General features: G+C 51.9%; 61 protein-coding genes, 1 pseudogene and 1 other annotated feature (1 of these 63 running past the window's edge). Of the genes and pseudogenes, 52 read left to right on the top strand and 10 right to left on the bottom strand.

The features are described 5' to 3' along the window. The 5 genes from AUK29_04605 to AUK29_04585 all read left to right on the top strand — a co-directional run. Window positions 1–60 carry the 3' portion of a hypothetical protein gene (locus AUK29_04605; GenBank protein OIP64512.1) on the top strand. The gene continues 2,115 nt to the left of window position 1, outside the view, so the window shows 60 of its 2,175 coding nt (coding positions 2,116–2,175); the start codon falls outside the window, past its left edge; it ends in the stop codon at window positions 58–60. A 104-nt stretch (window positions 61–164) separates the two neighbouring features. Next, window positions 165–731, top strand: a complete 567-nt coding sequence (locus tag AUK29_04600) for a hypothetical protein (protein OIP64511.1) — start codon at window positions 165–167, stop codon at window positions 729–731. 147 nt (window positions 732–878) lie between these two features. Then, a complete protein-coding gene (locus AUK29_04595; GenBank protein OIP64510.1) occupies window positions 879–1,499 on the top strand; it encodes a threonylcarbamoyl-AMP synthase in 621 nt (206 codons plus the stop codon). Next, window positions 1,496–1,687 (top strand): hypothetical protein, encoded by a 192-nt coding sequence (locus AUK29_04590; GenBank protein OIP64509.1) that lies wholly within the window; start codon window positions 1,496–1,498, stop codon window positions 1,685–1,687. The genes AUK29_04595 and AUK29_04590 overlap by 4 nt, the downstream gene beginning before the upstream one ends. Before the next feature lies 1 nt (window position 1,688). Further along, entirely contained in the window at window positions 1,689–2,726 is a 1,038-nt protein-coding gene (locus tag AUK29_04585; GenBank protein OIP64508.1) for a hypothetical protein, read from the top strand. Here AUK29_04585 and AUK29_04580 read toward each other — a convergent pair. The 5 genes from AUK29_04580 to AUK29_04560 all read right to left on the bottom strand — a co-directional run bounded on the left by AUK29_04580 (window position 2,650) and on the right by AUK29_04560 (window position 9,307). Next, entirely contained in the window at window positions 2,650–3,612 is a 963-nt protein-coding gene (locus tag AUK29_04580; protein OIP64507.1) for a hypothetical protein, read from the bottom strand. The genes AUK29_04585 and AUK29_04580 overlap by 77 nt on opposite strands. Window positions 3,613–3,692: 80 nt before the next feature. Next, entirely contained in the window at window positions 3,693–6,011 is a 2,319-nt protein-coding gene (locus AUK29_04575) for a 4Fe-4S ferredoxin (protein ID OIP64506.1), read from the bottom strand. Window positions 6,012–6,107: 96 nt separating this feature from the next. Then, on the bottom strand, window positions 6,108–6,353 hold the full coding sequence (locus AUK29_04570; GenBank protein OIP64505.1) for a hypothetical protein: 246 nt from the start codon (window positions 6,351–6,353) through the stop codon (window positions 6,108–6,110). 201 nt (window positions 6,354–6,554) lie between these two features. Beyond that, on the bottom strand, window positions 6,555–8,213 hold the full coding sequence (locus tag AUK29_04565) for a glutamate synthase (protein OIP64504.1): 1,659 nt from the start codon (window positions 8,211–8,213) through the stop codon (window positions 6,555–6,557). After that, window positions 8,192–9,307, bottom strand: coding sequence for a glutamate synthase (locus tag AUK29_04560; protein OIP64521.1), 1,116 nt, complete (start codon window positions 9,305–9,307; stop codon window positions 8,192–8,194). Before AUK29_04560 ends, AUK29_04565 begins: the two co-directional genes overlap by 22 nt. Before the next feature lie 807 nt (window positions 9,308–10,114). Here AUK29_04560 and AUK29_04555 point away from each other — a divergent pair. From AUK29_04555 to AUK29_04485, 15 genes are all read left to right on the top strand, one after another. Continuing rightward, window positions 10,115–11,140 carry a hypothetical protein gene (locus AUK29_04555; protein ID OIP64503.1) on the top strand — a complete coding sequence of 342 codons (1,026 nt, stop codon included), beginning with the start codon at window positions 10,115–10,117 and terminating at the stop codon, window positions 11,138–11,140. Between the two features lie 160 nt (window positions 11,141–11,300). Beyond that, window positions 11,301–11,954 carry a ribulose-phosphate 3-epimerase gene (locus AUK29_04550; GenBank protein ID OIP64502.1) on the top strand — a complete coding sequence of 218 codons (654 nt, stop codon included), beginning with the start codon at window positions 11,301–11,303 and terminating at the stop codon, window positions 11,952–11,954. A 102-nt stretch (window positions 11,955–12,056) separates the two neighbouring features. Continuing rightward, on the top strand, window positions 12,057–12,356 hold the full coding sequence (locus AUK29_04545) for a hypothetical protein (protein OIP64501.1): 300 nt from the start codon (window positions 12,057–12,059) through the stop codon (window positions 12,354–12,356). 196 nt (window positions 12,357–12,552) lie between these two features. Further along, window positions 12,553–13,548, top strand: coding sequence for a sodium:proton exchanger (locus tag AUK29_04540; GenBank protein ID OIP64500.1), 996 nt, complete (start codon window positions 12,553–12,555; stop codon window positions 13,546–13,548). A 45-nt stretch (window positions 13,549–13,593) separates the two neighbouring features. Continuing rightward, the gene (locus AUK29_04535; GenBank protein ID OIP64499.1) at window positions 13,594–16,254 is read left to right on the top strand and encodes an ATPase; all 2,661 of its coding nucleotides are present in this window, start codon (window positions 13,594–13,596) and stop codon (window positions 16,252–16,254) included. Window positions 16,255–16,460: 206 nt separating this feature from the next. After that, window positions 16,461–17,867 carry a signal recognition particle protein gene (locus AUK29_04530; protein OIP64498.1) on the top strand — a complete coding sequence of 469 codons (1,407 nt, stop codon included), beginning with the start codon at window positions 16,461–16,463 and terminating at the stop codon, window positions 17,865–17,867. Window positions 17,868–17,894: 27 nt separating this feature from the next. After that, window positions 17,895–18,158 carry a 30S ribosomal protein S16 gene (locus tag AUK29_04525; protein OIP64497.1) on the top strand — a complete coding sequence of 88 codons (264 nt, stop codon included), beginning with the start codon at window positions 17,895–17,897 and terminating at the stop codon, window positions 18,156–18,158. Window positions 18,159–18,208: 50 nt separating this feature from the next. Beyond that, window positions 18,209–18,439, top strand: a complete 231-nt coding sequence (locus AUK29_04520; GenBank protein ID OIP64496.1) for an RNA-binding protein — start codon at window positions 18,209–18,211, stop codon at window positions 18,437–18,439. Window positions 18,440–18,465: 26 nt separating this feature from the next. Then, window positions 18,466–18,975, top strand: coding sequence for a 16S rRNA processing protein RimM (locus AUK29_04515; GenBank protein OIP64495.1), 510 nt, complete (start codon window positions 18,466–18,468; stop codon window positions 18,973–18,975). Continuing rightward, window positions 18,968–19,732, top strand: a complete 765-nt coding sequence (locus tag AUK29_04510; protein OIP64494.1) for a tRNA (guanosine(37)-N1)-methyltransferase TrmD — start codon at window positions 18,968–18,970, stop codon at window positions 19,730–19,732. Before AUK29_04515 ends, AUK29_04510 begins: the two co-directional genes overlap by 8 nt. A gap of 39 nt (window positions 19,733–19,771) precedes the next feature. Next, window positions 19,772–20,386, top strand: a complete 615-nt coding sequence (locus tag AUK29_04505) for a hypothetical protein (GenBank protein ID OIP64493.1) — start codon at window positions 19,772–19,774, stop codon at window positions 20,384–20,386. Next, window positions 20,383–20,769 carry a 50S ribosomal protein L19 gene (locus AUK29_04500; GenBank protein ID OIP64492.1) on the top strand — a complete coding sequence of 129 codons (387 nt, stop codon included), beginning with the start codon at window positions 20,383–20,385 and terminating at the stop codon, window positions 20,767–20,769. Before AUK29_04505 ends, AUK29_04500 begins: the two co-directional genes overlap by 4 nt. A 133-nt stretch (window positions 20,770–20,902) precedes the next feature. Beyond that, window positions 20,903–21,571 carry a ribonuclease HII gene (locus tag AUK29_04495; protein ID OIP64491.1) on the top strand — a complete coding sequence of 223 codons (669 nt, stop codon included), beginning with the start codon at window positions 20,903–20,905 and terminating at the stop codon, window positions 21,569–21,571. 11 nt (window positions 21,572–21,582) lie between these two features. Beyond that, a complete protein-coding gene (locus AUK29_04490) occupies window positions 21,583–21,954 on the top strand; it encodes a YraN family protein (protein OIP64520.1) in 372 nt (123 codons plus the stop codon). An 11-nt stretch (window positions 21,955–21,965) separates the two neighbouring features. Next, the gene (locus AUK29_04485) at window positions 21,966–23,234 is read left to right on the top strand and encodes a hypothetical protein (GenBank protein OIP64490.1); all 1,269 of its coding nucleotides are present in this window, start codon (window positions 21,966–21,968) and stop codon (window positions 23,232–23,234) included. 94 nt (window positions 23,235–23,328) lie between these two features. On the opposite strand, the gene AUK29_04480 is transcribed toward AUK29_04485, so the two are convergent. Next, on the bottom strand, window positions 23,329–24,633 hold the full coding sequence (locus AUK29_04480) for a hypothetical protein (GenBank protein ID OIP64489.1): 1,305 nt from the start codon (window positions 24,631–24,633) through the stop codon (window positions 23,329–23,331). 383 nt (window positions 24,634–25,016) lie between these two features. Between AUK29_04480 and AUK29_04475 the strand changes: the two genes are divergently transcribed. The 5 genes from AUK29_04475 (at window position 25,017) to AUK29_04455 (ending at window position 28,810) form a co-directional block, all read left to right on the top strand. Next, the gene (locus AUK29_04475) at window positions 25,017–25,886 is read left to right on the top strand and encodes a YicC family protein (GenBank protein ID OIP64488.1); all 870 of its coding nucleotides are present in this window, start codon (window positions 25,017–25,019) and stop codon (window positions 25,884–25,886) included. A 134-nt stretch (window positions 25,887–26,020) separates the two neighbouring features. Beyond that, the gene (locus tag AUK29_04470; protein ID OIP64487.1) at window positions 26,021–26,302 is read left to right on the top strand and encodes a hypothetical protein; all 282 of its coding nucleotides are present in this window, start codon (window positions 26,021–26,023) and stop codon (window positions 26,300–26,302) included. Between the two features lie 128 nt (window positions 26,303–26,430). Beyond that, window positions 26,431–27,048: a guanylate kinase gene (locus AUK29_04465; protein ID OIP64486.1), complete on the top strand. Its 618-nt coding sequence runs from the start codon at window positions 26,431–26,433 to the stop codon at window positions 27,046–27,048. Window positions 27,049–27,063: 15 nt separating this feature from the next. Further along, the gene (locus tag AUK29_04460) at window positions 27,064–27,417 is read left to right on the top strand and encodes a DNA-directed RNA polymerase subunit omega (GenBank protein ID OIP64485.1); all 354 of its coding nucleotides are present in this window, start codon (window positions 27,064–27,066) and stop codon (window positions 27,415–27,417) included. Window positions 27,418–27,604: 187 nt separating this feature from the next. Next, a complete protein-coding gene (locus tag AUK29_04455; GenBank protein OIP64484.1) occupies window positions 27,605–28,810 on the top strand; it encodes a hypothetical protein in 1,206 nt (401 codons plus the stop codon). On the opposite strand, the gene AUK29_04450 is transcribed toward AUK29_04455, so the two are convergent. After that, window positions 28,811–29,824 carry a hypothetical protein gene (locus tag AUK29_04450; GenBank protein ID OIP64483.1) on the bottom strand — a complete coding sequence of 338 codons (1,014 nt, stop codon included), beginning with the start codon at window positions 29,822–29,824 and terminating at the stop codon, window positions 28,811–28,813. Window positions 29,825–29,858: 34 nt separating this feature from the next. Beyond that, complete coding sequence (locus AUK29_04445; GenBank protein OIP64482.1) at window positions 29,859–31,214, bottom strand: hypothetical protein; 1,356 nt, start codon at window positions 31,212–31,214, stop codon at window positions 29,859–29,861. A 130-nt stretch (window positions 31,215–31,344) separates the two neighbouring features. Between AUK29_04445 and AUK29_04440 the strand changes: the two genes are divergently transcribed. The 23 genes from AUK29_04440 to AUK29_04330 all read left to right on the top strand — a co-directional run bounded on the left by AUK29_04440 (window position 31,345) and on the right by AUK29_04330 (window position 52,486). Then, window positions 31,345–32,226 carry a hypothetical protein gene (locus AUK29_04440; protein OIP64481.1) on the top strand — a complete coding sequence of 294 codons (882 nt, stop codon included), beginning with the start codon at window positions 31,345–31,347 and terminating at the stop codon, window positions 32,224–32,226. Next, a complete protein-coding gene (locus AUK29_04435) occupies window positions 32,208–32,564 on the top strand; it encodes a hypothetical protein (protein OIP64480.1) in 357 nt (118 codons plus the stop codon). The genes AUK29_04440 and AUK29_04435 overlap by 19 nt, the downstream gene beginning before the upstream one ends. Before the next feature lie 15 nt (window positions 32,565–32,579). Next, window positions 32,580–33,032 carry a type II 3-dehydroquinate dehydratase gene (locus AUK29_04430; GenBank protein ID OIP64479.1) on the top strand — a complete coding sequence of 151 codons (453 nt, stop codon included), beginning with the start codon at window positions 32,580–32,582 and terminating at the stop codon, window positions 33,030–33,032. After that, window positions 33,029–34,117: a hypothetical protein gene (locus AUK29_04425; GenBank protein OIP64478.1), complete on the top strand. Its 1,089-nt coding sequence runs from the start codon at window positions 33,029–33,031 to the stop codon at window positions 34,115–34,117. Before AUK29_04430 ends, AUK29_04425 begins: the two co-directional genes overlap by 4 nt. 65 nt (window positions 34,118–34,182) lie before the next feature. Beyond that, window positions 34,183–34,758, top strand: coding sequence for an elongation factor P (locus tag AUK29_04420; protein OIP64477.1), 576 nt, complete (start codon window positions 34,183–34,185; stop codon window positions 34,756–34,758). Window positions 34,759–34,779: 21 nt separating this feature from the next. Beyond that, window positions 34,780–35,253, top strand: a complete 474-nt coding sequence (locus AUK29_04415) for an acetyl-CoA carboxylase, biotin carboxyl carrier protein (protein ID OIP64476.1) — start codon at window positions 34,780–34,782, stop codon at window positions 35,251–35,253. 36 nt (window positions 35,254–35,289) lie between these two features. Beyond that, window positions 35,290–36,627, top strand: a complete 1,338-nt coding sequence (locus AUK29_04410; GenBank protein ID OIP64519.1) for an acetyl-CoA carboxylase biotin carboxylase subunit — start codon at window positions 35,290–35,292, stop codon at window positions 36,625–36,627. Between the two features lie 11 nt (window positions 36,628–36,638). After that, the gene (locus tag AUK29_04405; GenBank protein OIP64518.1) at window positions 36,639–37,295 is read left to right on the top strand and encodes a thiamine-phosphate diphosphorylase; all 657 of its coding nucleotides are present in this window, start codon (window positions 36,639–36,641) and stop codon (window positions 37,293–37,295) included. Between the two features lie 428 nt (window positions 37,296–37,723). Then, window positions 37,724–38,800: a hypothetical protein gene (locus tag AUK29_04400; GenBank protein OIP64517.1), complete on the top strand. Its 1,077-nt coding sequence runs from the start codon at window positions 37,724–37,726 to the stop codon at window positions 38,798–38,800. 30 nt (window positions 38,801–38,830) lie between these two features. Beyond that, a complete protein-coding gene (locus AUK29_04395; GenBank protein ID OIP64475.1) occupies window positions 38,831–40,534 on the top strand; it encodes a hypothetical protein in 1,704 nt (567 codons plus the stop codon). A gap of 41 nt (window positions 40,535–40,575) precedes the next feature. Continuing rightward, window positions 40,576–41,880: a hypothetical protein gene (locus tag AUK29_04390; GenBank protein ID OIP64474.1), complete on the top strand. Its 1,305-nt coding sequence runs from the start codon at window positions 40,576–40,578 to the stop codon at window positions 41,878–41,880. Window positions 41,881–41,892: 12 nt separating this feature from the next. Beyond that, a complete protein-coding gene (locus AUK29_04385) occupies window positions 41,893–42,708 on the top strand; it encodes a hypothetical protein (protein OIP64473.1) in 816 nt (271 codons plus the stop codon). An 84-nt stretch (window positions 42,709–42,792) separates the two neighbouring features. Then, window positions 42,793–43,794: a hypothetical protein gene (locus AUK29_04380; protein OIP64472.1), complete on the top strand. Its 1,002-nt coding sequence runs from the start codon at window positions 42,793–42,795 to the stop codon at window positions 43,792–43,794. Between the two features lie 31 nt (window positions 43,795–43,825). After that, window positions 43,826–44,509, top strand: a complete 684-nt coding sequence (locus tag AUK29_04375) for a hypothetical protein (protein OIP64471.1) — start codon at window positions 43,826–43,828, stop codon at window positions 44,507–44,509. Between the two features lie 60 nt (window positions 44,510–44,569). After that, complete coding sequence (locus tag AUK29_04370; protein OIP64470.1) at window positions 44,570–45,259, top strand: tRNA (adenosine(37)-N6)-threonylcarbamoyltransferase complex dimerization subunit type 1 TsaB; 690 nt, start codon at window positions 44,570–44,572, stop codon at window positions 45,257–45,259. 41 nt (window positions 45,260–45,300) lie between these two features. Then, on the top strand, window positions 45,301–45,729 hold the full coding sequence (locus tag AUK29_04365) for a ribosomal-protein-alanine N-acetyltransferase (GenBank protein ID OIP64516.1): 429 nt from the start codon (window positions 45,301–45,303) through the stop codon (window positions 45,727–45,729). Between the two features lie 35 nt (window positions 45,730–45,764). Further along, window positions 45,765–46,037 carry a hypothetical protein gene (locus tag AUK29_04360; protein ID OIP64469.1) on the top strand — a complete coding sequence of 91 codons (273 nt, stop codon included), beginning with the start codon at window positions 45,765–45,767 and terminating at the stop codon, window positions 46,035–46,037. A 414-nt stretch (window positions 46,038–46,451) separates the two neighbouring features. Further along, on the top strand, window positions 46,452–48,518 hold the full coding sequence (locus tag AUK29_04355) for a hypothetical protein (GenBank protein OIP64468.1): 2,067 nt from the start codon (window positions 46,452–46,454) through the stop codon (window positions 48,516–48,518). Between the two features lie 87 nt (window positions 48,519–48,605). Continuing rightward, window positions 48,606–49,766, top strand: a complete 1,161-nt coding sequence (locus AUK29_04350; GenBank protein OIP64467.1) for a hypothetical protein — start codon at window positions 48,606–48,608, stop codon at window positions 49,764–49,766. A 112-nt stretch (window positions 49,767–49,878) separates the two neighbouring features. Further along, window positions 49,879–50,904, top strand: coding sequence for a molybdopterin-binding protein (locus AUK29_04345; protein ID OIP64466.1), 1,026 nt, complete (start codon window positions 49,879–49,881; stop codon window positions 50,902–50,904). 40 nt (window positions 50,905–50,944) lie between these two features. Then, complete coding sequence (locus AUK29_04340) at window positions 50,945–51,532, top strand: formylmethanofuran dehydrogenase (protein OIP64465.1); 588 nt, start codon at window positions 50,945–50,947, stop codon at window positions 51,530–51,532. A 129-nt stretch (window positions 51,533–51,661) separates the two neighbouring features. Beyond that, on the top strand, window positions 51,662–52,051 hold the full coding sequence (locus tag AUK29_04335; protein OIP64464.1) for a hypothetical protein: 390 nt from the start codon (window positions 51,662–51,664) through the stop codon (window positions 52,049–52,051). Between the two features lie 18 nt (window positions 52,052–52,069). Then, on the top strand, window positions 52,070–52,486 hold the full coding sequence (locus AUK29_04330; protein ID OIP64463.1) for a hypothetical protein: 417 nt from the start codon (window positions 52,070–52,072) through the stop codon (window positions 52,484–52,486). 116 nt (window positions 52,487–52,602) lie between these two features. Here the strand turns inward: AUK29_04330 and AUK29_04325 are convergent, their stop codons facing one another. Further along, window positions 52,603–53,652, bottom strand: coding sequence for a 23S rRNA (adenine(2503)-C(2))-methyltransferase (locus tag AUK29_04325; GenBank protein ID OIP64515.1), 1,050 nt, complete (start codon window positions 53,650–53,652; stop codon window positions 52,603–52,605). A gap of 27 nt (window positions 53,653–53,679) precedes the next feature. Continuing rightward, complete coding sequence (locus AUK29_04320) at window positions 53,680–53,991, bottom strand: hypothetical protein (GenBank protein ID OIP64462.1); 312 nt, start codon at window positions 53,989–53,991, stop codon at window positions 53,680–53,682. A gap of 395 nt (window positions 53,992–54,386) precedes the next feature. Here AUK29_04320 and AUK29_04315 point away from each other — a divergent pair, with 395 nt between their 5' ends. From AUK29_04315 to AUK29_04300, 4 genes and pseudogenes are all read left to right on the top strand, one after another. Then, window positions 54,387–54,950 carry a 16S rRNA (guanine(966)-N(2))-methyltransferase RsmD gene (locus AUK29_04315; GenBank protein ID OIP64514.1) on the top strand — a complete coding sequence of 188 codons (564 nt, stop codon included), beginning with the start codon at window positions 54,387–54,389 and terminating at the stop codon, window positions 54,948–54,950. Next, entirely contained in the window at window positions 54,928–55,425 is a 498-nt protein-coding gene (locus AUK29_04310; protein OIP64461.1) for a pantetheine-phosphate adenylyltransferase, read from the top strand. The genes AUK29_04315 and AUK29_04310 overlap by 23 nt, the downstream gene beginning before the upstream one ends. A gap of 45 nt (window positions 55,426–55,470) precedes the next feature. Beyond that, on the top strand, window positions 55,471–56,667 hold the full coding sequence (locus tag AUK29_04305) for an aspartate aminotransferase (GenBank protein OIP64460.1): 1,197 nt from the start codon (window positions 55,471–55,473) through the stop codon (window positions 56,665–56,667). A gap of 200 nt (window positions 56,668–56,867) precedes the next feature. Next, window positions 56,868–56,947, top strand: a binding site (cyclic di-GMP riboswitch class I). 112 nt (window positions 56,948–57,059) lie between these two features. Beyond that, window positions 57,060–57,671, top strand: a pseudogene (locus AUK29_04300) (hypothetical protein).

Below are 57,671 nucleotides of genomic sequence, written 5' to 3'. Positions count from 1 at the left end.
GTCTGCAATTTCCTTTATCGTCTGACTAAACTGTCCATTTTGGAAAAAGAGGGGGAATGAGTTTAAAAAATATTAAAGTATTTTTATAAAATGCCGAAAAATAAGACAGGAAATGCATTTAAGAGCCCCTGCCATAGGCAGAGAATGAAGCAGGAAGTTGTTTGATGAAACGCACAGTTTTTTTGATATCCTTTGTGCTGATCCTTCTCCAAAACGACATGCTCGGAGCCCGTTACAGCAACGGGGGGGTGGAACTGGTCAAGTTCATGGCCCTGGAGAATGAGTTCTGCAGGACCCAGATCTACCATGAGTATAACAAGTATGACGAGATCAACAAGTATCTGGAGGTCTCGTTCAAAGTCTATCCAAGCTTCATTGAGAAGCGGGTCGGTCTGCGTCTCAAGGATGATCAGTTCAAAAGCGGTCGGAGAGAACTGGAGATCCAGATCATCTCGGACCAGACCATGAACAGCAGGGTGATCGGCCGGTACGGGCTGCTTCTCCCTGTAGACGGCCTTTATGATTCCGAGAGTAAGACCATTTATATCACCAGGGATTATGATATCAAGACCCTGGTGCATGAATATTTTCATTTTTTAAGAGATGCCTCCGGGATCGCCATGGATCATGATGAGGAAGAAAAACTGGCAGACGATTTTTCCGACCTCATCTGTGATGCGGTCGACCCGGACGGGCGGACCCTAGTTGCAAGTCCCCGATCTGTTTCTTAACGGCCCTGATTTTTCTTGATTGAGCGCCGCCTTCATCCCCTTGATATACAGGATTCCGGAGCATAACCGGCCCGGCCCGGCCCGCCTTTTTGACTGTACAAGATTCCATGGTTTGGGTATAATCCTTTCCCAAAGGATAAAGCATTTATGGCCGCTCCGGTCCTCCATATCCATGTTAAGAATCCCCAGGGACGACACATTCAGCGGGCGGTTGAAGTCATGCGTTCCGGCGGCGTCATCATCTATCCCACCGATACCGTTTACGGTCTGGGGTGCGACATTACCAACATTCATGCGGTCAACCGCATCATCCGTATCAAAGGGAGAGATCCCAAGAAACCCATGTCTTTTGTCTGCTCGGATCTGACCCATATCAGCCGGTATGCCATGGTCTCCAATTTTGCGTACCGCATTCTGAAGCGGTTTCTGCCGGGGCCTTACACCTTCATTCTTCCGGCCAGCAGAGAGACTCCGAGGCTGCTCCGGAGCAGGAGCAAGACCGTCGGGATCCGGATCCCGGAACATCCCGTCCCTCTTTTGCTCGTGAAGGAACTGGGGAACCCCATCATCAGCACCAGCACCAACCGGAGCACAGAGGAAGTCATCTCGGACCCGGAAGAACTTCTTGAACAATTCGGTGGGCAAGTGGATCTGATCCTGAATTGCGGCATCCTGCCCGTCCTTCCTTCCAGCGTCATCTCCCTCGTGGACAACAAGATCGAGATCATGCGGGAAGGGTCTGGGGATCTGAAGTTCTTCATGCAGTGAAATTCCGCCCCCCCAAAGGGCGGCGGAATTTCACGTGTGAAAAGAAGATCCGGAAAGTCAAAGACGGGGAGGCCGTGGTTGTTGAGGCCGCGAGGAGACTGGAAGCGGCCGGGATCGAGGTGGTCATGGACCGGTGCATCAAGATTGAGTATATCCGCTGCGGCCTTTCCGGAAGGAGTGAAGAATAGAATGCCGCGTCCCGGTTTTACCCTTCTGTTTTTTATGGGGGCCATGCTCGCCGCCTTGGGGATGACCGTCATCGGTCACGGCGCACCGGACCTCCCTGAGCGTGACCCGTCTTCCATGGTTTCGAAGGAAGTCCCGAAGAGAGATCTGCAGTTCGAAACATTACCCAAGGAACTCTTTCCCGGGGAGGCGGTCCTAATCCGGGTCGGATCCCCTCGGGAGATTGCCAGGGTGAGCGCCTCCCTCGGCAAACAGAAGATCCTGTTCTTCCCGGCCGAGGACAAAAAGGTCTGGATGGGGCTGGCCGGGATCGACCTGGATATCCCGCCCGGAGAGCAGACCCTCACTTATCGGGCGGAGTTCCCTGACGGCATCGAGTCATCGGGAACCATGATCCTGAAAATTCAGAAAAAAGAATTTCCCGTGGAACGGATCACCGTGGACGAGAAGTACGTCCACCTGTCCGGCAAGGACCTGAAACGGTATAAAGAGGAACAGAAACTGCAGGACGCCATTTTCAGTATACAGAATCCTGATCGGATCTTCGATCAGGGTTTTGCCGTGCCGCTTGATGTGCAAAGCGGAAGCCGGTTCGGGCTCCGGAGGATCATCAACGGGGAACCCAGGAACCCGCATTCAGGCGCCGACCTTAAGGCCGCCTCCGGGACAGAGGTCCATGCCTCCAATGCCGGTCGGGTGGTTTTTGCCGGCGATCTCTTCTTCAGCGGCCATACCGTGATTCTGGACCACGGATTCGGGCTCTATACCCTGTATGCGCATCTGAATGACATGACGGTCGGGAAGGGGTCTTCTGTCAGTAGAGAGGAGGTCATCGGGCACGTGGGCGCCACGGGACGCGTGACCGGACCCCACCTGCACTGGGGCGTGAAACTCAACGGCGCCAGGGTGGATCCCTTCTCCCTGGTCTCTCTTCCGCTTTCCTCGGGTGCGGCTGCACGGGGCATCACCAGCCCTGAAACCCTGGCTCCCACAGATAGAGGAACGGACTCCCCAATCCTGCAAGGTCCCGGTTCAGATTGAGGAGATGAATCTCACTGACCGGGGGAAGGGGAACGGACGAATAGATGTTCTCCGTATAGGCGGATGGGACGTGGTAGATGATCACCCGGGCCGTTTCCAGACCGGCCATGTTTTTTACTTCATCAATGGCATCGTTTAAATAACCGATCCGGTCAATGAGCCTGTTCTTCAGGGCCTGTTCAGAGGTATAGATCCTCCCGTCGGCCAGGGCCAGGACTTCATCCCGCGTGAGTCCCTTCCGGTTATCAGCCACGGTCTGCACAAAACGGCCGTAGAGTTCATCAATGGTCTTCTGAAGCAGTTTTTGTTCCTCTTCGGTCTGGGGCCTGAACGGGGAACCGATATCCTTGTGCTCGCCGGATTTTACCGGGGTGTTCATGACGCCGATCTTGGCGAGCAGTTCATGCACGTCGAATTTCTGAACCATGACCCCGATGCTTCCGGTGATGCTGGTCGGCTGGGCCACGATCCGGTCCGCGGCCAAGGCCACGTAATAGCCTCCTGATGCCGCGGTGTCCATCATCTGGGCCGCTACGGGGACGCGCTTTTTCTCCTTGAATTGTTTGATTTCGTCGTAGATGCTGTCCGAAGCGGTCACGGTTCCGCCGGGGCTGTTGATCCGGAGGATCACCCCCTTGATCCGGCTGTCCTTTTCGGCTTTGCGGAGTTTCTCTTTCACGTCATTGAGCACGGTCACCGGGGGGGAATAGGGCTTCCAGGGACCCACATCACTCAGGAATCCGTTGATGTCCAGGATCAGGATCTTGTTCCATCCCTTGTCCTGGACCACGGTCTCTCTGAGTCTGTCCTGGGGCGACCGCATCCCCACCTGGACTGTGATGCACCCGGGGAGCATAAACAGGATGATCAGGATCAGACAACGCATCAGGGGTTTTATTGTTCTCATGGCGCTCCTCAACAGGGAATAAGGTTATAGACTATTTTCAGACAGGATCAGTTGATGGATCAGATGTTTTGAACCATCTCCCAAACCCCGCTGGGACAGATGCCTGTGCAGAAACCGCAGCCGATGCAGAGTTTGGGGTCCGCCACATATTCAAATCCGCCGTCTTCGGTTTCCTTGCGCGTGATGGCCCCGTAATAACAGGCGGTCTCGCACATGCGGCAGTCCCTGCATGATCCGCAGGACATACAGCGGTCCGCTTCTTTTTGCGGCACAAATTCATCGAGCAGGGATCTTTCGTAATAGACGGTCCTGATCCTATCGTAAGGAATGACCTGCTTGATTTCCGGGATCAGATCAAAGTTCATCATCTGGGCGTGTATCGCTTCTGCGGTGAGACGGCCCTGACCGATGGCGTGGGTGACGAGTCCCGGCCGGGCGGCGTCTCCCACGGCGAATACTTTTATATCCGATGTCCGGCCGTGTTCATCGGCGGTGATGAACCCCCGTTCCGTGTGCACGCTCGGAGGCAGGAAGCCGAGGACCGGGGTCTCGCCGATGGAGATGATCACCACGTCGGCATTTAAAGAGGCGCCGTCCCGGAAATAGATCTTTTTTTTCTTTGGATCGTATTTCTCCGCGATCTTGGGGTAGAGGATCAGGGTGCCCATGGCCTTTGCCAGTTCCTGTTCCTTGCTGAAACTTGCGGGCGGCTGGATATCCACGGCCGTCACGGACTCGGCCCCCAAGTTATAAGACTGGCAGGCGATATCCATGCCGGCGTTCCCGGCGCCGATGACCACCACCTTTTTCCTTGCGAGGTCCATGGGTTCGCCGTAGTTGACCTGTTTTAAGAATTCAATGCCGGGAACCACGTGTTCCGATCCCTGGAAGGGCATAGTTCTGGCCTCCTGCGCGCCGCAGGCCACGACCACGATGTTGTGTTTTCTGTAAATCTCCTTGAACAGTTTCCCGGTCACTTTGGTTTTCAGATGGATTCCGACCCCCAGCTCTTCAAAACGGGAGATCTCCTTTTTCAGGATCTTCTGCGGCAGGCGGTTACGAGGGACGCACCACTCCATTTTCCCGCCGAGTCTTTCTGATGTCTCATAAAGACTCACGTTGTGTCCCTTGAGCGCCAGCTGCCAGGCCGCGGAAAGCCCGCCTGGACCGGCCCCGATCACCGCGACCTTCTTCCCTGTGGACCGGGCCTTCTTGGGCGCGGGGAGATCCAGGCTCAATGCTCCGAGGTTTTTGATATCCAGGGGTTTGTCCAGCCTTCCCCGGGTGCAGGCATCCATACAAAGGTTCGGGCAGATCTGGCCGCAGACACTGGCAGGGAAGGGACTGTACTGAAGCGCCAGTTCAAGGGCCTCCTGCAGCTTGTTCTGACGGATCAGGGAGGCCCGCCTGTGGGAGGGGATCCGTGAAGGACAGGCATAGGCACAGGGGGGCAGATATTTCTGATGGTTCCAGACAGGGCGGAACCGCCGATTCTCACCGGTTGTAATATAGGGGAGAAGGGTCTGATCGTGATCCAGATATTCGCCGAAGATGCCCCCTTTACCCACGGTGGGCTCCCAGGTTTGGGCCCTAAACGCCGTGGTGGATATCTTCATTCCTTTGCGCTCGGCCTTTTCCGCCGGGGTATAGGCGATGAGTTTCTTCCAGTCCTTGGGAGATCGGGTCAATTCTCCAAGGTAGGGCATCCGGTCGATGGCCTTGAGGTACGGCTTGATGTTCTTGCACAGCCAGTCCCAGTCCTGGGGGGTGAGATCAACGCACTTGACGTCTGATTCACTGTATCCCTGAATGGGGCCCCGGAAGTAGATGCTTCCTCCGACCATCCCGACACAGGGACGGTAACCGAGAATGTTATCGGGATTTTTGGGATGCACACCGCAGACCACCGCGATGCCCCCTGCTTTGAACTCTGCGAAAGAGTCCCCTACATCCCGGAAGTACCAGGATTGCAACGGTTCAAACCGAGGGTTGGCCTTGGTCATGGTATCGCAACGGGCGCCGCCTCCTCCCTGGACATAGAGGAGTCCCTGGGCGCCGGCATTGTGGGCGCCGTTGGTCACATCCCCAAGAACCGTAATCCTGGCCCCGCAGTTGATCCAGCCCACGTCATCGGAGGCGCTTCCCTTTACGATGATCTCGGCGCCGTCCATGCCCATGCCTCCGAGACGCTGTCCCACGGGACCTTCCACCGTGATTCGGACCTTCTGCCCGGTGGGCCAGATGCGGCCGCCGATGCCGTGCTGCCCGTCCGCCCGGATGGAGAGCGCCCTTTGTCCGTCCCGGACCGCTTTCTGGATTTGTTCCTCGAGTTCACGGGAAGAGACTCTCTTGCCTTTTATGTTTCCATGAATGATCATTGTCTTCTCACAAAAAAGCTTTCAGCGGTCAGCAATCAGAAAAGCGAACGAGTGTGCGACAAATTTGTGGGTACACATCAGGATTACATATGGTTGTCATTGTCCGGTCCCCCGATCAAGTCGTAGGACAGGCTTGACCGGACAATCCAGTTCCTTAATTGTCTGGATTCCCCGATCAAGTCGGGGAATGACGCTCTTAGAGAAATGGTTACCCATAAATTTGTCGCAGACCCAAAGCGAACGATCATTTTTTTCCCTGTAGGCTGTCTGCTGTATTCCGTCTGCTTTTTTGGTTCTTCTCCCATCTAGTGGGTAAAAAGGGGTCAAGGGTTGAAGATCCATAGGGTTCCAGGGGTCGAGGGATCAAGGGTTCAAGTGAGATACTGAAACGCAAGCAAAATCTTCAGAGAAAAACACTGGAACCCTTGGACCCTATAATCCTCGGCCCCTTATGATTTTAACACTTCACTTGACCCCTGGAATCCTTGACCCCTGGACCCCTGATGTTTTCACCCACTCTTTTGGAGATAATCCACTTTTTTCTCAACAGACGTAGCTGATATTCAGCCGTTCGGCGATCTCCTTGTCCGCAACACCCAGGCCGTCTGACATGCCGATGGGGAGCTGAGTGCTGCGCCCCATGGGTGCAAAGATCTTCTTGAGTTCCACGTCCGCGGACTTGAAGACCTCCACCACCCGTTCCGCAACCTTATCCGGGTCGAGCCGCCTGTAGAGTTTGGGATCCTGCGTGGTGATCCCCCTGGGACACCGTCCCGTATTGCAGAGGTTGCAGCGGTTGTATTCATTCCCAAGGCAGCCGGCCGCGGCCTGCATGATATATTTCCCGATGTCCACGGCCGAGGCTCCCAGCATGATCATGGCCGCGGCATTGGCCGCGAGGCTGCCGGTCTTTCCCATGCCGCCTGCGGCGATCAGGGGGAGTTCGTTCTGTTTCCCCTGTTTAACCAGGTCGAGGTAGCAGTCCCGGATGTTGGATGCGATCGGGTGACCCATCTTGTCCATGGAGATATTGTAGGCCGCGCCGGTCCCCCCGTCTTCGCCGTCGATGCAGAGGGCCGCCGCATAGGGATTTCTTGCCAGATTGTTGAGGACCGCCCTGGCCGTCTTGGTCCCGGAGATCTTGGGATAGACCGGGACACGGAACCCCCAGGCCATGGACATGGATTGGATCATCTTGGCCACGGCCTCCTCGATGGAATACTGGGTCTGGTGGGTGGGCGGAGACGCGAGATCCACGTATTCAGGCACGCCCCGGATCTTTGCGATGAGTTTGAGAACCTTGTAGGCCATGAGCAGGCCGCCGTCTCCGGGTTTTGCGCCCTGGCCGTATTTGATCTCGATAGCCGCGGGATCTTCCACCATCTTCGGAATGGCATGGATGATCTCGTCCCAGCCGAAATAACCCGATGCGATCTGAATGATAAAATATTTCACAAAACGAGAGGTCAGGAGCCTGGGCGGTATGCCTCCTTCGCCGGTGCACATGACCACAGGAAGCCCTTCCACTTCATTGAGGTAAGCAACCCCCATGGCCAGCCCTTCCCACATGTGCGGGGAGAGGGCGCCTACGGACATGCTTGCAATACGAATCGGATAGATCTCCCTGACCGGCGGGATGAATCCGGAATCCTTCTTGACCGCAAGAAGACCGTCTTCGACCTCCAGAGGGAGCTTTTCCGGTGGAAGGTTCCTTCCGAGGAGGGTTCGGATGTGGAATTCGTGGCGTCCGGCATCCAGCGCCGGGTCCGTGAGCATGGAGATCCGGGTGAATTTCAATTGGTCCACGGTGGATGGGCTTGGATCGTTTCTCCGGCCGCCCCTCTTGTAGGGAACGCCCCCCTTGTTCTTGTAAAAAAGGAACTTGTGATGCGGGTTGTATTCCGGTTCGATCGCGACGTTCGGACAGACCAGGGCGCAGGCGCTGCATCCGGTGCAGTGCCTTTCCATATCCGTGACCTGCCGGATTCCGTGCGTGATCCTTCGAACCACGGCGGGGAAGGGGGTGCTTCCCTCTGACTGCACCAGCCGCTGGGAAAAGACCGAAGGTTCAATGGCATTGACGGGGCAGACGGCCGTACAGCGGCCGCAGCGGGTGCAGCGGTCTTCCCGCCACCGGATGATATAGGGAAACTCTTTGAGAGAGAGTTGGTGATTTTGATCTAAACGTTCAGCTGGTTCCATTTTTTTAACTCCTTGGCATCGGGCGTGACCATGGCCATGTCATATTTCATGGGGGCGAAATCCACGCTCTTGTCCCGGTCCGGGATGGCCTTGTCCAGTCCGCATTCTTCAGACATGAGCGCAAACTTTCCCGGTGCGCCTCCGACCACGCCCGGCCTGAGTTTCTTGGAATCCTGGGTCATGAAGACCGTGCCGTCAGGAGTGAATCCGATCACACAGTTCGGCCCGTCGATGCAGAGCGGGCGAAGCGAATTCCTGATGAGACGGAGGGCCTTGCCGTCCGGGCGGCCGTTGATCTCAGCATTTTTGAGCGGTGTGATCACATCCTTGTAATAGATCAGCGGATATTTCAACTGTCTGTGGCAGTAGTGAAGGATGTGGGTTAAAACCTCACTGTCGCTGTTGTAACCCATATAACCCGGGAAGCCCCGGCTTGTCAGGAATTCACGGATGGGGACAAAGGCCGTGTTCTCCCCGTTGGTCATGGTGCCGTATCCCTGGATGAAAAAGGGATGGCAGGCATAGAGGTAGATCGCATAATTCGTATTCTGCCGGCCCTGCGCAAAGATGATTTTGGCTTTAAGCTCGTCTCGGTCCAGACTGAAAAACTCTCCCAGATGCAAAGGGTCTCCAACTTCTTTGATCGTGATGATATCCGGATAGAAAGAGAAGACAAAAATCGATTCATCTCTTTCTCCTCTGCTCCGCAGGGCGATGCGGGTCTTCATGAGCAGATCCTCTTTTCCCGGCATGGGGGCCTCCCGCACATCCAGAGGATAGTCATAGACCTTGGCAAAATAGTGGTCCCGTCTTTGGATCTCTGAACCGGGAACCCTGCGGATTTCAGGCTCCCAGGCCATGAGTTCATTGAACCCCCGTGCCTTCATATACTGGTCCAAGATCTCCAGCCCATGATTGGAACAGATTCCGGAGAGAATAGGGTATCCCTTCATGTCCTTGAAAGCCCCGCCCAGGTCTTTGAGCAACAGTCCCAGGCCGGACCCGTCGTGGCCTTCCTTCATGGTTTCCAGGGCCAGGATATTCTCCATGGGGGAGAAATAATCTCGGCATGTCATTGCGCTTAAACGGCACATCTCTCCGCCCTTTTTCTTCTGATCATCATACAGATGGTAACGAGGCTTCTGGCTGGATAAAATCCCCCGATCAACCTGCATCCATCAGCGCGTCATCTATAATTCGGAGGTCAATGGTGATTGCTTATGGGAGGTTATGCCCCTGACGAGGAAGTTATTTTATGATTATAGCCCAGTCAGCGCCCTTTTATTTACCGGCATATCATGACCGATTAATTTTTAATATTATAATCATGAGGAAAAGGTCTGTCAACAAAAAACTTTAATAAACTTGGTTCTCCTCCCATTTAATGGGTAATAAGGGGTCAAGGATTCCAGGGGTCAAGGATTCAAGTGAAATACTTAAACGCAAGCAAAATCTCCAGAGAAAAACACTGGAACCCTTGAACCCAAGATGCCTTAGTGTATTAGCCTTAGCAGAGGGCAATTATATAAAAAGCAGGACACGCGAAGTGTAACCCTATGGCCCTCGGCTCTTTATGTTTTTAGCACTTCACTTGAACCCTTGACCCCTCGACCCCTGGAACCCTATGGATCTTCAACCCTCGAACCCTTTTTACCCGCTATATGGGAGAAGAACCAGATTTAATAATTGTATGAAACAAAAAATGCGCCTGATTCTACAATGTACCCTAAAACAGACGTTTTAAAAATATAGGCAATATTGCCGTTAAAATCTTGATCTACGCGGGTTCTTATGGTAAGATTTCCTAATCTCGGCCTGTTGATGATGCCGGTGTTTATAAGAAGTTCATTTTCAAGCACTGATCCTACATTTTACCGCTCTTGGGTCAGGCTGGGAAGTGAATGGATGACAGACCATTCAGGGTTTTACGCGAGATGGATATCAATAAAGAACGAAAAATCGTGGCCATCCTTAAGGCCCTTAATAACGCAAGACGACCGCTGGGGAGCACCCATCTTGCGGAGACCCTTCAGTCTTTCGGGATCAATCTCAGCCACAGGACGGTACGTCATTACCTGGCGCTGACCGATCAGTTGGGCCTGACATGCAAGAGATCCGAAAGACTGGGACGGAAGATCACGGCTAAGGGTGAAGAGGAGTTGCAAAATGCTCTGGTGGTTGATAAGGTGGGGTTGATTTCCTCTAAAATAGACGCTCTTTCTTACAGGATGAATTTTTCTATCAAAAAGAAATCCGGTCCGGTCTTGTTGAATATTTCCCTGATCGATACCCGGTTCATAAAAGATGCGTTAAAAATCATGACCCCGGTTTTTGAAAAGAGACTGGGGATGGGGCAATACATCACCATTTCCGGCCCTGGGACGCCGATGGGTGATTTTTTCGTTCCTGAAGGGAAAACCGCTATCGGCACGATCTGCAGTGTGACCTTGAACGGCATCTTCATCCATGCGGGCATTCCCGTGGTTTCAAAGTTCGGAGGGCTCCTCGATATCTATCAAGGCGAGCCGCACAGATTTACACAGATTATTCATTATGACGGTTCCTCGCTGGATCCTTTGGAGATCTTTATCAAAGGGCATATGACCAGCGTTCTTGATGCCGTCCGCACGGGACGCGGCCTGATCGGGGCGAGCTTCAGGGAGATTCCGGCCGTGGCCCTCCCTGAGATCCGAAGGCTTGTCAGGCAGCTCGAAGGTATCGGATTGGGCGCCGTCCTGATGGCAGGAAAGCCCAACCAGCCGCTGCTCGATATCCCGGTGGTGGAAGGACGGGCCGGCATCATTGTGGCCGGCGGCCTCAATCCACTGGCAGCGGTCGAGGAGTCAGGCATTCATACGGAGAATCTGGCCATGGGCGCGCTCTTTGATTTCAGCCGGCTCATGGCTTATCAGGATATGAATCTCTGAAGGGCTGTCCGGCATAGGGTTTCGGGGACAAAAGATGATATGGAGTTTATTGAGGTTTTCGAAACGGACCCATCGTCAAACCAGCTTGACATGCAGAGTGATATTCGTTACATTGTCTCGAACTCAAGTTTTTCAACCCACTATTGAATAGGCGCCGACCATGGTCAAAATAGCGCCCTCGATTCTTTCAGCGGATTTCGTGAGGCTCGGGGAAGAGATCCGGGCCGTGGAAGAAGCCGGGGCGGACTTTATTCATGTGGATGTCATGGACGGGCACTTCGTCCCGAATATCACCATCGGTCCTCCGGTGGTCAAGGCGATCCGTGCGGTGACGCGCCTCCCCCTGGACGTCCACCTGATGATCTCAGACCCCTCGAAATACATCCTGGAATTTGTCAAGGCCGGTGCGGATATCCTGACCGTCCACGCCGAGGCCTGCATCCATCTGCACCGGACCATCCAGCAGATCAAGGATCTCAAGATACAGGCGGGAGCGGCCTTGAATCCTCATCAGCCGATCCATGTATTAGAGTATGTTTTAAAGGATCTGGATCAGGTCCTGATCATGTCGGTCAACCCAGGTTTCGGCGGGCAGAGTTTTATTGAGGCGGTCCTCCCCAAGATCTCCCGTCTCAAAGAGATGATCAAGGCTCACGGACGGAATACGGCCATCGAAGTGGACGGAGGGGTCAAGATCGAAAATGCCGGAAAAATCGCTCAGGCCGGAGCCGATATCCTGGTGGCCGGTTCGGCCATCTTCGAGACGAAAAATTACAAGGAAACGATCCGCCTTTTCAGAGAAGCGCTTTCCTGAAGAACTTCATTATTAGCAGCAGAATCATGTTAAAGTCGGTCGTAACTGTTTAACATTCCAATAAAAGTAAATTCCAAAAAACAAAAGAAGGGGGTAATTCAAATGAGACCAAGTGAAAAAGAAGCAGAGTATTTTGCGAGAATGGAATTTGAGGGCAAGAAGAAGATCGAGGAGGAAAAACACAAGCGGCTTGCGGCGGAAGAAAAGAAAAAACGGAAAGAACTGCACTATATGATGTGTCCGAAGTGCGGGATGGAACTGATCGAAATCGACTACAAGGAAATAAAGATCGACAAATGTTCCGAGTGTGCCGGCGTCTGGCTCGATGCCGGAGAGATGGAACAGGTGGCGAAGATGGACAAGACCGGACTTAATAAGCTTTTCAACGTGTTTAAAAAATAAATAGCGGGATTACCGCTTAGCCTGCTCTTGAATGATTTAGTCAGGGGTGGGGGTAAAATGAAAAATGCCGGATGCTTCACCCTCCCCTTAATCCCCTCCGATCCTAAGGAGGAGAGACGTTAATGATCAGATACCGCTCAGTTTGCTGCGGGGTGGTCCAGTCGGAATGAACCACGGTATTTAAAGGAAGATAATCATGCTTCTCTGGATTGCGTTTATCCTCTGCACAGCGGCAATTGTCTATGCAGGCACAAGGCTTTCCCGGTACGGCGACATCATCGCTGAAAAGACCGGGATGGGGAGGACCTGGATCGGCGTTGTGCTTATGGCAACCGTCACCTCGCTGCCGGAGCTGGTGACCGGGATAAGCTCGGTCACCTACGCAGGGGTCCCGGATATTGCGGTCGGTGATGTGCTGGGAAGCTGCGTCTTTAATATGCTGATCCTTGCTGTCCTGGACGCGGTGTATAGGCCGATGCCGATATCCGCAAAAGCGCACCAGGGCCATGCCCTCGCCGCCGCGTTTGGGATACTTCTCCTGGGTGCTGTTGCGTTGAGTCTTTTCTTCGCAAACCACGCGTTTTCGCTGGGCTGGATCGGCGTTTACAGTCTGGTGTTCATCGGCATCTATTTTTTCGCCATGAGAATGGTCTATTTCTACGAAAAAAAACAGATCATCCTGTATATCAATAACGTGGCTGTACTTCAATATGGAAACATCCCGACGAGAACCGCTGTTATCAATTACGCGGTCAATGCCGCTATCGTCATCGTTGCCGCTATGTTCCTGCCGAAGATCGGCGAAGGGATAGCGGAATCGACCGGCCTGGGGCAGAGTTTCGTAGGCAATATCTTCATTGCGATGTCCACATCCCTTCCCGAGGTGGTGGTCTCATCGGCAGCGGTGAAAATGGGGGCCGTGGACCTTGCGATCGGCAATCTGTTCGGAAGCAACATCTTTAACATTCTCATCCTCGGCATTGACGATATTCTCTATGTCAACGGCCCCCTGCTTTCCTTTGTCAATCAAAATCACACCATCTCTGCCCTCTCCGCCGTCATGATGACGGCCATCGCAGTGATCGGACTGACCTATCGCGCGGAGAAAAAACCTATGCTTTTGGCGTGGGATTCCGTCATGATAGTGTTCGTGTTTATGGTCAATTTTGTGCTGCTGTATAGCATGCGGTAAACTTTTTAATCGAGTACTCGTGGAGAGGAAAGGATCAGGATAACTATGCGCTGGCATCAAAAGAACATCGAAGACGTCATGGCGGAACTCGGGTCGTCTCTCCAGGGCATTTCCGCGGCACATGCACAAAAACTGCTCCTGGAGCACGGCCCGAACGAATTAACAGAGAAAAAGAAAAAGACCCCTTTCATGATGTTCCTTGACCAGTTCAAGGACTTCATGATCCTTGTCCTCATTGCCGCCGCTTTTATTTCAGGGTTTATCGGCGAGGTGTCGGACACCATTGCCATCATTGTCATTGTTGTCCTGAACGCGGCTGTCGGGTTTATCCAGGAATACAGGGCGGAAAAGGCCATGACGGCCCTTAAGAAGATGGCAGCGCCATCCGCAACGGTGATGAGGAACGGTATGCCGGAAACCATCTCAGCGTCCCGGCTTGTGCCGGGCGATGTCGTTCTGCTTGAGGCGGGGAAGATCGTCCCCGCTGATATGCGCATGATCGAAGCAGCTCTTTTTAAGGTCGAAGAGGCCGCCCTAACGGGCGAATCCGTGCCGGTTGAAAAAACAACAAAGGAACTACACGACGAACACCTGCCCCTGGGCGACAGAAAAAACATGGCGTACAAAGGCACGTTTGTGACCTCCGGCCGCGGTGTCGGCGTTATCACGGGGACCGGCATGGATACGGAACTTGGCAGGATTGCCGCAATGCTTCAGGAAGAGGAGGAGGTAAAGACGCCCCTTCAAAAAAGGCTTGCCGTGTTCGGCCGGAAACTCGCGCTTGCCGTGCTTGCTATATGCGCCATTGTTCTCGTCATCGGCATTCTGAGGGGAGAGCCGCCCATGCTCATGCTCCTCACAGCGATCTCTCTGGCAGTGGCCGCGATCCCTGAAGCGCTTCCCGCGGTCATAACCATATCCCTTGCGCTGGGGGCAAAGAAGCTGATCATGCAACATGCCCTAATAAAAAAACTGCCTGCTGTAGAGACCCTCGGTTCTGTGACGTATATCTGTTCTGATAAAACAGGAACGCTCACGCTGAATAAGATGACCGTTGAAGAGATCTATCTTGATGGTAAAATACTTCGGAGTGCCGAGATGGAATTTGTTAAAGCGAAACGTCAGGCCGGCCATTCACCCCTCCACCATCTATTGAATGCCCTTGCCTTAAGTAATGACGCGCAGACGGGCGCTGATGGCTCTGTCATAGGAGACCCTACGGAAATTGCACTCTATGACATGGCAAAGAAACAGGGTTTTGAGAAAAAAGAACTGGAAAACGACTTCCCGAGAGTAACGGAAATACCGTTCGATTCTGCAAGAAAATGTATGACGACGTTCCATAAAATCCCCCACACCCACCCTTTCTCAAAGGGGGGCGAGGGGGGATTCATCTCCTTTACCAAGGGGGCAATAGATGTTCTGATAGACCAGTCGGACAATATATTAACATCGGGAGGATTAAGGGCCGTTGATAGTGAAGAGATAAGCAGGATTAATGAACGGATGGCGGCGGACGGCCTGAGGGTCCTCTGTATTGCAATGAGAACGTGGGACGCCCTGCCTGATGATATGTCCTCAGGGAATGTTGAGACCGGCCTGACGATCATCGGCCTTACCGGCATGCTGGACCCGCCCCGGGAAGAAGCCGGGGAAGCGGTTGCCCTGTGCAAGGCAGCGGGGATAAAGCCTGTCATGATAACCGGCGACCATCCCATCACCGCGCGGGTAATAGCCCAGCGTCTGGGCATCGTAGACGATGATTCAAAAGCGCTCATGACCGGACAAGAGCTGGAGAAGTTATCATTAGAGGAATTCGAGGAACGGGTCGAGCATATCCGGGTGTACGCGCGGGTCGCCCCCGAGCAAAAACTGAAAATAGTAAAAGCTCTCCAGGACAAAGGCCAGTTTGTCGCCATGACCGGGGACGGGGTAAACGACGCGCCGGCATTAAAGAGGGCGGACATCGGCGTTGCCATGGGCATCACCGGAACGGACGTATCAAAAGAAGCCGCCCACATGATCCTCCTGGACGACAATTTTTCCACCATCGTAAAGGCGGTGAGGGAGGGGAGAAAGATCTATGATAATATCAGAAAATTCATCAAGTATCTCCTCACAACGAATTCGGGAGAGATATGGACCCTCTTCCTTGCGCCGCTGGCCGGCCTTCCGATCCCGCTTCTTCCGATCCATTTACTCTGGATCAATCTGGTGACAGACGGGCTTCCCGCCCTCGCCCTGTCCGCGGAGCCTGCCGAGGGCGATGTCATGAGCAGACCGCCGCGGCATCCCAAAGAGAGCATCTTTAGCCACGGTCTCGGCGCCCATGCGATATGGGTAGGCCTCTTGATGGCCGGCATCGTCCTTTTTGTTCAGGCCTGGTCCATCAATACAGAGCATGCTCACTGGCAGACCATGGTATTTACCGTGCTCTGTCTGACCCAGCTCGGGCATGTTCTTGCCATACGATCGGAAAAAGAGTCTCTGTTTAAGATAGGGTTGTTATCTAACCGATACCTCCTTGGCGCAGTCGCATTGACCTTTGCCCTTCAGATGGTCACGTTGTACGCACCTTTTTTAAACCCGATATTTAAGACAGAACCGTTGACCCTGAATGAACTGATATTTACGATTGCATTGTCATCCGGGGTATTCTTTGCCGTGGAGATTGAGAAGTTAATAAGGCGGTGGAAGATTGGATAAAATGCTTATTAAAGATTGGAACTTTATACTGCTTGATGGTGGATTTGGGACATTGCTATTATCCCCATTATTATCCCATTATTATCTTGACAGACAAAAGAAAAAAAAATAATATTAGTATCTTTAATTCCTATCGGAATCCTGTATGGTTTATTGAAATTAACCGAAAAAAACAGGATTTACGGGTTGGTGTAGGAGTATGTTCCGTGTTTGATACGCTGACTGATAAACTGAACTCGATCTTCAGGAACATCACGGGGAAAGGGAGACTCTCTGCGGAGAATATCCAGCAGGCGCTCAATGACGTGAAGATGGCCCTGCTGGAAGCGGACGTCAACTACAAGGTGGTCCGGGACCTTCTTGAGCGTATTCAGGAACGCTCTTTGAATATCGAGGTTCACCAGCGTCTGAATCCCGGCCAGCAGTTTATCCAGATCGTCCAGCAGGAACTGACGGCTATGATGGGATCCAAAGAAAGCGGGATGAAGCTTTCTTCAAGGCCTCCCACAGTGGTGATGGTCGCGGGCCTTCAAGGGTCCGGAAAGACCACGACCATAGGCAAACTGGCCAGGATGTACAAGAACAAGGGGCATCGTCCGCTGATGGCCGCAGCGGATGTCCAGCGGCCTGCAGCCATTCTGCAACTCCAGGTTCTCGGAGAACAGTTGGGGATCCCGGTCCACAGTTCCGAGAGTCAGGACCCGGTGGCCATCTGCAAAGAGGCCAAAAAAAGGGCCGAATCCCAGGGGTTCGATATCCTCTTTTTAGATACGGCCGGACGGCTCCATATCGATGAAGCCTTGATGGAAGAGTTGGACCGGATCAAGCAAGAGACGGCCCCTGATGAAATCCTTTTCGTGGCTGATGCCATGACCGGCCAGGATGCCGTCCATACTTCACAGCGCTTTAATGAGCGTCTCGATATCACCGGGGTGATCCTGACCAAGCTGGACGGGGATGCGAGAGGCGGTGCGGCCCTTTCCATCAACTATGTGACCCGGAAACCGATCAAGTTTGTGGGGACCGGAGAGAAGCTGGAACAAATTGAGGTTTTCCACCCGGAACGGATGGTTTCCAGGATTCTCGGAATGGGGGACCTATTGACCCTTGTCGAGAAGGCCCAGGAATCCTACGACGAGGAACAGGCCGGTAAGCTGGAGCAAAAGATCCGGAAACAACAGTTTACCCTGAACGATTTTCTGGATCAGTTAAAAAAAATCAGGAAGATGGGATCTCTGGAACAGCTCATCAAGCTGATTCCGGGATTCGGGAGAATCAAGGAACTGAATTCGGCGAAACCCGATGAGAAGGAACTGACTCGTATCGAGGCGATCATCGGTTCCATGACACCCGATGAACGGGGATCCTATCAGATGATCAACGGAAGCCGCCGCAAACGGATCGCCCGTGGGAGCGGGACCACGGTGCAGGAAATCAACCGCCTCCTGCAGCAGTTTGCAAAGATGCAGAAGATGTTCCGTCTCTTCGGGAATGGTGGGACTCCGGCCATGCCGTCAGGGTATCCGGGAATGGGCCAGGGGAATCCGTTGGACATGATGGGCGGCGGACGGTTTAGGAACAAGTTAAAAAAGAAGCGGAAGATCAAACGTTGATGGGTTTCATGAAAGGGAGGTGAAGACATGGCTGTTTCCATACGACTGAGTCGTTTCGGCGCAAAAAAATTCCCCTATTACAGGATTGTGGTGATGGACTCACGCAAGGCAAGAGATGGTCAGTTCATTGAACAGGTCGGGACCTATGATCCCGGCAAAAATCCTTCCGTGATCAAACTCAAGGAAGAAGCCGTTCTTAAGTGGCTGGAGTCCGGCGCACAACCTACGGAAACGGTGAAAAAATTCCTGAAGAAATCAGGGGTCTGGCGGAAATACTTAAAGACTGCATGAAGGCTTAAACGCCCGGTTTCAGTACGGCTCAAGTGTGGGGGTAACGGAATATGAGAGATCTCATCCTATATGTGGTGAAGGCGCTGGTGGATCATCCTGAATCCGTGGCAGTACAAGAACTTCAAGGAGAGAAGACAACGGTCATTGAACTGAAGGTTGCCCAGGAGGATTTGGGAAAGGTGATCGGCAAACAGGGGAGGACGGCGAGGTCGCTCAGGACCATCCTGAATGCCGCCGGAACCAAGTTGGGCAAGCGCTGCGTCCTCGAAATCATCGAGTAGAGGCGCCATGCTGTTGTCATGATATCATGGTCGAGTGGATCGAAGTCGGGATCATTTTTCGCAAGCACGGTATCCAGGGAGAGGTCAAGGTCTTTCCCCTGACCGATTCCCCGAAGCGGTTTTTAGACCTGCATGATGTGGTCATCGAGGATTCAGCAGGGGAGAGACACCCCGTCCGGATTGACCGGGTCCGATTCCAGCAGGACCGGGTGATCCTTCATTTTGAAGGGAAGGACACGCCGGAACATGTGGCGCCTTTCATGCGGTCCCGGATCCTCATCCATCGGGCAGAGGCCGTGCGCCTGCCGGAGGGGAGGTATTATTATTCGGACGTCATCGGTCTTTCCGTCTATACCGACCGGGAGGAATATCTTGGCCGGGTGGAGGATATCCTGGAGACCGGAAGCAACGATGTCTATGTGGTCAGGGGAGAGGCAAGGGAAGTCCTGATTCCCGCCATTCGGGAGGTGATCCGGAAGATAGACCTTGAAAACCAAAGGCTGATCGTCCACGAGGTGGAGGGACTCCTTGAGTAATTTTGTCTGGGACGTGCTCACGCTCTTTCCGGAGATCATTTCGGTTTATATCCATTCAGGAATCCTGGGGAGGGCGCTGGAGGATGGAAAGATCACCGTCCGGATCCATCAGCTCCGGGACTATACGGAGGACAAGCGCCGTACCGTAGATGATTACCCTTACGGCGGAGGCGCCGGGATGGTCATGAAGCCTGAGCCGCTTTTCCTGGCGGTTGACCGGATACGGGACTTGAGCCCGGAGACCCGGCTGATCCTGATGTCGCCTCAGGGAAGACCCTTTGACCAGGAGGCGGCCAGATCGTTATCCCAAGGATCGAGAGCGGTGACGCTGATCTGCGGCCGGTATGAAGGGGTGGACGCTCGGGTGACGGAACACCTGGTGGACGATGAGATCTCCATCGGAGATTATGTGATTTCCGGGGGGGAACTGGCGGCATTGGTGGTCCTGGACGCGGTTTCCCGCTGCCTTCCCGGGGTGGTGGGAGATGAAAGATCGGTGAACACGGATTCCTTCTCTCAAGGCATCCTGAAACATCCCCAGTACACCAGGCCTGAATCCTACCGGGGGATGCAGGTTCCGGAGGTGATCCTCTCGGGGCACCATGAAAGGATCCGCCGGTTCCAAAGGTTCAAGGCCCTGGAGAAGACATTCCGAAACCGGCCGGATCTCCTGGAGCGAGCCGGGCTGACCGGGGAGGATCTGGAGATGCTGGAGAGAATCCGAAGAGGGGATGACGGGGGAGCCGAGCCTGTATAGGGACATAAAGAAGCGGGCAGTGGGTGGAAGATTCCGGCCATGAACTTATATATTGCGCTGCTCCATTATCCGGTTTATGATAAACAAGGTCACGTGGTGACGACCTGCATCACCAATCTTGACCTGCATGATATCGCCAGGGTGGCGAGGACCTATCATGTCAGCCGGTTCTTTGTGGTCCAGCCGGTCCCTTCCCAGGCGGCGTTGGTTCGGAGAATCGTTCATCATTGGAAGGAGGGTTTCGGCGCAGGCTACAATGCCACACGCAAAGAGGCCTTCGGTCTGATGGCGCTTTGCGGGACCCTAAAGGAGGCGGTTGACCGGGTGCGCGAAGAAAACGGCGGAAGATCACCGAGAGTGGTGATCACGGCTGCCGGACGTTTTCAGCCGACGATCGGGTTTGCGGATCTCAGGACCAAGATCCGTGATGGAGAAGAGCCCTATCTGCTTCTCTTCGGCACAGGCTGGGGGCTGACGGATGATATCCTGGACGAGGCGGATGAGGTTTTGGAGCCTATTCGAGGTCAAAACGGGTATAACCATCTTTCAGTGAGGAGCGCGGTCTCCATCGTGATCGATCGGTTGGCCGGGGATCGGTCAGATCCCATAAAAAGCACAGGAAAGAACACGTTTGAAAAGGAGAGCTTAGAGTGAATATCTTGGAAATGCTGGAAAAACGGGACGTGAAGGAGGATCTCCCTGTCATTCAACCAGGAAGCACGGTCAGGGTACACGTCCGTGTGATTGAAGGGAAAAAGGAAAGGATCCAGGTCTTCGAAGGGGTTGTTGTCGGGCTCAAAGGAAACCGCGCACGAAGGTGCATGACCGTGCGGAAAATTTCCAACGGGGTCGGGGTGGAGAGGGTCTTCCCCCTCAATTCTCCCATCATTGATCGGATCGAGATGGTGCAGAGGGGAAAAGTGAGAAGGGCGAAACTCCATTATCTCCGGGATCTTTCCGGCAAGGCTGCCAGGCTTCATGAAATCTCCAGGGAAAAACAGGAAAAGGGAAAACCCAAAGAGAAATCCTCAGAGTGAGGCATGCCTTCCCTTGTTTTTTCCAGATAGAGGTCCGGCCTTGCGATCCCGTTTTCATGCTGTGTGATCCTGAGATCTGAAAGATTTCCTGCGCCTTGTTGCAGGGAGCTTCAACCCAAGGAGACGGCATCTCATGCAAGGGAAACCGATTGCCGGCAGGGGCGGACTCTTCATCCGGGAGCATGAAGCCGACGTCCTGTTTTTCGAGAATGAGGCCCGCCGATCCGGATACCGTCTGGTAGCCGGGATTGATGAAGCGGGCCGGGGCCCCCTGGCCGGGCCCGTGGTGGCCGCTGCTGTGGTGCTGCCCGAGGGATGCCGGATCCGGAATCTTACCGACTCCAAACAATTAACCCCTTCCGAACGCGAAGTTCTTTTCAAAGAAATCCAAAGACAAGCGGTTTGTCTGGCCGTAGGCATCTCTGATTCCACCGTCATTGACCGCATCAACATCCTGGAGGCCACGCGAAGAGCCATGGAAGACGCCGTTTTTCATCTCAACCCCGGACCCGATTACCTCCTGATTGACGCGGTTAAGATCAGATCCACGATTCCTCAACTCGGGATTGTTAAAGGAGACGTAAGATCCCAATCCATTTCTGCTGCTTCAGTGATCGCCAAGGTCACACGCGACCGGATCATGGATGAATATCACGAGACTTATCCGGTATACAATTTCAGGAGGCACAAGGGATACGGAACTCCCGAGCACCTCATGAAGATTCGGATATTCGGTCCGAGTCCGATCCACAGGAAGACGTTCCGGAGGGTCAGAGAGTATTGCGCGGATTTTAGAAGATGATGAAAATTCCTATGCACAATCTGATCCTCGGCAAAATCGGTGAAAGAAAAGCGATACGATACCTTCGCAAACACGGCTATGTGATTCTCACTACGAATTACCGGACCCCCTTAGGGGAGATCGATATTATCGCCAGAGAAGAGAATACGCTGGTCTTCATCGAGGTCAAGACCCGGTCGAACGACGGTTACGGGCTTCCTCAGGAAGCCGTGGACCGGCGCAAGCAGCATCGTCTGATCAGAATGGCTCATGCCTTTCTCAATGACCGGGGTGATCAGGGGATGACCTGCCGTTTTGATGTGGTGGCGGTTCTGATCGGGGCCGCCGGCCGCACCCGGGAAATAGAGCTGATCCGGGATGCCTTTGTCGAGTCTTCTGAATAGGAGCGGAGATATTGGAACAGGGAAATGTCCGGAACAAGATCCTCTATGCGGATGACGACGAAAAGAGCAGGATCCTTGTGCGGAAGATCCTGGAGTCCGAGGGGTTTGTGGTCAGCGAGGCGGTAAACGGATTGGAAGCCGTTCAAAAGGCATCCTCTGAAAGGCCTGACTTGATCCTCATGGATCTTCTCATGCCGGTTATGGACGGCTTCGATGCCTTGAACCGGATCCACGAGGTTCCGGAACTCACCGAAGTCCCTGCCATAGCGATAACGGCAAGCGGGATGGAGAGAGACAGGGAACGGATTATCAAATCCGGATATCATGGATACCTATCCAAACCGATACAACGGCTCATGCTGATCGAGGAGGTGGAACGAATACTCAATCCTGAAATCAGTTTTACTTCTTACGACGAAGATCAAACTCTGATGAAGGATGAAGAGCTTGCAGGCAGGAAGGTCCTGCTGGTGGATGACAACCCCATGCACCTCCGGCTGGGCGCCAAGGTTCTGACCCACGCCGGCATGAATGTGATGATGGCCGTGGACGGGAAAGATGCCATGACGATTCTCGAAACCGACAATCCAGTGGATATCATCCTTTCCGACATTCTCATGCCGGGCATGGACGGCTATCAATTCTGCCGCATGGTCAAGACTTCAGGCGCCCTGATGAATATTCCCTTTGTCTTTTATACCTCCACCTACGCGGACAACAAAGATATCCGGTTCGGACTGGATCTGGGAGCAGAACGGTATATCATCCGTCCCATCCCCGCAAAACGTCTCCTGGAGATCATCAAGGAAGTGTTCAGGGAGAGAAAAGAGCGCGGAGGGGAGATGCCTGGCGTCGATCATGATGCCCTCCTGGGTGATGAAGTCAAATATTACCGGGAATACAACGAGAGGCTGGTCAGCAAACTCGAGTACAAACTCCTGGAACTCGAAAACGCCTACCGGGCGCTGGAGATGAGAAACCAGGAATTGAACAGCTTCAATCAGTCGCTTGAGGAGAGAGTCAAGGAGAGAACCCAGGAACTCGATCAAGCCAACCGGCGCTTGGTTGATCTGAACAAGAAGAAGGCGGATGACCTGAACAGGGCAGCCCACAATCTCAGAACGCCTCTCACCTCCATCCGTTCCTATGCCGAACTGCTCATGAAGTATAAGGATGAATCCGAGTCGACCCGGGATGAATTTCTGCGCATCATTTACAGCGAGACGATCAGACTCGGGAAGCTGATTGACGATTACCAGGAGCGTACCCGGATCGAATAAGACCTTGCCTGTAAATCCTTACGGAGGTCATGGCATCATAGCTGTCGGCAGCCGTGATGATGCATGTCAGAAGGTCCAGATCCTTTCCTTGAAGTTATTGCTTTTGTGCGCTGAACGAGTTCGCTCCCTCCGGCCCTTGGGGCGCCGAAAAACGGGGATCCCTGACCAGAAAAACAAGAACGAGGAGGCCGATCCCGGTGAGCAATGCGGCGGCCATGAAGACCGTCTGATAGGAAAAGTGATCCACGATCATCCCCCCGATGATCGGGGAGAGCGCGAAGACCGGAGCGGCAAAGCTGTTGGAAAGTCCGATATAAAGGGGCCTTTCTTCGGGGGGGCAGAACTCCAGGACGATGTTCATGTTGGAGATGAGGGTGGCGCTGATATAGCCGCCGGCGAAGAGGAAGACGGCATAAAAAAGGGTTTGGGAGCGGGCGGTCAGGGCCGTGAGGGCGGCCAGGATGCTCATTAGTGCTGATATGACCATGCTGAGTTTGTGCCCGTATCGGTCGCCGATGGCGCCCCAGAGCAGTCCGGTCAGTGCTTGTGATCCCAAGAACAGTGCCGTGAAAATGCCGGCATAGCTGCTGGGAAGATGAAAATGTTCAACGGCATAAACTGAATAAAGCGAGAGGGAGAGATTCGTAAAAGCGATCAAGGTGTAGGATATGTTGTAATAGAGGAAGTTGGTGTCTCTCCGCAGGATGCCTGGCAGAGACTTCAGAAAAGGGAACAATGCGATCTTCTTCTTGACGACCGGGTAGGGGATCTCTCGTGTCAGGGAAAAGAAAAACAGGGAGAGATTCAGAATGATAAAGGCCGTTGCGAAACAGAGGGCGAAGTTGTATGGGAATGGGAATCCCTTAATGATAAAGAAGGTGAGGATGGCGCCTGGAATAGACAAGACCCTCCCCAGGGTGAAACGGATTCCAAGGAAGATCCCGCGTTTATTGGGAAGAATGATCCTTCCCATCATGTCCAGCCAAGGGGGGATGATCAGCCCCCATCCTGTGGTGAATATCAGGTATAGGGAAAAAAAGATGACCAGAGGATAAGGGGACGGAAGCTGCACGATCATCGGAAGAATCAGGGCGAGGATCAGCCAGGGGAGGCGCATGATGCCCCCCAGAAGGATCACCATCCCTTTCTTCATGGGCATGGATTCGATGTAATGAGCGGAGAAAATCTGGGGGACAAAGATGCCGATCATGGTCAGCGAGTGCACCACGGAGATGGTCAGTTTGCTCTCCGTGAACATCCTCAAAAAGACGGGGAGCACGGTGATATGGGAGATCATGCTCCCGCCCAGGGCGAAGAAGATGCCGTCCAGCCAGCCGATGGATAGGTTCCACCGGTGGTGGCGGTTGACGGAATGCTGGAATTGTTCCATGGAATTCATAAAAAAAATATATCACAGATGCCGATCCTCTTTAAAGACATTAATCTCCTAAGTGGTCCTGTTCGTAAATATGGTAACGTACCGAGAGGGTCGTAGGGCGGTCTCATCTCCGCGCGCGACTGAGGTGTACCCACTGTGGTACGCCGCAAGGAGCGGAACGCAGATGAGGCCGCCCTACGGCACTCGAATGCGACCGTATTTACGAATAGGACCACTAAGTCCGGCAGGGGAGTCCTGATCCAATCTATTGAAGGACCTTCATTGGGGATGAAATGGATAAAATCCATATTAAAAGCGGGTTTTTATTGAAAAAACAAAATATAATTTGACAAATTTCACTATGCTGTCTATAATCAAAAAATTCAAAGGGAAAAGGTTAACGGATGATTAAAAGCATGACCGGGTTCGGCAGGGGGGAGTCTGAAGGCTGGGTGACTGAGTTACGCTCGGTTAATCACCGTTTTGGAGAGGTTTCTTTTAGAATACCTCGAAATCTCGCATCCTTAGAGAGCCGATTCAGGGAAGAGATAAAAAAAAGAATTAAACGAGGCCGGCTGGATCTCAGTTGCAGCCCGGAAAACCCCCGCAAGAGCGAGGCATTCACTTTCTCTTTGGATGAAGCCCTGTCGGATCAGGTCTATCAGCTTCTCAATCGTCTTAAGGATCGGTACGGGTTACGGCAGGATCCGGACTTGAAGGACCTTGCGGCATTCCGGGAGATCTTCAGGTCTCAAGAGGAAAGTCAGGATATCGAAGGAATCTGGGAGGCGGTCCATCCATCCTTGGACGCGGCGCTTGACTCTCTGGATCGGATGCGTCTTCTTGAAGGGGGGAACCTCACCGAGGGGATCAAAGAATCCCTGCGGGTGATCGGGGGGACGTGCCGGAAGTTTATGGAGCGCTCTCCTCAGGTTGTGGAGATGTACAGGGAGAGGCTTTTAAAACGGCTGAACGAGTTCCTTCCTGAGGACACGATAGACCAGGGGCGTTTGTTGCAGGAGGTCCTGGTCTTCGCGGATCGAAGCGATATCGAAGAGGAGTTGACCCGGCTGATGAGCCACATCCAGCAGTTTCATGCGGCCATGGATGGAGATGGGCCCCATGGAAGGCGGCTGGAATTTCTTCTGCAGGAAATGAACCGGGAGGTCAATACCATCGGTTCCAAAGGAAATGATCTTATGATGAGTCAGTGGGTGGTGGAATGCAAATGCGAATTGGAGCAAATACGCGAACAGATTCAAAATGTGGAATAATGGAATAAAAGTAGAATAAACTTGCAACATTGATTTTTTTTGTTTATGATAACCCAGGTTTTGCAATGGCGGCCTGGAAGGTATAAATAAACAGCCGGCTATATCGGATCGTAACTAAAGAGGGAGATGCGCCTATGGCAAAAGATCTCATCAACATCGGTTATGGTAACGTGGTTGTTGCAGACCGGATTGTCGCTGTGGTGACCCCGAGTTCTGCTCCTATGAAGAGGCTCAAAGAGGTTGCGAAAGGATCAGGAAAACTGATCGATGCCACGCAGGGGCGGAGAACCCGAGCCATCTTGGTTACGGATAGTGACCATGTCATCCTTTCCGCCGTCCAGGCTGAAACCATCAGCCAGAGGTTTTTCACCAAGGCTGAAAAAGAGATGTTTGAAGTCGATAAAGGCGGAGAATAAAGCCGTTCAGAACGCCCCCATGCCGGGCGTGCGAATGGATCGCAGTCTTCGCCTCTCTTCATACTTCTTATGCTTTGGCATTCAATCAGGATCGTCTTCACGAACAGAGATGGTAAAAGGAGATGTGAGTGAACTGGAAGGGGATCTTGCTGGTTCTTTCCGCGCCTTCCGGAGCTGGAAAGACCTCCCTTTGTCAGGCTGCGGTTAAAAAGTTCCCGCGTCTTATGCATTCGGTTTCCTACACAACCCGTCCCCCGCGGGCTGGAGAGATCCATGGCCGTGACTATTTCTTTGTGGATGAAGAGACCTTCGAAGGCATGAAGCGTGAAGGGGAGTTCATCGAGTGGGCACGCGTCCATGGGCATCTGTACGGCACGTCCAAAAGCATGCTTGACGAAATTCATCAACAAGGCTCGGATGCCATTCTCGATATTGATGCGCAGGGTGCGCGGAAATTGATGTCCCTGAAGGAACTCAATGCCGTCTTTGTGTTTGTGGTCACCCCCACGTTTTCCGAGCTCGAAGCAAGGCTTAGGAACAGGCGTTCCGATCCGGAGGAAGAGATTCAGAAACGGCTGGAAAAGGCGCGGGAGGAAATCGCTCAGTTCGAGAAATATGACTATCTGCTGGTCAACGATGATTTCGACCGGACCCTTGAAGATCTCGGGGCCATCCTGACGGCCTCACGCCGTTCTGTGAATCGAGTCGATCGTCATTGGATCAAAAAGGAATTTTTAGGAGGCTAAGGCCGGATAGATGAAGTGCGGACTTTTTTCAAGGAGGAGGGAAGCATGGCAATTTTGTCTCCTTTGGAGATTCTGGAGAAGAAGATCGAGACCAGCAGATTCCGGCTGGCTCAGGTTGCGGCACAAAGGGCCAAGATGCTGATCCGGGGGGCAAAACCTCTGATTGAGACATCTTATAAAAAACCCATCAGCATCGCTTTGGAAGAGATCAAAGCGGGCAAGGTTTCCTACTACGGTCCGGAAGAGACCGCGAAAATCCGGGATGACCTGGAGAAACGGATAAGGGAAAAAGAGGAAGCCGAGGTGAAGGTGATACAGGAAAAGGAAAAAGAAACCGCCCGGGCCAAGACCTCAAAAGAACCGGACTAAGTGGTCCTGTTCGTAAATAGGGTAACGTACCGAGAGGGTCGTAGGGCGGGCGCATCCCCGCGCGCGACTGAGGCGTACCCCTCTGGTGCGCCGCAAGGAGCGGAACGCCGATGAGCCCGCCCTACGGCACTCGAATGCCGCCGTATTTACGAATAGGGCCGCTAAGATTCATGAGGAGTCTCAACCGATGTTGAGCGGCATGCGAATATTGGTAGGGATCACCGGAGGGATTGCAGCGTACAAGACCCCGTACCTCGTCCGGGGGCTGATCAAGCAGGGGATGAGTGTTCGGGTGGTCATGACCCGAAACGCCGCTCATTTTGTTGCGCCTCTCACCCTCCAAACCCTTACCGGGGCTCCTGTATTGACGGAGATGTACAAAACCGGAGAAGGGTCTCCCCTATCCCACATCGAGTTGGCTTCAGATATCCAGATGATGCTGATCGCACCGGCCACGGCCGATTTTATCGGAAAGATGGCCGGTGGGATCGCTGATGATCTCCTCTCCACCATGGTTCTTGCCGTGGACGCCCCTATCCTGATCGTTCCGGCTATGAACGTTAGAATGTACAAAAACCCGTCCGTGGTCAGGAACATGGAGATTCTTCGTGGGTATGGCACGCATATCCTGGAGCCGGGAGTCGGGGAACTGGCTTGCGGAGAAGAAGGGATCGGCAGAATGGCCGAGGTAGAGGAGATCATCCGGACGGTTAAAACGATTCTGGTCTCCTCCGGTCCTCTTTTAGGGAAAAAAGTTCTGATTACCGCAGGTCCGACCGTAGAACCGATCGATCCGGTCCGTTACATCAGCAATCGTTCATCGGGGAAGATGGGATATGCGCTTGCCCGGGAAGCCAGGCGCATGGGAGCTTCCGTCACACTGGTCAGCGGGCCGACCATGCTTGTCCCTCCTGCCGGGGTGAACTATGTCCAGGTTCAGACGGCCCTGGAGATGCGGGAGCAGGTTATGGGATATTTCCAGGATACGGATATCTTGATGATGGCCGCAGCGGTTGGAGATTTCAGGACTGCATCCGTCCATCCTGAAAAGATCAAGAGAGGGACCGAGCCGTTCAACCTGGCGCTGGCGCCCAATCCGGATATTATCAAGGAGCTTTCAAAACAGCGAACCAGGCAGATCCTGGTCGGTTTTGCCGCAGAGACCGGTCATCCTATGGATGAGGCTCTAAGGAAGATGAACGAGAAAGGGGTTGACCTGCTCGTGGCCAATGATATCAGCGGCCATGGGACCGGATTCGGTTCCGACCAGAACCGGGTGATCATCCTGGACCGCAAAGGGCATGTGGAAGAAACCGATATCCTGCCGAAAAGCGAAATAGCTCGAAAAATCCTCAATCGTTTATGCAGGGATTTTCTTCAAGAGAAACCCTGATCAGTTGACGATCTTCTTTTTCTCCAGACTCTTGTGCAGGCGCCGACGTTTTTTGAACCGTTCCGAATTGATCTTTTCCCGCTTGATTTTTTCCACGAGGGTGGTTCTCTTGACACGCAGGATCTCCGCGGCGTTGCTGATGATTCCGTCGGTTTGTTCCAGCGCCTGAAGGATCAGGTTCCGTTCAAATTTCTTGACGGCGTTCTTCAGATCAATGCCTTTTTGCGGGAAGAGGATTTCGTTTGCTATGTCGTACCCTTTGGATTCCAGGATATGCTGTGGAAGTTCTTCGGCCGAGATCAGCTTCCCTTCCCCGGCCATGTTTACAGCGTATTCCATGGCGTTGGCAAACTCCTGGATGTTCCCCATCCATTCATAAGACCGAAGGATCGGATAGATCTCTTTTGAGATTTCGGGCGGATGTCTATCCAGTTTCGAACTGAACATCCGGACAAAATATTCGGCCAGCAAAGGAAAGTCCTTGATTCTTTTCCGAAGCGGGGGCAGGTAGATGTGAATGACATTGAGCTGGTAATATAGATCCTCCCGAAATCGTTTCTTGCGGATGAGTCTTTCCAACTCGTCTTCGGTCGAGGTCATGATCCGGGCTTGCGGCACAACGTGATTGAGGGCGCTGGTCGATTTGAAAAGATCCTTTTTGATTTTGTTCAGGAACTTAATCTGCAGATTCAGAGGGAGCGCATCGATCTCTTTCAGAAAAAGGGTCCCGCCTTGGGCCTGCTGGAAAACATTCTTGAAACCTTCCTCTTCATGAAAAAGATTCCTTTGCAAGGCCGCCTCATCCAGGGCGGCACAGTTCATGGTGATCAGGGGCTTGCCGGCCCGGCTGCTGTTATCATGGATGATCTTGCTGATCAGATCTTTGCCTGTACCCGGTTCTCCCTGCAGAAGAACCGGTGTATCGGTCTTATAGGCCTGGGTGATCAACCGCCGGGAGAGTTTGATCCCCCGTGTTTCGCCTATGATCTCGGACAGTCGGCAGCGTTCATTCATCTATCTTTCCTTTCATTAAAGGCTTTCCCGCTCTTTAATACTCTGCGATATCCTTCAACCGTTTGGTCTTTTCCACAAGAGTCGTTCGCTTCAATTTCAACATCTCAGACGCCAAAGTGATGGCGCCGTTGGTTCGTTTGAGCGCATGATTGATCAGCTGGGTCTCGAATTTTTCCACTTCTTCTTTCAGGTTGATCCCGTGTTTGGGGATTTTGGGAATGACCAGGACTTCTTCTTCCCGAACCTCGTTCAGGCGGTCAGGGAAGACATCCGTGTTAATCACCTCGCCCTCGGTCAGGATCACGGCTCGTTGAATCACATTATAAAGTTCGGTGACGTTTCCCTGCCAGGTGTGGGTCATGAGATCATCCATGGCCTCAGAATCGATGAACCTGATTTTCTTGTTATGCTCCTTGTTCAACTGCTTTAAGAAATGATTTAAAAGCAGAGGGATGTCTTCTTTACGGTCCCGCAGGGGGGGGATAAATATGGGTATGACGGAAAGCCGGTAGTAGAGATCCTCCCGGAAATTTCCCAGTTCGGTCTCCCGCCCCAAGTCTACCGTGCTTGCGGTGATATAACGGATGTTGAGAGGGATCCGCTGATTCTTTTCCGTGACCCGGATCATGTTATCCTTCAAACTTTCCAGGAGTCTGACCTGGAGAGGAATGGGGAGGCTTTCTATTTCGTCTATAAAAAGGGTTCCATGGTTGGCCTGTTCGAGCACCCCCTTTCCGTTCGGGCCTCCGAAGATCTCCCGCTCCATCTGATCCTGCTGAAAAGCGCCGCAGTTGACGGTGATAAAGGGCCGGTCTTTTCTCGGACTGTTGTAATGAAGGCTCTTAGCCAGAAGTTCCTTGCCGTTGCCTTCCTCGCCCGTGATCAATACAGGGCTCATGCCGTTGACGATCTTTTTCAGGATCCTCACGACCTCTTGTATGGCGTGACTGCTCCCTATGATATTCTTGAACTGATAATACTCCTTCAACTGTTTGCGGAGTTGTATGTTCTCTTCCTGGAGTTCCTTTTTTTCCAAGGTCTTTTTGATGATGATTTTTACCTCTTCCACATTAAAAGGCTTGGAGATGTAATCTATGGCGCCCACCTTCATGGCGTTGATGGCCGACTCCACCGTGGCATAACCCGTGATAATGACGACTTCGATTTCCGGATAATGGGCCTTGATTTCGGATAAGAGTTCCAACCCGTTCAGATAAGGCATTTTCAGGTCGGTCAGCACTAGGTCCGGAGGAGACTGCTGTATCTTTTCCCATGCCTCCTTGCCGTCCCCTGCCGTGATGGTTTCATAACCCTCGCGATGGAGGATCGTGGCCAACGATTCTTTTTCGATGTGGTCGTCATCTGCAATAAGAATTTTTCTTTGCTCCATGATTCTCTCCGTGGATTCTGATGTATTCTGAACAACAATATTATGACAATTTAGCATTCCTTTTTATGAAAATCAAGAAAAATTTTAACCTTGACTTTTAAGAGTTTTTTGTTATTATTTAATTAGTTAGATGAATTTTCTTGTGAAAACTCCTTGCTTTATCAAAGAAAGAACCCTTATGGTGAAAGAGAATCAGGAACAAAACGGCCCGGATTTTTTTGATGAGGTCCAGAATAAAATAGAAAAGGATATTTTTTTAAGCAAAGCGGATCAGAAGGAACCCTCTGTAAAAGGAGAACCGGTATCCGGACTGAGTTCTGAAGAGATCGATATCTCTTCTCTCCATGTTGAGATAGAGATTGTGGATTCCGATTCGAACTTCTCCGGCATGGACCTGGATGATGCCTTCCTTGAGGAAGTCGACATCATTCAGGAGGTCAAAGACGAAGAAGGGCCGGCGGTCCTGCCTGCATCTTCTGCTGCCCATCCGGATGACGGCTCGGAAACGGTTTCCATGAGCGGAGGGTTTTCCGAACGGCCGGAAGAAACTGACGACCTGCAGGAAGATGACCGCTACCTTGGCGAGATGATCAGTCAAGAAAGGGCCGTGGAAGAACCGGGGCGTGATCCTGGAGTGATGGAGCAGCCCTGTGATGAAGACGCCGGTTTGCCTTCCGGTCGGAAATCCGATGATCAGACGGATCGAGGGGAGATCCATACCCCGACTCTCGGAGAGCTTTATGCACGGCAGGGTCACTATGAAAAAGCCGTGGAAATTTATGAGAATTTACTTCAAGATGAGCCTTGGAATCAGACCTATCAGCAGAGATTGGATGAACTGAAGAAAACGATGATGCAGGCTCCTATGCGTGAAACCGCAGAGGAAAAGGAGGAAGAATATCCTCCGGCCGAAGTATGGCCTGTATCCAGGACGTCCGTGATTCACCATCTTGAAAACTGGCTCGAACGGATCCGTGACGAAAAGGAGAAGCGATGTTCAAAGAACTGCTGAAGGAGGTCGTCTGTTCCGTGGATGGCGCATTGGGGGCCGTCATCATGGGGATGGACGGCATTTCGGTCGAAGAATACCTCGGGGACGAGAATCTGGACCTTCAGTTGATCGGCATCGAGTTATCCGGCGTTGTCAAAGAAATGAATCGTGCCGCCCTATCCATGGACACGGGGCCCATGGGTGAAATGATGATGGTCAACAGGGAAAAGACCGCCATTGCACGCAAGATCAACGAAGAATATTTTGTGGCTTTGATTCTGAACGGGACCGGAAATCTCGGTAAAGGCCGTTTTAAATTACGCATCCTGGTGCCCCGCATGGCATCGGAATTCGAGTAAAATGGACACGCTTTTATGAAGGTTCTTGTGATACATGGTCCCAATCTGAATCTTCTGGGGACCCGCGAGGCGGAAATCTACGGCACGCTGACCCTTCGGGAGATTGATCGGGATCTCAAGAAGACCGCAAAATCTCTCGGTGTGCAGGTGACCACCCGGCAATCCAATGAAGAGGCCAGGATCATTGACTGGATCCAGCAGGCGCCCGGTTCATTTCAGGCCATCGTCATCAATCCGGCGGCATTCACGCACACCAGTATCGCTATCCGGGATGCCGTCGCAGCCGTGGAAATTCCTACGGTAGAGGTTCATCTTTCCAATATCCATGCCAGGGAACCCTTCCGCCGGCATTCTTTTATCGCGCCGGTGGCAAAAGGACAAATTTCGGGGTTCGGCAGGGAAAGTTATGTTCTCGGGTTGAGAGCAGCCGTAACCCTGGTTTCTGAAAGCCGGGGACGTCATCCATGAAGAGGTCAATGGATGCTGTCCATGAACTCCTTCAAAAAAACCGGGTGGATGCCTTTCTGGTGAGCAAGAGGGAGAATGTCCGATACCTTTCAGGATTTACAGGTTCGGCCGGGGTCATCCTGATCGCATCCTCTCATGATTATTTCATCACCGATTCACGATATGCCGTCCAATCGGAGCAGGAAATCGCCGGTTTCCATATCCAGGTTCTTAAAAAGAACGAGAAAGTTCCGGAACGGATCCTCCGTCTGCTGAAAAAAACAAGGATCGGCCGGCTCGGTTTTGAACCTGAAGATCTGAGGTTTCAGTCCTTCCAGGAATTAAGGAAAAAAATCTCCCCGATTCGTCTCATTCCGGTGACAGCGGGTCTGGAATCCATCAGGATGATCAAATCCGAAGCAGAGGTCCGGAAGATCCTTAAGGCCGTACGCCGGGCGGAAGAGGCATTCAAAACGGTAAGAAAAAAGATTCGTGCCGGCATCTCCGAAAGGGAGATCGCACTTTCCATGGAGGGATTGATACGCAGGGCGGGGGCAGCCCGTGCTGCATTTGACCTGATCGTTTCATCAGGCGAGCGGTCGGCCATGCCGCACGGCACGGCATCGGAAAAGAGGTTGATGCAAGGGGATCTTGTGGTTGTGGATTTCGGGGCGGAATGCGGCGGTTATTTTTCCGACATGACTCGAACCTTGTTTATCGGGAAACGGTTCGCCGGCAAGAAACGGAAGATCTTCGAGACGGTCCTCGATGCGCAAAATGAAGCGATTCGTGCGATTAAACCAGGTAAATATCTGGCAGAAATTGATGCAACAGCAAGAAAAATGATTCAAAAAGCGGGCTTTGGTAAATATTTCGGTCATGGAACCGGACACGGTATCGGTTTGGAGGTCCACGAACTGCCTCATGTGGCTCCGAAGAACCGGATGCGCATCCGTGAAGGGATGGTCTTCACCGTGGAGCCTGGGATTTACATCCCGGGTTTGGGCGGGGTCAGGATTGAAGACATGGTTCAGGTCACCGTGGACGGGTGCCGTGTCTTGACTACCCTTTCCAAGGGATGGAAGGCCGTGGAAGGAGAAGTTTAGTGTTGGATTTTTCTGATATTTCATTATAAAATAGTTTGACGGGATAGGATCTCAAGGAGGAATCAGTGTATTCGACGGCGGATTTCAGAAATGGATTGAAGATTGAGTTGGATGGAGAGCCCTATATCATCGTGGAGTTTCAGCATGTCAAACCCGGCAAGGGCGGGGCATTTGTCCGGACCCGGTTGAAGCGGCTCAAGACCGGCGCGGTCATCGACAGGACATTCCGATCAGGCGAGAAAGTGGAGAAACCCGATCTGGATGAGCGGGAGATGCAATATCTTTACAGGTCCGAGGGACAGTACTGCTTCATGGACACATCGAACTTTGAGCAGCTCTATCTGACCGAGGAGCAGCTGGGTGATAATAAAAACTTTCTCAAGGAAAATATCCAGGCAAAGATCCTTTTTCATAACGGGCGCCCGATCGGATTGGAACTCCCCAATTTTGTCGTGCTTAAGGTCGTGGAGACCAAACCCGGCGTCAAGGGAGATACGGCATCAGGCGGGAGCAAGTCTGCGGTCATGGAAACCGGTTTTGTGGTCAAGGTGCCTCTTTATTTGAATGAAGGGGAGTCGGCGAAGATCGATACGAGGACAGGTGAATTCATAGAACGTGCCAGGGAAACCGAGAAGCCATAGCGTGGTTCAAAGGGGAGAGAAATGAACCTTAAAGAGATCAAAGAATTGATCGAGATGGTTCAGGGAACCGGGATCTCAGAAATCGAATTGGAACGTGAAGGATTCAGAGTCCGGATCATCCTGGGCGAGGCACACCGCGTACATTCCGTCAAAGAACCGGCGCCTTCCAAGTCTTCTCCCCGGACCGGAGAGGAAGATGCTGAGAAGCCCCCTGCATCCGCCGAGACCTCCGTTCCCGAGATGGTCCCCGGTCAAATCGTGGTGAAGTCCCCTATGGTCGGGACCTTTTATCGGTGTCCTGCCCCGGATTCGCCTCCCTTTGTAGAAGTGGGGAGCGCCGTGGAAAAAGGACAGCCTCTTTGTATCATCGAGGCCATGAAACTGATGAATGAGATCGAAGCCGATGTGAAAGGGAGTGTGCTCCGGATCCTGAAGGAGGACAAGTCTCCTGTGGAATACGGCGAACCTCTTTTCATCCTGGAACCCTTGCCGTAGAACAAAGAGCATTCACCCCCATCATTGGAGACTGATGTGTTTCAGAAGATCCTGATTGCAAACCGGGGAGAGATCGCGGTACGGATCATCCGAGCCTGCAAGGAAATGGAGATTCAAACCGTGGCGATTCATTCGGATCTGGACGCCCATTCCCTGCATGTCCAACATGCGGACGAGAGTATCTGCGTGGGACCTCCTCCCATCGGGCAGAGTTATCTGAATGTGCCCAACATCCTGAGCGCCTGTGAGATGACGGACGTAGAGGCCGTACATCCCGGTTACGGGTTTCTATCGGAGAATGCTGAATTCGCGGATATCTGTGCCTCGTCGGGTATCAAGTTTATCGGTCCGAGCGCCGATCATATTCGATTGATGGGAAACAAGGCCCAAGCCAGGAATACCATGAAACAAGCAGGGGTGCCGGTGATCCCCGGTAGTGAAGGTGTCGTAGAGACCGAACGTGAAGCCCTTGAGATTGCAAGAAAAATCGGTCTTCCGGTCATCATCAAGGCCTCAGCAGGCGGCGGAGGCAAGGGGATGCGGGTGGTCCATTCCGAGGCCTCTCTGCCGCATCTTTTTGCCATGGCCAAGGCCGAGGCGGCGGCCGTGTTCAATGATGCGTCCGTCTATATCGAGCGGTACATAGAAAAGCCCCGTCATATCGAGATCCAGATCTTAGCCGACGAAATGGGGAACATGGTTGAGCTCGGTGAGAGGGATTGTTCCATTCAACGCAGGCATCAGAAACTGATTGAGGAATCTCCGTCTCCTGCCTTGGATGAAGACCTGCGAAAACGGATCGGTGATGCAGCCCTTTGTGCGGCGAAGGCTGTAGGTTACACCAATGCGGGGACCGTGGAATTCATTCTCGATGACCAGGGCGAATTCTATTTTATGGAGATGAATACAAGAATTCAGGTTGAACACCCGGTTACGGAAATGGTCACGGGGATTGACCTGATCAAGGAACAGATCAGGATTGCGTCCGGCGAACCTCTATCCTTCATGCAGGATCAGGTCCATATCCTGGGTCACAGTATCGAATGCCGGATCAACGCCGAGGATTCCGAAACCTTTACTCCGTGCCCCGGCCTGATCGAGATGTTCATTCAGCCTGGAGGTCCGAACGTCCGGGTGGATACGGCGGTCTATTCCGGGTACCGGGTGCCCTCGAATTACGACTCCCTGCTCGCCAAGGTGATCGTGAAAGGCAAGGACCGTTCAGAAGCCATCGCCGTCATGAAGAGGGCCTTGGATGAATTTGTGGTACAGGGGATCAAGACCACGATCCCTTTTCATAAAAAAGTGATGAGGGCGCCGGAATTTCTCGCCGGTGAGGTCTATACGACGTTTTTGGAGAAGGTGCAGATCTGATGAAGGAGAGGATGCCAAGGAACGGCACGAAGTGGAAACTCTGCGTGATTGTCGGCGGAGAGGCCGACCCCCATCAGACTGCGGAGGCCGTCCTTAAGGAAGGGGCCGGGGTGATTCAATATCGCGGGAAAGGAAAACCCGGAAGGGTACAGCTCAGGGAAGCCGCGGAACTTCGGGTTTTAACCCGGCAATATGGTGCCGATCTGGTGATCAACGACCGTTTGGACATCGCGATGCTTTCCGATGCGGATGGTCTCCATCTGGGAGCGGAGGATCTTCCTGTTCCTGCGGCGCGAAGATTCCTCGATCCCGGCAGAATGATCGGCGCCACAGCCCATTCGCTCTATGAGGCGCGGCAGGCAGAAAAAGACGGGGCTGACTACATCGGTTTCGGGTCGGTTTTTGCCACCCGGTCCAAGAAGGGGGTCCCTGTGTCGGGCGTCGAGGCGCTCGAAGAAGCGGTCCGAAAGGTCGGCGTTCCGGTGATCGGCATCGGAGGGATCACCCCGATGAATATCAGGGAAGTCTTCAAGGCCCGTGCGGCCGGCGCGGCCGTTCTTTCATTCGTTTCCGGATCGTCCCATCCGGGCGGGGCCGTTCGGGCGCTGTTGAAGCCTATACGGGGACTCTCCACGGAATCGGGAGACAGTCATGCAGGGAGTCACTGACCGGCCTGCCTGTGCGACGGCAGACAGGTCAGCCGGGATCGGGATCATTCTTTAGGAAAGACGGTACCATGAATAAAAACGTTCGGGTCTATCTGCACGGTCTTAACCGTCAGGAAGAGGATGCCTTGCTGGGTTTCATGCAGGGGTCCAGATTCGATCCGCTGGTATGCCGCAACCAAGGCCCTCAACCTGAACCAGGTTCCATTCTGATTGTGGGGAAATCGTCATGGGATACGGACCGGATCAAAGACCTGAAGAAAGGGAATCCCGCGACCCAGGTGATCCTGGCGGTGTTCGAAGACGATCTCGAAACGATTTTTCAGCAGAAGATCACACAGATAGACGACTATCTCATTTTATCCATCCATGCCAAGAGGCTTATTTTTGCTCTTGGAAAGGCCGAGGACCGCAAGGCGCAGTTTGAAGATCTGATCCGCACCACCTCTGAACGGGATCAAACCACCAGGGAACTCTCCTACTTCATCAAGGTCGGCAAGGCCCTGACTTCCACACTGGACACAGGAAGCATTCTCGACATCATCATGGAAAAGACCAATGAACTGGTCAAGGCCGAGGCCGGCTCCGTGCTGCTGCTGGATGAGGAAAAGAACGAACTCTACTTTGAATTGGCCGAGGGAGAGAAAAAACACGATATCAAGAGGTTCCGGCTTAAGGTAGGGGAGGGGATCGCCGGATGGGTGGCCCTTCATGGTGAGCCCATCATTGTGGAGGACGTCGCCACGGACAAACGGTTCTGCCATAAGATTGATGATTCCCTGGATTTTAAGACGCGTTCCATTCTCTGCGTGCCGCTGCGCAGCAAGGGGAAGATCCTGGGCGTTCTGGAGGTCATCAACAAGATTGATGGAAAGCCTTTTGACCGGAAAGACCTGGATCTTGTTTTGACCCTTGTCGACCAGGCTTCCATCGCGATTGAAAACTCTCTCCTCTATAAGAAGGCGACGGAGCTGGCCATTACCGACGGATTGACGCAGCTTTATAACTTCAGATATCTGCATCAGTCTCTTGATATCGAAATTTCAAGGGCAAACCGGTACCATACCCAGGTTTCACTGATCTTCCTGGATCTTGATTATTTCAAGCGCGTCAACGATCGTTTCGGACATCTGGTCGGGAGCCAGCTCCTGGTGGAGATCGGGACCATATTGAAGAATCATCTCCGGCCCATGGACGTCATCTGCAGGTATGGCGGTGATGAGTTCATCGCCGTCCTGCCGGAGACGGGGCCTGAAGCAGCCTTCGGCACTTCTGAACGCCTCAGGAAGACCATGGAGGAGTATACGTTTTATTCGGATACAGGCGAGGCGTTTCACCTCACGGCCAGTTTCGGCATCGCCTCCTACCCAAACCACGTGAAGGATAAGAACGAACTGATCCAACTGGCGGATCAGTCCATGTATCGGGTCAAGGAAGGGACAAGGAACGCGGTCTTTATGATCGGAAGGCAGAAGAATTCCCTGTCCATGGAAATTCCGGAGGGATAGGTGCAAAAAATAAGGCCTAAAAGACGATTGATGCTCCAGTTAATCATCGTGATGCTGATGATCTCCCTGGCGCCTCTGATCATATCCGACAGAAATCTTGTCAAGATCAATGAGGAATACCTGGAAAACGACCTCTTGGATTCCCATGCCCAGCGGGCCAGGCAGACCGCCGACGAGGTTTCCGGCCACCTCAGGCACACCATCGAGAAACTGGAGATCATCGCCCGGCTCCTCCCCCTGACCCAATCCTTTTCGGATATCCAGAAATATCAGCTCCTGTTCTTCTTCCTCGATGAATATAAGGATCTGATCAGCATCACCCTGCTGGACACACAGAGAAACTCCATTGCCGAGGTCGTACGGCCGGATATGAGCGGGCTTTATTTGGAAGAACGCAAAAAAATACGGGACCAGGTCTTTGATCAATCCATGCAGGGGAATGTCTTCGTGGCCGATCCCCTGAGTATTTCTGAGAAGAAAACCGCCATCGTCACCATCGGTCTTCCCGTCTTTCAGGAAAACAACATGACCGGGATCCTCCTTGCCGACATGTCCATGGATAAGATATGGGAGATCGTGGACAAGGTCTCCTTCCGGCAGTCCGGTGAAGCCTATCTGATAGACCGTCTGGGCCGTCTGATCGCCGGCAAGGATCGTCCCGGGGTTCTCCGGCAGGAAAACATGAAGGACGTGGAGATCGTCGGGAAGTATCTTTCCTTGGGAAAAACCGGAGGGGCCATCCCCTTTGCGGACAAAAATGGGAAAGAAATGCTTGGAGCTTATGCGCCGTTGGATTTTGAAGGATGGGGCGTGGTCGTGCAGGAACCCCGTGTGGATGCCTATACCATGGTGGCCGAGATGAAGCGGCAGATCCTGGTCTGGGGGGGCATCACCGGCATCCTGGTCTGCGGGATCGGTATCTTTTTTGCCAGGAAGATCAGTGTCCCCATCATCAATTTTACAAAGAGCGCATTAGTCATTGCCCAGGGAAACTTCAAGGAAAAGATTACCGTACGCGCAAAAAATGAGATCGGGCAGCTGGCCGAAACCTTCAATTACATGGTTAAGCAGCTGGACTTGTATGACAAGAACATGAGGCGGCTGTTCATGAGCGCGATTTCATCGCTTGCCGCAGCCATCGACGAAAGGGATCCTTACACGCGCGGCCACTCGGAGAGGGTCACGGAATACAGTCTGGTCATAGCGGATGAAATGAAGCTGGATTTAAAGACGAGAGAAATCCTCCATATTGCCGCCCTGCTCCATGATATCGGCAAGATCGGGATCGACGACAGCATTCTGAGAAAGCCGAGCGGCCTGAGCAAGGCCGAGTATAATCTGATCAAACAGCATCCCGGCAAGGGGGCCAATATCATGGCGCCCATCAAACAGCTCCAAAAGATCATTCCATCCATGCGCCACCATCACGAACGATACGATGGGGAGGGTTATCCCGATGGGATCCGCGGTGAGGAGATCCCGTTGCCGGCCCGGATTATCGCCGTGGCGGACACTTTTGATGCCATGACATCCGACAGACCTTACCAGGTGGCGACCGACGAGGAAGAGGTGATGGAACTGATCAAATCCTGGGCCGGTACGAGGTTCGATCCCAAGGTCTGCGAGGCCTTCATCCAGGCATTCCGTAACAACCGGATCAAAGGCATCAAGAGAAAAATGCTCGAGGAAAAGCCATATCATCATCCTGCATCGGTCCGTCCCGACATCGCTTGACCGGCGGAATGACGCGGACATGGACGAAAAGAGATAGAGTCATGACAAGAAAAGAGATGAGAAAAGAGAGGAAACCACTCCTCGACTGGAAGATGATTCGGATTCCCCGCGTCCTCGTGAGGGTCTTTGTCATCTTCATTTTGATCCTGGTCCTTGCCGTATCCTTTCCCATCTTTCTGAAAAAGGAGGGAGGACGGTTTCCTTTTCTTGTCAAGATAGGATCCTTTTTCGGGCTCCAGGCAAGTCCTGAGAAAAAGCAGGATGAACCCGACAGCAATGTCATGGATGTCTACTTTGCCAGGCTCGTCTATGTCAAAGGGGACGTGAACGTCAAGAGCCAGAAGGAGTTGAAGTTCCAGAAGGCGGAAAAGGACCAGATCCTGAGAGAAGGGGACACTATCCGGACCTATTCAGGCGGTTATGCCGAGGTTCTCTTCGATGAAGGAAACAAGCTGACCATCAAGCCGGACTCACTGGTCGTGATCCATGATATGAAGGAGAACCGTCTGACCAAGATCAGAAAGTCATCCATCAATCTTCTGCAAAGCGACGTGGAAGCGGTTGTACGCCGCCCCAAGATCGAAGGCTCGGAGTTTGTGATCGTGACCCCCACGGCTCTGGCGAAGATATCCGAGGCCAAGGTGGCCGTTCAGGTCTCTAAGGAACAGGAGAGCAAATTGAAGGTTTTCAGCGGCGCAGTAGACGTAAAGGTTGGAGGGGAGTCCATGGAGGTTGTGCGAAACCAGTCGGTTGATATTTCCAAGGAGAAGAAGATCCGTGAGATTAAGGATCTTCCGGCGCCTCCCAAATTGGGGAGTCCTGAAAATCTGGCCGAATTCTTTTTCAAGAATCTGAGTGAGATGAAGATGGTGTTGAAGTGGGATGATTCCCTGTCGGGAGTCACCTACCGGATACAGGTGGCGCTGGATCCCTATTTTACGGACCTCGTCATTGTCCGTACGGGCTTGTCTGAGAAGGGAGTGGTGGTCCAGGGATTAAAAAGCGGGATCTATTATTGGCGTGTGAGTTCGATTACATCCGAGGGGAATGAAGGGGATTTCAGTGATTACAGCGTATTCAAGATCACCATTGACCAGACGCCTCCGGATATTGTTCTGGATGATCTCCTCCTGCTCAAGGTTTCCGGCAAAGTGAATGCCCAGATCAGCGGCCAGACGGAACCGGATGCTGCAGTCACGATCAATGATGTTCCTGTCTTACCCGACAAAACCGGACGTTTTAAGTATGTTCTTTCCCAAATTTCTTCGGACACGGAGATCACCATCGTGGCGGTTGACAGAGTCGGGAACAGAAAGATCGTTAAAAAAACCGTCCAGAATCCATAGAGTCTTTCGGTTATGTCTTCCTGCGCCAAGAAGATGATCAGGGTTTTTCTGCTCTGTTTTTTATACTCAGGGTGCGGTTCACTCGGTATAGGAAACGAAACGGCGGACCGTGTCTTTACAGAAGCGAACCGATTGGTTTCAGAAGGAGATCTTCGCCGGGCCGAGGAAAAATTTCTTTGGATCATACGAAGCATGCCGAGGAATCCAAGATCTTATAACAATTTAGGAAACCTCTATTTTAAAAAAGGGGAAATCGACAAGGCCGGGATGCAGTATCGGAAGGCGCTGGAACTCAATTCAGGTTATCTCATTGCCAGAGTGAATCTGGCTGTGATATTATTAAAACAGGGAAAGACTGAGGATGCCTTGCAGATGCTGCAGGAAGGTCTGAAGCCGTATCCTGAAAATGCCGAACTTCAGAATGGACTGGGTATCTGCGAACTGAGGCGAGGGAATATTCAAAAGGCGATTCAACATTTTCGAAAGGCCATAGATATTCAGGGACCGAATCCCCTCTTCTACAACAACCTGGCCTACGCCTATGCAGAATCCAATGACTTCTTGAATGAGGCGTTGAAATTATGCAAGGACGCTCTGAAGGCAGAACCGCAGAACGGCATCGTGCTGGATACCCTCGGCTGGGTTTATTTCAAAAGGGGGATCTTCGATCAGTCAACGGAATATCTGCGGAAGGCCCTGGATCTGAAACCCGGTGAAAATGCCGTCCGGTCGCATCTTGTCACAGTCTATCGTTGGATCGGTGAGAATGAAAAAGCCATGAGCCTGATCAAGGAAGGAAGCCGCATACCGGGTCAGGGAATGCCATGAGACTCATTCTCTCATGGAAAGGATCTATCAACCAAATCCGTAGACGGCCGACGGCAAGCTCCATGGGTTGTGAAGGAGGAGAAAATGGTCCTGTTTAATTATGGGAATAAGGAGATCACGGCAAAGATCGTCTATTACGGTCCGGGGCTTGGCGGAAAGACCACGAATCTTCAGTACATCCACAGCAAGATGAACGCCGATACCAGAGGAAAGCTTCTCTCTCTGGCGACCGACACGGACCGCACGCTTTTTTTTGATTTTCTCCCTGTCAATCTCGGCAAAATCCGCGGGTTTACGGTACGATTCCAGCTCTATACGGTTCCGGGACAGGTCTATTACAATGCAACCAGAAAACTGGTTCTCAAAGGCGCAGATGCCGTGGTTTTTGTGGCCGACTCGCAGGTTGAGATGATGGAGAAAAACCTGGAGAGTCTTGAGAACATGAAGGAGAACCTGGTCATCAATGGAATGGATCCTGAGACCATGCCTCTCGTTTTGCAGTACAACAAACAGGATTTGCCTAATCTCATGGACCTTGAGGAACTGAACCGGAGGCTCAACCACCGGCATGTCCCCTTTTATGCCTCGGTTGCAGTGACGGGAGAGGGGGTCCTCCCGACATTCAAGATGATCACGAAAGAACTTATGTTGAACCTCCGAAAGAAACATGACATTCAAGAGTTTCAGGAATCGGAATCTGAAGTGGAAAAACCTTCCTCGGCAGACGAGGCGCCGGTGATTTCCGAGCATGATCCGCGTGCGGACCCGGCAGAGAAACAGACCGCCGGGGATTTGCAGGCGGCATCAACGCCATCCTTCAAAGACAAGGAGATCTCGGAAATCGGCGGTGATCGCCTTGCAGGAACCGTGCACGAGATTCAAAAGCAGATCAAGAATATAGAAGAACAGCTGCATACGCTTTTATTCAAGGATGAAATGATTCAGAAACTTCTTGAGCAGATCAACGTCAAACTTGAATCCCAAAAAACTGAGAAAGCGGAATACCCGGCGGGAACGGAAGAACCGCTTGTGCTGAAAGATCATGAAAAGAAAAAGAGGGGATTATTCTGGAACAGGTTCAGGTAAAAGTTGACTTCGTCCATGGAGTCGAGCCAGCATGGATGTATTTGATCAGGTAGACCGCCGGAACCTTGAAACCTACAAGGTGAGTGTGATCGGAGAAGGGAATCAGGGGGATATCTATAAAATCTCCGTGGATGGGCGCATCGCCGCTCTGAAGGATATCGCAAAAAGAAACCTTTTTTACCGTTTTTTTTTCGGAAGGTGGCTCCTCTCCCGAGAGTGCAAAGTCTACCAGCAGCTTCTCGGTCTCTCCGGTATCCCGAAATTGTACAAAGTCATAGACAAAGACGGATTCATCTTCGAATTTATCGATGGCGTGCCTCTGTCCAAGTTTTCCAAGGATGCCCCCATCCCTCGGGTTTTTTTTGATGCGCTTGACGATCTGATACGGCGTATGCATGACCATGGGGTCGTCCATTCGGATCTGAAGCACAAAAAAAACATCCTGGTCTCAAAAGGATACCGGCCCTATCTGGTTGATTTCGGCGCCTCCATGATCCTGGGCGGCACCTGGAATCCCTTAGGAAACTGGCTGTACAAACAGTTTTCCGAAATTGACTTGAAGGCCCTTTCCAAGATAAGAAACCGTTTCGTTCACGGGAATCCGGACGATGAGGACAAACAGAATCTTCTCAAACGTAATTTCATGGAACGTTCAGGGCGCCTTTATCAATCGATATACAGGCTCTTTTCCAGGAAACATAAATGGAAAAGATGAAACATCATCAGGCATCCGGGCTTATAAAAAAGAGCCCCGTAAGATCACAGAAAGGGTCCCGTGGTTATTCTCTCCATTGAAGCATCCACTGAGGTCAGCAGTGTCGCCCTCATGGGAGAGTCGGGGCTCATCTCGGAATACAGTCTCTGCTCCAAGGTGAAGCACAGCCGGAAACTCCTTCCCGCAATACAAAGGATCCTCTCTGATCAGGACTTCAGCATGAAACAGGTCGATGCCGTGGCTGTTTCGGTGGGCCCCGGGTCCTTTACCGGCGTTCGTGTCTCGGTCAGCACGGCGAAAGGGTTGGCTTTTGCCGATAACAAACCCCTGATCCCGGTTTCGTCGCTTTTAGGCCTGGCCTATGGTTTCGGCGGGGTGGGGCTTCCGATATGCGCCATGCTGGATGCGCGTAAAAAAGAGGTTTATGCGGGACTATTTAGGTCCATCAATGGGGAAATGAACCTTATTTCTCCTGAGGTGGTCATTGCTCCGGCCCGCTTTTGTGAATGCATCAAGGAGCCCACGCTCTTTGTCGGGGAAGGGGCTGTAAAATACCAATCCATCATCAAAGAACATCTCCGCTCTTTTGCGTCTTTTGTCCCTCCATCATCGAACCTCCTTTCCGCAGCGGCTGTCGGCGAGGTTGCCGTTCAAAAATATAAGCTCGGACAGACGGTCAGCCATGAATCGCTGGTCCCGAACTATATCAGGAGACCCGAGGCGGAAATTTTTTACCGGAATCGCGCATGATGGAGCCGCCTATCTCTGAAGGGTACGGCCGTATTCACGATATGTGCGAGAAGGATATCGAGTGGATCCTCGGAATGGAAAGGTCTGCCTTTCTCACTCCGTGGAGCAGAGAATCTTTCGTGAGCGCCGTTCGAGACAGCCGTGGGATCAACCTCGTCTGCAGATATGAAGGGGATTTAGTCGGATATCTCACGTCTTTTGTCATCTTGGACGAGGCCTTTATCACTAACCTCTGTGTGGCGCCTTCACATCGCCGGCGGGGAGTGGGCGCTGCATTATTGAAAGTTCTTATCCAAAGGGTTGAGAAAATGAAAGGGAGGCATATTTTTCTTGAAGTCAGGGAGAGAAATCATGCAGCCATCACCCTTTATAAAAAATCGAACTTTCAATTAATCGGCGTCAGAAAAAAATACTACGCCGACACCAAAGAAGACGCCTTGGTCATGAAATTCTCTCTGAAATCCGAATGAGCTTTTCTTGAGTTATTCAAAAAATTATGGTATGAATGATTCATGCTGACCTGATTGATTTGCATCTGCGGTCATGGAGGAACAGTATGGTCAATGAGAAGGGTCTATATGATCGGTTGAAGTCGGAAAATGAAGATTTTAAGAAATGGGCGAGATTGCATCATGAGATTGAAAGCAGGCTTTCGGACTTGAAAAGGTTGAAATTCATGAGTTCAGAGGAGGATCTGGAAAGAAAAAAATTGCAAAAACAGAAGCTGATTGCCAAGGATCACATGCAGTATATTATCGACCGGTATAAAAAGAAATAAACCCGCGTGAGAAGATTGGTCCTGCGATGCGATCTTTCTCCATGTACGGAAGCGGGGGTGTAACCTCATCGATGGGGCACATTGGTGAGGTTTTTTTTTGGATGGGTCAACGTGTTCAAATGGCCGATTATCTTTGAAATCAGCAAAAAAAAGGAAAAGTGGAAAAAGTTTTCCATTTTTGGAAAAAGATTGCCTATTTTATGTAAATTTTTTCCACTTTTCATAAAACAGCATAAAATCAGTTTTATGTTATGAAACAAATGACTTTCAGTTTTTGTTAATTTTTTGAAAAAACAATCAGTTATAAGGTCTTCATAAAATAATCTATTTTTTTGTAATATAGGGTATTTAGCATGAATTTTGCATATAAAACAATCGGGGAGTTAGGTTTTGTCAAGACAGGATGGTTATATCATGAAACCTTCTGAACAAAAAGACTTCAGGAAACTGCTGATTTCGGATTCATGGCAGAGGTCTATGGCTGGTTTCGCCCGCTTGTCAGGTTTGACGATCAAATGTGTGGGGTCCGATGGGGCGGTACTTGGCAGGTCATATGAGGAACGTTACCTGTGCCGGCTGATCCGGGGCACGGGAAAGGGGCTTCAAAGGTGCAGATCGCAATGCGGGCTGCGGATTGCCCGTTCACTTCGGGACGGGGAGCCCGTAACCTTCATCTGTTATGCCGGACTTCTCTGTTTCACGATTCCTTTAAAGGCCGATCAACAGGTGATCGGCGCCATCTTCGGTGGGAAGATATGCACAGATGCGCCGGTTTCTTCAAAGTATATGGCCTTGGCGGCGGAATGCGGGTTGAATCATGATCAACTCTTCAAGGCGATCGGAGAACTCAGGATAGGGAAGTTTAGGGAGGTTCAGAATGCCGTAACTTATTTAACCTCTGTGGGGCAGACCCTGACGGACTCCTACAGACAGACGCAGAACTTCGGCCGGAACTTCTCAAAACTTTTCAGCCTCTTTCACCTGGGAAACGATCTCAACCTGGTCATGGACAGTCATGAACTCTTCGGGCTGATCCTCAATTCACTCTCTATTCTCTTTGATCTGACGGGGTGTTCTCTGGTTCTTCTCGATCCATCGGGAAAGCATTTCATCACCCAGTCTTATTGCGGGGCAGAAGAATTGGGACTCCAATCCTTCAACCCCGGCATCCAAAACGGCCTTGTCAGTCAAATCCTCAAGGAACACAAACCCGTGTATACCAGCGAAAGAATTCAGATCGAGAAATCGGTATTTAACGAAAAGGTCCATTCGGTTTATCTCTTCCCCATCTATCTGGGCCAGAAGGTCAGAGGATTGATCTGCATCGTGAATACCGGACTTTCTGAGAATAACGTCCGGATGATCCATGCCTTTTGTGATCAAGCGGCCATGGCCATCCAGAATGTGGAGCTCAGAATCAGGCTTAAAAACCGGATTCTGGATATCACGAACCTAGGGATGCTGACGACGGAGGTGGGTGAGACACGCGAATTAAACGAGCTCTTCCATCTGATTCTGAACAAGTCCACGGAAATCGTCAAGGCGGAACAGGCATCGCTGATGATACTGGATGAGGCATCCAGGGAACTGACCATCAAGGCCTGCAAAGGGATGCCGGAGAACGTCATCCGCAACCTGCACATCAAAGTGGGAGAGGGCATAGCAGGCAGGGTCGTCGAGAAAGGGGAACCGCTCCTGGTGGAGGATATTGAAAAGGATTTGAGGGTAAAGCGGAAAAAGAAAATGAAATACAAGACCAAATCCTTCATCAGTATCCCCTTGATCATGAATGACCGCCCCATCGGTGTTTTGAACATCTCGGATAAGATCACCGGGGAAATTTTCAATGAGGATGATCTCAAAATCGTCAGGATATTCGCCTCCCAGGTGGCCATAGCCCTGGAGCGTACTCAGCTTTATCAGAGGTCCAAGGAGATGGAGCAGGTCTTGATTACGGATCATCTGACCAACCTGCTGAACAGGCGCTATTTCTTTGAGAGGACCACGGAGGAGATCGCCAGGGCACAGCGGCATAGTTATCCCCTCTCTCTGATGATGATCGATGTGGATGATTTTAAATGGTACAATGATCATCATGGACATCTGGCCGGCGATGAGGCGCTTCGTAGTGTTGCAGCCGTGATACGGGAGACGGTCCGTAATATTGATTTTGTAGCAAGATACGGAGGTGAAGAGTTTACGGTTGTCCTCCCGCAGACATCCAAACGCGAGGCCGTGGTCATTGGTGAAAGACTCCTGAAAGAGGTGGAAAAATTTTATTTTCCTTACGAAGAAGACCAGCCGATCGGAAATTTTACCATCAGTGCGGGTCTGGCTACCTATCCGGAAGATGCCAGGAACATCAAGAGCTTGATAGACGCTGCGGATAAAGCCCTATATCGCGCCAAGGCTTCAGGGAAAAACCGCCTCAGTCTCTTCAGGAAGCCTGAAAAACGTTCGATGAATCAAGAAGAAAAATAAATCTTCGGAAATCTTCCGGTTGCCAACACAAGAAAAATTGTTATACAATCACACCGTATGTCCGGATCTTTTTAAAGAAGGATACTCATGGTATTTCAGAGCGGGATTTTGAACCGCATGCTGGGACAGTTGGCCAGGGAATCGGACATCAGGATTCGATCCCATCTTTGTTCGAGGATCCGTTATCCACGTTCAGGCTGTAAAATATGCCTCAATGCGTGTCCTTGCGATGCGGTGAATATACTGGGTCAATCCGTAGTCCTCGGAGAGAGCTGTTCCGGGTGCGAGATATGCATCCCGTCTTGTCCCAACGGGGTATTCACGTTGAGCGGCCGCAAGGAGATGGAACGGCGTGAACGGCTCAAGAAAGAACTGGAATCGGATTCCATTGCGCGATGGACCTGTATCATGCACGAGAGAAAAAATCGTGCGGAGGTCATGGTCCTTCCCTGTCTTGCCGGGCTGTCGGAAGCCTATCTGATCGCCCCCTTTGCCTGGGGAGCGAAAGAGGTTTTAATCAAAAGAACCGGGTGTGAAACCTGTCCCTTTTTCGGATCCATGAAACACTATGAACAGCTTCTCGTGAGGACACGTAAACTGCTTTCTTGTTTTGGGATTTCCGGGGAACGGATCAAAGAAGTGGAGGATTTTGATCTTTTAAAGGAAGATCATTCGGATAAAAGTAGACCTTCCGGAGAAGGATTGGGACGCAGGGAACTCTTCAGTTTCTTCCGTAAGCGAACCCTGGATGCCGCCAGGGATTTGATTCCTGATTCCGGGGAGGACCCCGGTATCAACCGGTGGTCTCACCGGGAGAATCCCATGCGGTCCTTTCTCTTTGAATTGCTCCCTTTGCTGGGAGGACCCCTAAAAGAGAAGCTCTCTTTTAAGGTTTTCCCGGTTGTCGACCTTGAGATTTCCGGGGCTTGCATCGGCTGTAATGTCTGTGAGACCCTCTGTCCTACCGGGGCCATCCGGAGAGAGCCGGATGAAGAGGGGAAAAAAATACGCATTTTTTTCAATGCCTCAAAATGCACCGGATGCCGGATTTGCGGGGAGGCCTGCCTTCCAAAGGCCGTTTCGTTTAAAGAGGAAGTGGTTCTTCAGGAACTGCTCCAGGGAAAAGAGAGAGAGCTCATGTGTGTATCTGCTAAGAGCTGCCGGATTTGCGGAGAGCCTTTTCTGGGGCTGCTCGGAGAAACCTGCCCTCAATGTTTGGGTTCCAGGCAGAAGAAGGGTTTGTTTTAGGAGAATGGCGGAGGGATTATTTACCTTGAATTTTAAAGGGTTTCTTGATAAAACATTATGTAAAACATGCACAACACGGATCGGGAACCCATGAATCAAGCAGGAGGGTGAAATGGTGAAGACATTGCCGGTACACGATGCCGTTGGAACCGTGCTGGCCCATGACATTACGGAAATCATCCCGGGTCAGTTCAAGGGAAGGGCCTTCAAAAAAGGGCACATCATTACCGAATCGGATATCGAACATCTAAAAAACCTGGGGAAAGAGCATCTTTATGTCCTGGAGATCGGCGGTGAGGACCTCCATGAAAATGATGCGGCGGTGATGCTGGCCTCGGCGCTGGCCGGCCGGGGTATTATGGTTTCCAAAGAACCCAAAGAGGGGAAACTGGAGCTTACGGCCGCGTATGAGGGTCTGCTTAAGGTCAATGTTCAGGCTCTCTATCGATTCAATCTTATAGGCGAGGTGATGTGCGCCACGCGTCATACCAACACGTATGTCAAGAAAGGAGAGATCCTGGCCGGGACGCGGGCCATTCCGCTGGTGATTCATAAGAAGATTATCGAAAAGGCCGTTGCCGTCTGCAAAGAAGCAGGGGGTGTCCTCCATCTCCTCCCGCTTCGGAAAGCCGGCGTTGGAGTGGTGATCACGGGAAACGAGGTCTACCACGGGAGGATCAAGGACCGGTTCAGACCCGTGATACAAAAAAAGGTGGAGGAGATCGGATCCAGTATCGTAGATGTTCGTTACGCCCCGGATGAAAGGAAAGTCATCGCCGGGCATATACGGGATCTGATAGGAAAAGGGGCGGATCTCATCGTGACCACAGGAGGGATGTCCGTTGATCCGGACGATGTGACGCGTCTTGCTGTGGCTGATGCCGGCGCAGAGGAGATCACTTATGGCTCTTCGGTCCTTCCAGGGGCCATGCTCATGGTCGCATATATGGGCGATATTCCTGTGATCGGTGTGCCGGCGTGCGGGATGTTCCACGATATCACCCTCTTTGACCTGATACTCCCCCGGGTTTTGGCCGGAGAACGGATCGGACGGGAGGCCCTTGCAGCCCTGGGCCACGGCGGGCTCTGTCTGAACTGCGAGACCTGCCGCTTTCCAGTCTGTCCTTTTGGTCAATAGGATCGTGAACACGAAAAGGGATCAAGGAGAATGGATCGGAATGAAAACCCTGGAAGAATGTTTGAAGGAATCGGTGGCTTTTCACGGCGAGGAGTGCCCTGGACAGGTCATCGGGACCAGGATGGCCGTCACCGGCTGCCGTGAGATCGGGATCGAGGATCCGAAATCCAAAGCGGAACGTAAGAAGATCATCGTCTACGTGGAAATGGACCGATGCGCCTCGGATGCCATTATGTCGGTTACCGGATGCCGCGTGGGGAAACGGACAGTGAAGATCATGGATTACGGGATCATGGCCGCCACCTTCGTCAACCTGGAGACCGGAAGGGCGGTCAGGGTCCGCGCCAGGGAATCATCACGGGAGCTTGCGCGGAAATACGCGCCCGGTATCCAGGAGAAATACGACCAGCAGAGGGAGGCGTATAAGGTCATGCCCGAGGATGAACTTTTTGAAATACGAGAAGTGCGGGTCCATATTCCCGTTCAGGACAGGCCGGGCCGTCCGGTCAGACGCGTGCGCTGTGATCAATGCGGCGACTGGGTTCAGGACATGCGGGATGTCCAGGTCCACGGCAAAATCCTTTGCCGCCCCTGCGCCTTCGGCGGATACTTCGAGAGGGTCCGATAAGATGATGTGTGCGGTGTTGCAGAAATTATTTCCTTGACTCAAATGACTGTACTAAGATAGGTTATAAAAAATTTCTTACACGGGAGGCGGACTATGGGAAAAAGAAAAAGGGGTTTAGTTCTACTTTCCATGCTGTTTTTTGTCTTGGTTTGCTTTCTGCCCCTTTCCGTTCAGGCGGAAGTGGAATGGAGCAAAATATCCACGTTGAATCTGGATCAAAACCCGATCGACATTGCCTCCACGCCGGACGGCCAATGGGTTTTCATCCTGACATCCGGAGAAGTGCTGGTTCAATCCCAGGCGACGAAAAAGATAGAGGGCCGGATCCCCGTGGACAAGGACATCGGCCGAATCGCCGTGTCTCCACGGGGTGACCAGCTCTTTGTAACCAATGAAAAGGCCAAGACCCTTTCCGTCATCAATGTCAGTTTCATCCAGCCGATCGATGTCAAAGGGTCTCCCTTTAAAGGTCCGGCCGATGCGCCGGTGGTGATCGCCGTCTTCGAAGACTTCCAGTGACCCTACTGTGCGCGGCTTTTGCCGCTACTCCGGCAGGTGCTGGGGCAATATCCCAAACAAGTCAAGCTGGTGAGCAAGATCTATCCCATCCCCACGCATGCATTCTCCCGGCAGGCGGCTGTCGCTGCCTTGGCCGCGAATGAGCAAGGAAAATATTGGGAGTATGAAGAAAAGATCTTTAATAATTATAGCGCCCTGTCGGATCAGAAGCTCCTCGACATGGCAGGGGAACTCGGTTTGAATATGGACTCCTTCCAAAAGAGTCTTAAAGATCCAAAACATAAAAACGCCATCGATAAAGATGTATCCGATGCCGGCCGGGCCGGGGTCAGAGGGACGCCGACCATCTTCATCAACGGACGAATTCTGACCAATCGTTCCCTGGAGGGTTTCAAGGCAATGATTGACGAGGAGTTGAAAAAGAAGAGGTCATAAACAGGCATGTTCGTTCCGGCAAGGTAAGCAGGATCAAGTCTTGCAAAGACCTCCCGTATGGATCTATCATACGGGAGGTCTTTTTTTTAAAATCAAGTTGATGGCCTTCATCGTATTCAGAGGCCTGCTCTTTCCCTTTCCCTGAGCTGCCCGCAGGCGGCTGAGATCTCCCGTCCTCTGCTCTCTCTGATTACGGCCGTATATCGGTTCTGCTGCAGGATATCCTGAAAGGCCTCTATCCGTCTTTTTGGCGGGGAAGCAAAATCCAAACCCTGAACCGGGTTGTAGGGAATAAGGTTGATCTTGCATCGGATGCCGCGAAGAATCCGCGTCAGCCTTGTTGCATCGTCCAGGGAATCATTGATTCCGTGAATCAGGACATACTCAAAGGTGATCCTGTTTCGGACAGGAAGGGGGTAGTTCCGGAGAACGTCGAGCAGCTCTTCCATGGGATAGGTCCGGTTGACCGGCATGATCCGGCCTCTGCTCAAAGAGTCGGATGCATTGAGAGACACGGCCAGATGGATCCCCAGCTTTTCTGCTGCGAGACGCTTGATGCCCGGAATCAACCCGCAGGTTGAAAGGGTGATCTTTCTCTTTGAAAAATCAGCGCCCATGGGGTCAAGCAGGATCCTCACGGCCTGTATGGTATTTTCGTAATTGGCCAGCGGCTCACCCATGCCCATGAGCACAATATGGGTCAAGCGCTGTTTTTCCTGGAGTATTTTTCTTACCAGAAGGACCTGTCCAACAATTTCGGAGGCGGTCAGATGACGAACCAGGCCTCCCTGCCCGGTGAGACAGAAAGCGCATCCCATGGCGCACCCCGCCTGAGTGGAGACGCACAACGTCAATCTCTTTCTGTCCGGGATCAACACGCCTTCTATGGTGTGTCCGTCTGCGAGCCGGTAAAGAAATTTTTCCGTGCCGTCAGATGCATGCATCTGTTCGGTGAGCGCAGGGAGGAGGATCCGGGTCCTTTGATTAAGGATTTCCCGGTCCCTCTTGGAGAAATCGGTCATCCTGTCAAAGGAGGTCTCGCCGTTCTTATGGATCCATTGAAAAAGCTGTTTCCCGCGAAAGGGTTTCATCCCGAAATCGGAAAGCATGCGGCATAGTTCTTCGCGGCCGATTCCTATGAGATCGATTTTTTCATTTCCGGTCATCATGCGTGTATGGATCTGAAAGATGAATCAATCGTAATCAAAAGGGTGGGGAGGCGGTGTTTTATCGTTGGTATCCACATGTTTCTTGATCTCTTCAAATTTATTTTCAAGGTATTCGCTCCGGTGTTTCAAGGCCTCTTTTTCTTCCTCAAAACGGGCGGCGGTTTTTTCCCGCTGTTCCGCCATCTCCTTTAAAAGCTCCTGAATGGATTTTTTCTTTGGGGAGCCTTCATCGTCATTTTTGGGTTCGTGATAAAGAATTTTAAAGGAGAGTGAATCCACGATGATCTCACTCTGACATTCGGGGCAGATGATCTTGATTCTTTTTTCGTTTCCCATGGCTGATTCCTTGTCATCCGTTTTATTTTATTTGCAGGAATATTATAGCGGTCTTGCCTCCGGAAGACAACCTCTTTATATCAGGTTTTCATCTTTATGGGGTTTGGTTTTTAGATTATATAATGTATAACATTAAGTAAAACTTATAACAATATGTGATTAAAATGAAATTATTTTTATATTTGTGGTGATATTGTCGAAACGGTTCCAGGATACAGTGTCATCATCCGCTCTTTTGATACGAAGCGAAGGCATTTACAGTATGAATCAGAAGACACGAATTTATGGATCCCTCTCTTTGAAGACAATAAAATTTTTCATTGATATTCAGGAATCTTTTGGGTATCTTGGCGCAGGTGGAAGGCGCCAGCCATAGGATTCATACCGGGGGGCAGGTGGTCAGGATTATCTCCGGATACTGTAAGGGGAGGAAGCTTAGCGCCCTGAAGGGGAATACGGTCAGGCCGACCTCGGACCGGGCCAAGCAAACCCTTTTTGATATGCTTCGCGACCGGGTCCCCGGGTGCAGATTCCTGGATCTTTTTTCCGGGACAGGGAGCATAGGGCTTGAGGCGGCCAGCAGGGGCGCCGGAGAGGTCATCATGATCGAATCCGGATCGGATGCCCTGAAAATTCTGAAGGAGAATACGGCGCTGTGCGGTTTCGGGAATAAGGTGTCGGTTCATGGAAAGGACTGCAAAGCTTGGTTACGCCGTTCATCCATGGATCAAGAGACCTTTGACCTGATCTTTTTAGATCCGCCCTATCGTGATCACTCGGCCTATGCGCTGATTGAGGTGATCGGAGAGCAGGGAATGCTGAGAAAGGATGGCCTGGTGATTGCGGAGCACGACCGGCGGCGGCCCCTTCCCGAGTGCTTCGGAAAACTCCGTCTGTTGAGAGCCAAGCGGGTCAAAGATACGGTCTTTTCATTCTATGGAGAGGAAATTGAAAAATAAGATTGCCGTCTATCCGGGGACTTTTGATCCCATTACAAACGGACATGTGGATCTGATCGAACGGGGTTTGCGTATCTTTGATCGGATCATCATTGCTGTTGCGCCGAGCCTGAATAAATCCCCCTTCTTCACTCTCGAAGAACGGGTGGATCTGATCCGGGAGGTGATTGGGCGGAATTCCAGGATAGAAATCGATGTGATCGAGGGTCTCCTCGTGGAGTATGTCAGGAAGAACAAGGCTGTGGCGGTCATCCGGGGATTGCGTGCAGTTTCTGATTTCGAGTATGAATTTCAACTGGCCCTGATGAACCGGAAAATGGACCCCAACTTTGAGACCGTTTTTTTAATGCCGAGCGAAAGGTACACCTATCTGAGTTCCAGCATCATCAAAGAAGTCGCAAAATTAGGCGGCAGCCTTAAGGACATGGTCCCGGTCGTGGTCGAAAATAAACTCAAGGAGAAAATAAATCAGTAGAGGGAGCAGCCATTCCGCATGTTTCATCCATAAGGAGGAGGATCTGTGAAGTCGAAAGCAAGCCGCGTGAGCGTCATAAAACCTTCGGTGACCCTGGCCATCGATGCAAAGGCCAAGGAGCTGCGCGCACAGGGAGTGGATATCGTGGGTTTCGGAGCCGGAGAACCGGATTTTGATACACCCAATAACATCAAAGAGGCGGCCGTACGCGCGCTGAACGCGGGGTTTACCAAATACACCCCTGCATCAGGGACGTTGGATCTCAAGAAAGCGGTTTGTGAGAAAATGAAAAGGGACAATGGACTGGACTACAAACCTTCGCAGGTCCTGATTTCCTGCGGGGCCAAACACGCCCTGTACAATACAGCCCAGGCCTTGTATGAACCGGGAGACGAGGTGATCATTCCGGCGCCGTACTGGGTCTCCTATCCGGATCAGGTCCTGCTGCAAGGCGCCGTTCCCAGAATCGTGGAGACACGGGAAGCAGAGAAGTTCCGGTTGACCGGTGAGTTGCTGCGAAGAAGCCTTTCTCAAAAGACCAAGGCCTTAATCCTCAACAGTCCTTCAAACCCTACCGGGTGCGGGTACACCCTGGAGAATCTGAAGGAACTGGCCGAGGTGATTGTAGAGCACGATATCTACGTCATTTCGGACGAGATATATGAAAAGCTGGTCTATGGAGGTTTCGAGTTCCATTCCATTGCCGAACTGGGTGAGGAGGTAAGAAAGAGAACGATCATTATCAACGGCGTATCCAAGTCCCATGCCATGACCGGATGGAGGATCGGATGGGCGGTCGGACCTTCCGATGTGATCAAGTCCATGTCCGACATCCAGAGCCAGAGCACGTCCAACCCCAACTCTATTGCCCAGAAAGCCGCCGAAGAGGCGCTCAATGGTCCGCAGGATACCGTGGAAAAAATGGTCAAAGAGTTTGACCAAAGGAGGCAATATATTGTGGATCGCCTCAATGCCATGGAAGGGATTTCCTGTTTGAATCCGGAGGGAGCTTTTTATGTATTCCCCAAGGTGAGCGCCTTTTACGGTAGGAGGCATGAGGGGCAGACCATCCGATCTTCGGTGGATCTCTGCGACTATCTTCTGAATATCGCTCAGGCGGCCGCAGTCCCAGGCAGTGCGTTTGGAGCCGATGCGTATATCCGGCTCTCCTATGCCACATCCATGGAGATGATCCAGAAAGGGCTGAATCGTATCGAGGAAGCCTTAAAACGGCTGATTTGACAAAAAAATAGAAAAATTTTATTGACGTACAAGACCATAGATCATATAATGTAACTGTACCGAAAGAATATTCCATATTTCAATTAATGATTACTTAAAATATGACGATAAATAATCCGGAGATGAAATTTTGGCCGGAATCTTATAACAGGAGGTCATAGCAAGAGAAAAGATATAAATAACAATTAGTTAAAGAAACTAACCGAAAAAGGCAAATCATCCGCGAGGGTGAGGCGCAAAGCTGCCTGCCCCGTAAGTGCGGGGTGGAGGGGCTGCCGAAGTTAGGTTTTTAAAAGCTATTTTTTTAAGAAAGCCGAACCTTCTTTGCCTTTAGAGGTTCGGCTTTTTTTATTGTTGAGGGGTTTATGGATAAAAAAATTAAAAATACTAGATTGTTTCTCTTAGTTTTCATCGCGTTGCTTGTTTTTGTTACCGTACTCGGTGAGCCGTTAAAGCAAAAATATGAACCGGTGATCAAGGGACCGATGATTGCGGGACCCCCTCTCCCCGGCCAAGCCATGGATTCAGAGGCGGCCAGGGACGTATCCTATTCGTCTGCAGAGGATGGGAAGCGGGTCACGGCACGGGGCCAGAACGGGCTGACAGATCCATCCAAAGATAAACCGTATGTGGATCATGAAATCCTGGTCCAGTTTTCTCAGCAGATAGGGAGAGACAAGATCGCGGGTCTTCTGAACGGATCCGGTATGTATGTGGCGGAGGTTCTGAATGCGGCAAATCTCTGCCGGGTCAAGATTCCTGATACCCTCAAGGTGGAAGATGCGGTAAAGATGTTAAAAGGGATTCCTGAAGTGAAGTTCAGCGAACCCAACTTCATCGTTCATACCACAGCCGTTCCGAATGATGCTTCCTTTTCGAGCCAGTGGGGCCTCCAGAACACAGGGGATAACGGAGGGACCGTGGACGCGGATATCGACGCCCCGGAGGCCTGGGATCAAGCAACCGGGTCTTCATCGGTGATTGTGGCCCTCGTGGATGAAGGG

The sequence above is a fragment of the Nitrospirae bacterium CG2_30_53_67 genome (assembly GCA_001873285.1).
In the GTDB taxonomy this organism is placed as follows: Bacteria; CG2-30-53-67; CG2-30-53-67; order CG2-30-53-67; family CG2-30-53-67; genus CG2-30-53-67.
The sequence above is the reverse complement of the archived record's forward strand: the minus strand, read 5'-3'. Positions and strand labels throughout refer to the sequence as shown.

Bases quoted from the DNA above. Each gene is read 5' to 3' on its own strand.
- AUK29_04565 (OIP64504.1), bottom strand. From the start codon at position 8,213: ATGGAACCAGCTGAACGTTTAGATCAAAATCACCAACTCTCTCTCAAA.
- AUK29_04350 (OIP64467.1), top strand. From the start codon at position 48,606: ATGGTATTTCAGAGCGGGATTTTGAACCGCATGCTGGGACAGTTGGCC.
- AUK29_04425 (OIP64478.1), top strand. From the start codon at position 33,029: ATGAAGAGGTCAATGGATGCTGTCCATGAACTCCTTCAAAAAAACCGG.
- AUK29_04345 (OIP64466.1), top strand. From the start codon at position 49,879: ATGGTGAAGACATTGCCGGTACACGATGCCGTTGGAACCGTGCTGGCC.
- AUK29_04575 (OIP64506.1), bottom strand. From the start codon at position 6,011: ATGATCATTCATGGAAACATAAAAGGCAAGAGAGTCTCTTCCCGTGAA.
- AUK29_04415 (OIP64476.1), top strand. From the start codon at position 34,780: ATGAACCTTAAAGAGATCAAAGAATTGATCGAGATGGTTCAGGGAACC.
- AUK29_04540 (OIP64500.1), top strand. From the start codon at position 12,553: ATGCTTCTCTGGATTGCGTTTATCCTCTGCACAGCGGCAATTGTCTAT.
- AUK29_04405 (OIP64518.1), top strand. From the start codon at position 36,639: ATGCCAAGGAACGGCACGAAGTGGAAACTCTGCGTGATTGTCGGCGGA.
- AUK29_04515 (OIP64495.1), top strand. From the start codon at position 18,466: ATGGTCGAGTGGATCGAAGTCGGGATCATTTTTCGCAAGCACGGTATC.
- AUK29_04585 (OIP64508.1), top strand. From the start codon at position 1,689: ATGCCGCGTCCCGGTTTTACCCTTCTGTTTTTTATGGGGGCCATGCTC.
- AUK29_04470 (OIP64487.1), top strand. From the start codon at position 26,021: ATGGCAAAAGATCTCATCAACATCGGTTATGGTAACGTGGTTGTTGCA.
- AUK29_04545 (OIP64501.1), top strand. From the start codon at position 12,057: ATGAGACCAAGTGAAAAAGAAGCAGAGTATTTTGCGAGAATGGAATTT.
- AUK29_04395 (OIP64475.1), top strand. From the start codon at position 38,831: ATGCTCCAGTTAATCATCGTGATGCTGATGATCTCCCTGGCGCCTCTG.
- AUK29_04480 (OIP64489.1), bottom strand. From the start codon at position 24,633: ATGAATTCCATGGAACAATTCCAGCATTCCGTCAACCGCCACCACCGG.
- AUK29_04495 (OIP64491.1), top strand. From the start codon at position 20,903: ATGCAAGGGAAACCGATTGCCGGCAGGGGCGGACTCTTCATCCGGGAG.
- AUK29_04490 (OIP64520.1), top strand. From the start codon at position 21,583: ATGCACAATCTGATCCTCGGCAAAATCGGTGAAAGAAAAGCGATACGA.
- AUK29_04360 (OIP64469.1), top strand. From the start codon at position 45,765: ATGATTCATGCTGACCTGATTGATTTGCATCTGCGGTCATGGAGGAAC.
- AUK29_04435 (OIP64480.1), top strand. From the start codon at position 32,208: ATGTTCAAAGAACTGCTGAAGGAGGTCGTCTGTTCCGTGGATGGCGCA.
- AUK29_04580 (OIP64507.1), bottom strand. From the start codon at position 3,612: ATGCGTTGTCTGATCCTGATCATCCTGTTTATGCTCCCCGGGTGCATC.
- AUK29_04520 (OIP64496.1), top strand. From the start codon at position 18,209: ATGAGAGATCTCATCCTATATGTGGTGAAGGCGCTGGTGGATCATCCT.
- AUK29_04525 (OIP64497.1), top strand. From the start codon at position 17,895: ATGGCTGTTTCCATACGACTGAGTCGTTTCGGCGCAAAAAAATTCCCC.
- AUK29_04310 (OIP64461.1), top strand. From the start codon at position 54,928: ATGGAGAGGAAATTGAAAAATAAGATTGCCGTCTATCCGGGGACTTTT.
- AUK29_04600 (OIP64511.1), top strand. From the start codon at position 165: ATGAAACGCACAGTTTTTTTGATATCCTTTGTGCTGATCCTTCTCCAA.
- AUK29_04535 (OIP64499.1), top strand. From the start codon at position 13,594: ATGCGCTGGCATCAAAAGAACATCGAAGACGTCATGGCGGAACTCGGG.
- AUK29_04555 (OIP64503.1), top strand. From the start codon at position 10,115: ATGGATGACAGACCATTCAGGGTTTTACGCGAGATGGATATCAATAAA.
- AUK29_04430 (OIP64479.1), top strand. From the start codon at position 32,580: ATGAAGGTTCTTGTGATACATGGTCCCAATCTGAATCTTCTGGGGACC.
- AUK29_04385 (OIP64473.1), top strand. From the start codon at position 41,893: ATGTCTTCCTGCGCCAAGAAGATGATCAGGGTTTTTCTGCTCTGTTTT.
- AUK29_04595 (OIP64510.1), top strand. From the start codon at position 879: ATGGCCGCTCCGGTCCTCCATATCCATGTTAAGAATCCCCAGGGACGA.
- AUK29_04455 (OIP64484.1), top strand. From the start codon at position 27,605: ATGTTGAGCGGCATGCGAATATTGGTAGGGATCACCGGAGGGATTGCA.
- AUK29_04450 (OIP64483.1), bottom strand. From the start codon at position 29,824: ATGAATGAACGCTGCCGACTGTCCGAGATCATAGGCGAAACACGGGGG.
- AUK29_04375 (OIP64471.1), top strand. From the start codon at position 43,826: ATGGATGTATTTGATCAGGTAGACCGCCGGAACCTTGAAACCTACAAG.
- AUK29_04505 (OIP64493.1), top strand. From the start codon at position 19,772: ATGAACTTATATATTGCGCTGCTCCATTATCCGGTTTATGATAAACAA.
- AUK29_04380 (OIP64472.1), top strand. From the start codon at position 42,793: ATGGTCCTGTTTAATTATGGGAATAAGGAGATCACGGCAAAGATCGTC.
- AUK29_04570 (OIP64505.1), bottom strand. From the start codon at position 6,353: ATGGATCTTCAACCCTTGACCCCTTTTTACCCACTAGATGGGAGAAGA.
- AUK29_04335 (OIP64464.1), top strand. From the start codon at position 51,662: ATGCTGTTTTTTGTCTTGGTTTGCTTTCTGCCCCTTTCCGTTCAGGCG.
- AUK29_04325 (OIP64515.1), bottom strand. From the start codon at position 53,652: ATGACCGGAAATGAAAAAATCGATCTCATAGGAATCGGCCGCGAAGAA.
- AUK29_04340 (OIP64465.1), top strand. From the start codon at position 50,945: ATGAAAACCCTGGAAGAATGTTTGAAGGAATCGGTGGCTTTTCACGGC.
- AUK29_04560 (OIP64521.1), bottom strand. From the start codon at position 9,307: ATGTGCCGTTTAAGCGCAATGACATGCCGAGATTATTTCTCCCCCATG.
- AUK29_04550 (OIP64502.1), top strand. From the start codon at position 11,301: ATGGTCAAAATAGCGCCCTCGATTCTTTCAGCGGATTTCGTGAGGCTC.
- AUK29_04440 (OIP64481.1), top strand. From the start codon at position 31,345: ATGAATTTTCTTGTGAAAACTCCTTGCTTTATCAAAGAAAGAACCCTT.
- AUK29_04445 (OIP64482.1), bottom strand. From the start codon at position 31,214: ATGGAGCAAAGAAAAATTCTTATTGCAGATGACGACCACATCGAAAAA.
- AUK29_04320 (OIP64462.1), bottom strand. From the start codon at position 53,991: ATGGGAAACGAAAAAAGAATCAAGATCATCTGCCCCGAATGTCAGAGT.
- AUK29_04390 (OIP64474.1), top strand. From the start codon at position 40,576: ATGACAAGAAAAGAGATGAGAAAAGAGAGGAAACCACTCCTCGACTGG.
- AUK29_04355 (OIP64468.1), top strand. From the start codon at position 46,452: ATGAAACCTTCTGAACAAAAAGACTTCAGGAAACTGCTGATTTCGGAT.
- AUK29_04365 (OIP64516.1), top strand. From the start codon at position 45,301: ATGTGCGAGAAGGATATCGAGTGGATCCTCGGAATGGAAAGGTCTGCC.
- AUK29_04475 (OIP64488.1), top strand. From the start codon at position 25,017: ATGATTAAAAGCATGACCGGGTTCGGCAGGGGGGAGTCTGAAGGCTGG.